Source organism: Chromobacterium subtsugae (assembly GCF_001676875.1).
In the GTDB taxonomy this organism is placed as follows: Bacteria; Pseudomonadota; Gammaproteobacteria; order Burkholderiales; family Chromobacteriaceae; genus Chromobacterium; species Chromobacterium subtsugae.
In genome coordinates, this window is the sequence record NZ_JYKA01000012.1 from 1 (window position 1) to 57,671 (window position 57,671).

A 57,671-nucleotide genomic window follows, 5' to 3' on the forward strand; every position below is an offset into this window, starting at 1 on the left:
CTGGATCCACAACGTCGGCCAGCACCTCAGCCTGTTCGTGGCGGGGGTGAAGGACAAGGTGGCGCTGAAGCTGATCGCGGCGAAGGGCAAGGTGCAAGTGCAGGCGCAGAGCGACGCGATGGAGCTGACGGCGGAGAAGGATGTGACCATCACGTCCTGCAAGGACAAGATCATCGTCCACGCCGGCGATGAAATCCTGCTGACCGCCGGCGGCGCCTACATTCGCATCAAAGGCGGCAATATCGAGGTCCATGCCCCCGGCAAAGTGACGGTAAAGGGCGCCAGCCACACGCTCGACGGCCCAGCCAGCATGGATTGGTCACAGCCGCAATACAAGAAGATCGTCTGCACCGAGCAGATCGATGCGCAGTTGCTGACCGAGGCGCACCCCGAGTTCATCGGCAAAAAATACGTCTACTACTCCGCCGATACCGGCAAGAAGATCGCGTCCGGCGCGCTGGACGGCAGCGGCATGACCGACCGCATCCATCTGCCCGGCGTCAACAACATCAAGGCCCTGATCGGGTCCGGTGAATGGGAAATCCTGTAATGAACCATCGCTATGCTTTTATCGCCATTGGCGTGCTGGCGCTGTCTGCTGCCCGCGCCGACGCCGCCAACCAGGCTGAGGACGCCTCGGTAGACCTGGGTTGGAACACGCTGCAGCTTCATGCCAGCCAGACGCTGGCCGGCTTGACGCCGGGGCAATATTCGGTGAAGAACCTGTTCGACCCGAGTCCAGCCAAGGCCTGGGTCTTCCACGGCGAGCAGACATTTCGCTATTCCGAGCAAATCTCCAATCCGGCAACGCTGACGCTGACGTTGGCGAAGCCGAGCTCGCTGTTCGCCGTCGCGCTGACGCCAGGCTACGCCAAGTCGGCGGCCACCCAGTTCCAGAACGCCTCGCCGAAGAGCGTCACCATCAGCCTGTACCGGCCGCATGAAGACAAACCATTCGAAACGCGCCGTTTCGCCCTCAGCTACCATGCGCGCGAGTATTCGCTGCCGCAGTTGCAGCGCGAGCTGAAAACGGTAGCCTTCACCAACCAGACGGATGACAAGATCACCGGCAAATCGGACAACGCGTTGAACTCGGCCGAAAGGCTGCTGCTGATCAACGCTGGCGACGCCGAAATCGCCAAGCTGGAGCTGAAAATCTCCACCATTGAGCCGGGAGCGAAATTCACCGATGTCGCCGTCAGCAAGCTCCGCCTGCTGGACCGGCAAGCCAGTCAGAATAGCGCGGAACTGCGGCTGGCGCGCTTCATCGCGCGCGACCTGGACAACGCCGCCAAGCAACTGGCCGCCACGCCGCGCTGCTTGGTTTACACCGAACAGAACGCCTGGCCGCAGCTGACCAACCGCGCCTGCACCGGCCCGGCCGCGCAACTGCAACAAGGCCAGGCCGATCAAGGCGTCGACGATATCATCCTGACACGCAAAGACGCTGCCAGCCGGCAATACCAGGTTCCGTTCGCCGTCGCGCTGCGCGACGCGCAAACCACTGGCTCCGGCCGCAACAGACAGCTGCGGCTGTCCGCCGCCGACATGGCGGGCAGTGAACTGATACTCGGCAAAAACGCCAACGGCCAGTTGCAGGCGCTGTCCGGCCTAGCGCTGACCCAGGCCTTCCTGGCCAACCGCGCCGATGGCTTCGGCAAGGCGTACCTGCAACCCCAGGACAGCCCCTACTTCTTCTTCGCCTACTCCCGCCCGCAGTTCACACCGGACAAGGACGGCTACCAGTTGAGCATCTACGGCCCGGCCGGACGCCAGGAGGCGCAATGGGCAACCAGGTAGAAAAGTACAAGGATTTCAACTTCGGCAAATACAGCGAAGAACAGAAATACGACATCCTGCAGCGGCTGTTCGAACATCACGCCGCCGCCAACGGCAAGAATAATGTCGACGGTTTCGCGTTCGAGACCGCCAACGGCCGGGTCAACCTGATAGGCGCGCGCGGCTTCGACCACGGCAAAGTCGTCAAAGACAGCAACAAGGTGTTCGACGACACATTGTTCGTCGTCTACAAGGACGCATCCGGCGAGAAAAAAGTCGCCGAATTCGAATTCAACACCGAACCCTACAGCAAGCAGAACGGCCAGCTGGCCGGCCGGGTGCTGATCAACGGTCTATACCAGTACAAACTGGGCAATCACAAGATATCGTCGTACCACGACCATGCCAGCCTGGCGGAAATGCAAAGCACGCACCATTTCGCCCAGCACCACAACTACCGGGCGCTGAGGATAGTCAAAGGCCTTGCTTTTCACGCCCAAAACACCGGCACGGCCAAGGCCCCGGAGTATGAGTTCAGTCCGGACCAGCCCGGCACGCCGTCAACAACCTACGAACACAACATCCACTACGGCGGCGAAGGCCCGAGCAACCGCACCAGCAACTGGAGCGAAGGCTGCCAGACGGTCAAGGGCCTGGATAACTACATCCGGCTGCTGAAAATTCTGGAACAGGACTACAGCCTGTTCGGCACCATCCACAACGAGCTGATCGCCAAGCCGGCTGTCGATGGCAAGCGAGCGGTGGTCTACGCGCTGCTGGACGGCCACCAGGTCGCCGATGAAACCAAGATTCAGGTCAAATTCCTCGACCGCATCCTGCAGCCGATGAAAGACGTCTGGTATGAGATCCGCCACGGCGACCAAACCATTACCGGCAAGACCGACCATGACGGTGACACCGGCGCGCTGTTCGGCCACAACCCAAAGGACAAAATAGACGTCAAGCTGCAAGGGCCGGTCGGCGACGCCAAGAAGCTGCCGCCGGTGCAGGCCGGCGAGAGCGTGTTCCACAAATACCTATGCGTGGTCAGCCCCAAGGTGCTGTGTGATGGTCTGTCGCGTCCCGACGCCGATCATAAGGAACCGGAAATCGACAAGACCCAGTCCAAGACCCACAAACATCACAACAAGCAACGCAAGCCGGTTTCCAAGGTGGAGGTACCGAAAGACCGCAACCCGCTGGAGGCACCAATTTCGGATTCCGAATTTGAGGACTGCAACGCGCTAAGCCAGGAACAGATCACCACCATCATCAGGTCCAACAATCCGGTGCTGATCGACCAATACCAGGCCGACGTGCTGGTCTACAAGGCGGCGCAGAACTACAAGCTGAACCCAAAGGCGCTGCTGGCGACAATGAAGCAGGAACAAGGCTGGGCCAAGAATAACAATAAATACAACAAGCTGATGGGCGTCGGTCCTGGCGGCCAGCCCACACCGATGGGAGTTGAGGCCTCGATCAACACGTCGGCTGGCACCTATCGCAGGCTGTTCGACGAGGGCAAGAAAAAGCTGTCTTCGTTCAAAATCAACTACGACCCCAAATCCCATGAAGTCGCCGCGGTAGGCAGCGGCGGCGCCTCCGTCAGCGAAGAGGAGGCCGCGGCGATGAAGGCAGGCTATCTGTACACGCCGCGCACCGCCTCTGAATACGCCAAGCTGCATTACACGCCGTGGACCTACTTTCCTCCCCAACGCAGCCGACCTTACGACACCTGGGTAAAAACTTTCCGGAGCTTCTGAATGAAAATCAATTTTCTGCTAAGCGTGGCCGCGCTGCTGTTGGCACAGCACGCGTCGGCCGCTTGCGACAAAGACGACTGGCAACAGCTGCTGCGCCACGCCGACGCGCCTACCGTCAGCGCTTACATCAAGAGCCAGCACTGCGACGTCGACCAATCGCTGGATGATGTTTCGAAAACGCCGCTCGTTTACGCAATAGATGCCGGCAACCGGGGCGCCGTGCAAGTATTGCTGCAAGCCGGCGCCAATCCTAACGTCGACGGCTACGATGGCAACACCCCGCTGTTCTACGCGGTGTCTGCCAAAAATCTGAATATCGTGCAGGACTTGATCGCCAAAGGAGCCGATGTCAACGCCGCCACCCGCACCAGCGAAATCACCGTGTTGATGACCGCGGTGCTGGACTCGACTCCCGCCGTCGCGTCATATCTGATCGCCCACGGCGCATCGCTGAGCGATACCGACAAATACGGCCACAAGCCTATCGACTACGTCGCCAAGCTCCCAGCCAAGAAACAAGCGGCCATGCGCGCCGCGCTGAAACCGCACTGATCCTACAAGAACAGCCAAACAAAAACGGGGAGCCGCTTGCGCCGCTCCCCGTTTGCCATCAGACGGTATCGATCTTAGCCGTAGTGGCCCGCATTCGCGGCAGCCACCGCGCGGCTGTGCGGCGGCGTCTGCCCATCCACCGCCATCATCACGCTCAGCGAGGTGATGGTAATGATGGAGAAGAAGAACACTTGGCGCGCCCAGGCCCTGTCGTCGGTTTCGCGCTTGTAGCCGGACAGCGCCATCTTCAGCCACCACAGGCTGGTGGCCACCGCCACCGCCAGGTAGCCGTAGCCGGCGTAGCCGCCGTACACCAACATCACGGTCGCCGCGGCGAAAGCCAGGATGTAGAGCACGATCTGCTGCTTGGCGGCGGAGATGCCCTTCACCACCGGCAGCACCGGGATGCCGGCCGCCTCGTAGTCCTTGAAGCGGAAAATGGCGATCGCGTACGAGTGCGGCATCTGCCACAGGCTGAACATCACCAGCAAAATGGCAGCGCCCATGTCGAAGCGGCCGGTGACGGCGCAGTAGCCCGCCACCGGCGGCACCGCGCCGGACAGGCTGCCCACCAGGGTGCCGTACACCGAGTTGCGCTTCATGTACAGGCTGTACACGCCGACATAGATCACAAAGCCGAACAGCACGCAGCCGGTGGCCAGCGGATTGGTGCCGAACCACAGCAGGGCGAAGCCCGCCAGGCCCAGCACCACGCCGTGCGCCAGCGCGGCCTTGGTGCTCATCGCGCCGGTGACCAGCACCCGTTTCTGGGTGCGGGCCATCTTGGCGTCGATGTCCTGATCGATGCAGTTGTTGATCGCGCAGCCGGAGGCCACCACTAGCGACAGGCCGATGACGGTGGCCGCAAGCAGCCACCAGTCTATCGCCCCCTGCGCCGCCAGCAGAAAACCGCCGGCGGCCGAGATCAGGTTGCCGAAGATGATGCCGGGCTTGGTGACCTGAAGATAACGCTTGAGCTTCAAGACGTTCTCACTCAGCGCATCATCAGCGCGTCGGCGGTGTAGATGATCCAGATCGACAGGCCGACCAGCAGCACGATCACCATGCCGGTGAACAGGAAGGAAATGCTGTTGAGCTTGCCTTCCTTGCTGAAGTCCAGGTGCAGGAAATACTTCAGGTGCACGATGATCTGCACCACCGCCAGCGCGAAGATGCCGAAGAAGGTGGCCTGCTTGGTGAAGGCGCCGCCCATTACCATCCAGAACGGGATGGCGGTGAGGATCACCGACAGTAGGAAACCGATGGCGTAGCTTTTCACGCTGCCGTGGCTGTTGTGCTCATGCGCTTGGCTCATCACATGGCTCCTTTCAGATACACAACGGTGAACACGCAGATCCACACGATGTCCAGGAAGTGCCAGAACAGCGACAGGCAGTTCAGGCGGGTCATGGCGCGGCCGGTCAGGCCGGTCTTGGCCACTTCCAGCATCATCACGCCCATCCACAGCAGGCCGGCGGTCACGTGTAGGCCGTGCAGGCCCACCAGGCCGAAGAAGGCCGACAGGAAGGCGCTCTTCTGCGGGCCGTGGCCCTCGGCGATCAGGTGGTGGAATTCATTGATTTCCAGGCCGATGAACGCCGCGCCGAACAGGAAAGTGACGGCCAGCCAGCCGAGAACGGCCGACTTGTTGCCCTTGTGGCCGGCGATCATCGCGAAGCCGTAGGTGATGGAAGACAGCAGCAGCGCCGCGGTTTCCACCAGCACGTACGGCAGCTCGAAGATTTCCTTGCCGGAAACGCCTTCGGCCACGTTGCGGAACAGCACTGCATAAGCCGCGAACGCCGTCGCGAACAGGATGCAGTCGGTCATCAGATAGAACCAGAAGCCCAGGACAGTCTGCTTGCCGCTGTCGTGGTGCTCATGGTCGTCATGCGCGTCGTGCGCTTGCTCTACATAAGTCGTCATGTTTGATCCAGCCTGTTACACGGTGGTGGTCGGACGGGCGGCCTTCTTCGGCTTGGCCTGCTGATCACGCTCGGTGTAGTTGTCGACATCGATGCCCAGCTTCTCGAAGCGGGCGCGCTCGATGGCCTCCACTTCGTCAACCGGCACGTAGTAGTCCAGGTCGTTGTCGTAGGCGCGCGCCAGCATGAAGCCGATGATGCCGACGAGGCCGACGATGGCCAGCCACCAGATGTGCCAGATCATCGCGAAGCCAAACACGGTGGAGAACAGGCCGATGAAGACGCCGGCCGAAGTGTTTCTCGGCATGTGGATGGGTTCGTACGACTTCGGCACCGCGTAAGCCACGCCCTTTTCCTTCATATCGGTGAAGGCGTCGATGTCGTGCACCTGCGGCAGCTTGGCGAAGTTGTAGTACGGCGCCGGGGACGAAGTGGACCATTCCAGGGTATGGCCGTTCCACGGGTCGCCGGTTTCGTCCTTCAGCTCATTGCGCTTGATCACGCTCACCACGATCTGCAGCAGCTGGCAGCCGATGCCGGCGGCGATCAGCAGCGCGCCGAACAGGGCCACGTACAGCCACGGCTCGTATTCAGGATTGGTGGTGTAGTTCAGGCGACGGGTCATGCCCATGAAGCCCAGCACGTACAGCGGCATGAAGGCGAACATGAAGCCGATCTGCCAGAACCAGAAAGCAGCCTTGCCCAGCTTGGGCTCCAGTTTGAAGCCGAACACTTTCGGGAACCAGAAGGCGAAGCCGGCCAGGTAGCCGAACACCGCGCCGCCGATGATGGTGTTGTGGAAGTGGGCGATCAGGAACAAGCTGTTGTGCAGCACGTAATCGGCGCCCGGCACCGCCAGCAGCACGCCGGTCATGCCGCCGATGGAGAAGGTCACCATGAAGCCCAGCGTCCACAGGATCGGGGTTTCAAAGCGCAGGCGGCCCTTGTAGATGGTGAACAGCCAGTTGAACAGCTTCACGCCGGTCGGAATCGAGATGATCATTGTCGCGATGCCGAAGAAGGCGTTCACGTTGGCGCCGGAGCCCATCGTGAAGAAGTGGTGCAGCCAAACCATGAAGCCCAGGATCGAGATCGCGCCGCTGGCGTAGATCATCGACTTGTGGCCGAACAGGCGCTTGCCGGAGAAGGTGGACACCACTTCCGAGAAAATGCCGAAGGCGGGCAGAACCAGAATGTAAACCTCGGGGTGGCCCCAGGCCCAGAACAGGTTCAGGTACATCATGGCGTTGCCGCCGGCTTCCGCGGTGAAGAAGTGGAAGTCCAGGTAGCGGTCCAGCGTCAACATCGCCAGCGCGCCGGTCAGGATCGGGAACGAGGTGGCGATCAGCACGTTGGCCCAGGTGCAGGTCCAGGTGAAGATCGGCATTTCCATCAGCTTCATGCCCGGGGCGCGCATCTTGATCACGGTCACCAGGAAGTTGATGGCCGTCAGCGTCGTGCCCAAGCCTGACAACTGCAAGGCCCAGATGTAGTAATCCACCCCCACGTCAGGGCTGAATCCCAGCTCGGCCAGCGGCGGATAGGCCACCCAGCCGGTGCGGGCGAAGTTGCCGACGCCCAGCGACAGGTTGACCAGGATCACCGCCGAAACCAGCAGCCAGAAGCTCAGCGAGTTCAGGAAGGGGAAGGCCACGTCGCGCGCGCCGATCTGCAGCGGCACCACGATGTTCATCAGGCCGGTCATGAACGGCATCGCCATGAAGATGATCATGATCACGCCGTGGGCGGTGAAGATCTGATCATAGTGTTCCGGCGGGAAAATGCCGTGGCCGCCGCCGGTGGCGACTGCCAATTGGGTACGCATCATCAGCGCGTCGGCGAAGCCGCGCAGCAGCATGATCATGGCGACGATGATGTACATCACGCCGATTTTCTTGTGATCGACCGAAGTCAGCCACTCTTTCCAGAGATAGCCCCACTTGCCGAACTTGGTGATGAGCGCGAACAGCATCAGCCCCATCAGGCCGGCGCCTCCCAGCGCCCCCATGATGATGGGCTCATGGTACGGGATCGCGTCCAGAGTCAGTTTACCTAACCACATTAATCGTTACTCCTTGACAACCGGCGGGGTGATCGCGGCGCACAGTTCTTTGGTCATCTTGGCCAGCTTGATGGCGTCGTCGCTGTCAGCCAGCGACGGACGGGCGGCCATGTACTTGTGCACAACGGCTTCGAACAGGTAAGGCGTGGTCGAAGCGTAGTGAGCCACCGGGTTGTTCTCGCTAGGCTTGAGCAACTTCAGGTAGGCAGGCGCGTCCAAGGTTTGGCCGGAAGCCTTCACCTTGGCCACCCAGGCGTCGAACTCGGCCGGGGTCTTGGTGGCGACAGCGTTGAATTTCATGCCCGAGAAGCCGGCGCCGCTGTAGTTGGACGAGAAGCCCTTGTAGGTGCCCGGCTCGTTGGCGATCAGGTGCAGTTGCGTCTGCATGCCCGCCATCGCGTAGATCTGGCCGCCCAGCTGCGGAATGAAGAAGGAGTTCATCGCCGCGTCGGAGGTGATCTTGAAGCTCACCGGCGTATCGGCCGGGAACACCAGTTCGTTGACGGAAGCGATCTGCTGCTCCGGATAGATGAACAACCATTTCCAGTTCAGCGCGACTACCTGCACCTGGATCGCCTTCTTCTCCGACTGCAGCGGACGATACGGATCCAGTTCATGGGTGCTCTTCCAGGTCAGCGCGGCCAGGAAGGCGATGATGATGCAGGGGATCAGCCATACCACGATCTCGATCTTGGTCGAGTGCGACCATTTCGGCTCGTAAGCGGCATCCTTGTTGCTGGCGCGGTACTTCCACGCGAATACCAGGGTCATCACGATTACCGGGATCACCACCAGCAGCATCAGCGCGGTTGCCGTCAGGATCAGGGACTTCTGCTCAGCGGCGATATGGCCCTTGGGATCGAGAATGCCGCCTTGGCATCCCGAAAGCAGGGCTAACACCACAGGAGAGAGCCCCCACATCAGGCGGGAGGGTCTATGGTTTCTCATCTTACGACTTTTCGGGTTAAAAATCCTTCAACGCGCCGATGCGCAACAGGCGTTGCGAGCCACGCTCCAACGCCAGCGAAATGTTCACGCCAACCGGCCCAAACCTCCCGTCGGCGGGGAGGCGGTCGAACCGCCCGGCAAAACAACAGACTTTCAGGGCTCGCGGGAACCGCGATTGGCCAGACCGCATCCGTTTCCACGGCGGCTGCGCTCCGGATGGAAGCGACTCCACAATCGCTTCCGGACGATGACGTGACAGCTGAATGCTCACTGTCCGAGTGAAACGCCGGCAAAGGCGCGGGAAGACAGGAATTCGGCAACACAAACATCTGCCCGGCAACATGCACCGGGCGGGCGTATTAAAAACAGTTTTGCCTGATATTTCAAGACCCTTGACCAGGATCAAGCCCGCCCCGCCATCTGATATGCAATATGATTGACCGTAATCAAGGACGCCGGATCGGCAAATCTATAGCCGCGACAATGGTTTAGGACAATGTGCTTAACATGAACCGCCGCGGCGCGGCGTTGCAAATTGTTACAAAAAATATTCTCGCTCAAACAATCGCTGGGGGGGCATCGCTATTCATTGCACAGAATCAGGAAAACGAGAAAGAAAATTGCGCCGCGCCAACACAACTTTCCCATGAAAATCCAGCAAATGACGCAACAATATTTCAGCGCAAAACCAGCCGCGCCACACGGAGGCCGTGTTCGAAAGGCAGCCCTGAAATGCAAAAAGCCGAATCGTTGTCGATTCGGCTTTTTCTGAAACTTGGTTGCGGGGGCAGGATTCGAACCTACGACCTTCGGGTTATGAGCCCGACGAGCTACCAGACTGCTCCACCCCGCGTCAGAGAAATGCAATAATAGTGAAATCATTTGCCGGCGTCAATAGCCTGGACCAAATATTTTCACTCGCAGCGAACTGCCATGAAAAAAGCCGAATCGTTGTCGATTCGGCTTTTTTTCTGAAACCTGGTTGCGGGGGCAGGATTCGAACCTACGACCTTCGGGTTATGAGCCCGACGAGCTACCAGACTGCTCCACCCCGCGTCAGAGGAACCAATATTAAACGGGCTCTTCAAATCCGTCAAGACTTATTTAAAAATAACTGCAAAATCAGCACCGGCAAGCCTGGGCCGCCGTCAATGAAAAAGGGCGGCCATCGCCGCCCCTTCCACAGTGCGGCCGCGCCGCTTACTTCTTCTCGCTGCGCGCCTTGGCGATCAGCTCGTTCATCACCACGATCATCCGCTCCGGCGTGCTGGTGGTCACCACGTACTTGCCGTTGACGATCACGGTCGGCGTGCCCTGGATCTGGTAATCGCGGGTGATCTTGGTCGCGCGCGCCACCTGGGCATTGATGCCGAAGGAGTTGTAGGTCTGCAGCAGCTTGCCGCTGTCGACGCCCTTCTGCAGCTTGACCCACTTGGTGAACTGCTCCGGGTTGGACAAATCGATGCGCTGCTTGATCTGCGCGTCGAAGGCCGGGCGGTGCAGCTTGTCGAAGGTGCCTGTGGCGTTGAAGGTGGCGAACATCCGCGCGAAGCCTTCCATCGACTTCTGCCATACGATCTGCTCCTTGCGGAAGCTTACGTCGGCAGGCAGCTTGCCCGCCCAGGCCTGGAAAGCCGGATCATCGTCATAGCAGTGAATGCAGTGGTAGGAAAAGAACTCGATCACTTCCACCTTCTTGGGATTGGCCACCGGCTGAGGCGTGCTCAGCAGTGTGTAATCCTTGCCCAGCTCGATGGCGGCATTCGCCGCGCCGCTCACCGCCAGCAACACCATCAGCAACCATTTCTTCATTTTGTTTTCCTGTATTGGGAGATAACGACTACTCGGCTTTCACCACATTGGCGTTGATGCCGTCCTGTTTCAATTGGGCGCGCACGCGATCCACCTCATCCTGCCGGCTGAGCGGGCCCACTCGCACCCGGTGCACCATCCCCTTGTCCGGCACATTGACGGACTGGATCTTCGCCTCCACCCCCAATAACGCCAGCTTGGCTTTCAGGTTGTCGGCGTCGTCCTGGTTCTGGAACGCGCCCAATTGCAGATAGACCTTTTTGGCAGGCGCCGACGCGGAAGGTTCCGCGGCACGGCTGCCCTTGGCATCGGACGTCACCGCATCCACTTGGCCGGGCAATATCTTGTAGAAATCAAAGCGCTGATCGTTCTTGTCGCTCTTGGCCTGCTGGCCGGCGGGCGCCGCCTTGGGCTTGGCCTCATGCGGCGCGGGCGCTGGCGCGGCCGGCGGCGGCAACGCCACGGTGTCGGAGTCCAGCGTCGCCTGCTTGGGCTGCGGCTGCGCGGCAGCGGGCGCGGTAGCCGACGCGGCATCGGAAATGCGGGTGCCCGGAGCCAGCAGCTCGGTCGGCGCCTGCGAAGCCGCCTCCGGCTTGCGCTCGCCCTTGGCCTGGAACGGCGCCGGCGAGCGGTTGAGATACATCGCCAACCCCACCGCCACCGCCACGCCCACGATCAGGCCGATGATGATGCCCGCCATCATGCCGCCGCCGCCGCTGCGCGACGAGGACGAACTGCTGCGTCCGCGAGAGGGACGGGGGGAGTTTTTCAGATCTCGATTAGCCATTCACCACTACCGCTATGTCAAACGGACGGCAAGCATGCCATCCGGGTTGGATTGAGAATTCTATCAGGCGTTGCCCTGCATCACGCGTCGGAGCTGGATCGCCTGCAATACATGGCTGCGGCCTATCTTCGCCTCGCCTTGCAAGTCCGCGATGGTGCGCGAAACCCGCAGTATCCGATGATAAGCGCGCGCCGACAAGCCAAGCTGCTGCAAAGCCTTGCCCAGCACGGCCAAGGCATCCGCGCTCGCCTCGCAGTGCCGCTCCAGCTCCGCGCCTTGCAAGGCCGAATTCAGGCCGCCCTGGCGTTCCAGCTGGCAAGTCCTGGCGGCATGCACCCGCAACCTCACCTGCTCGCTGCTTTCGCCCGGACTGGCCGACTGCAATTCGGCCGCCGTCAGCGCCGGCACCTCTATATGCAGGTCGATTCTGTCCAGCAAGGGGCCGGAGATTTTACCGCGATATCGCCCCACCTGCTCGGGCGTGCACTGGCAGCGCCCCGATGGGTGCCCATGATAGCCGCAGGGGCATGGGTTCATCGCCGCCACCAGCTGGAAGCGCGCCGGAAAGCTGGCCTGGCGCGCCGCGCGCGAGATATGGATCACCCCGCTTTCCATCGGCTCGCGCAGCACTTCCAGCACGCGGCGGTCGAACTCCGGCAACTCGTCGAGAAACAGCACGCCGTGGTGCGCCAGGCTGATCTCGCCAGGCCGCGGGTCGCTGCCGCCGCCCACCAGCGCCACCGCGGAAGCGGTGTGGTGCGGCGCCCGAAACGGACGCAAACGCCAGTTCGAGGCCAGAAACCCTTGCGAGCCCAACGACAGCAGCGCAGCGGACTCCAGCGCCTCCTGTTCGGACAGCCGCGGCAACAAGCCAGGCAGCCGCGCCGCCAGCATCGACTTGCCGGTGCCCGGCGGCCCCATCAGCAGCAGGCTGTGACCGCCGGCGGCCGCGATCTCCAGCGCGCCGCGAGCCGCTGACTGGCCTTTGACATCCTGCAGATCCGGATAGTTCGGCCAGGCTCCGCCGTCAGCCGGAACCGAGGGCTGCAAGGTTTGCAGCCCGTTGAGAAACGCGCAGGCCTCCAGCAGCGAGCGCACCCCGTAAATCTGCGCCTCGGCCACCACCGCGGCCTCTGCCGCGCTGGCAGCCGGCAGCACGAAGGCGCGGCGGGCCGCATGGCACTGGCAGGCCATCGCCAACGCGCCGCGCACCGGGCGCACGGCGCCGCTCAGCGCCAGCTCGCCGGCGAATTCATAGCGGGAAATGTCAGGATTTTGCACTTGGCCGGACGCCAGCAGGATGCCGATGGCGATCGGCAGGTCGAAACGGCCGGAATCCTTGGGCAGATCGGCCGGGGCCAGATTGACCGTGATCTTGCGCGCGGGAAATTCGAAGCCCGAGGTCAAGATGGCGGCGCGCACGCGGTCGCGGCTTTCCTTGACCTCGGTATCGGGCAAGCCGACGATATTGAACGCCGGCAGGCCATTGGCGAGGTGGACCTCGACGGCCACCTCTGGGGCGTCAAGCCCGGACAGCGCCCTGCTCGCCACCACCGCCAATGTCATGGCGACTCAGGAGTGGCCGAGTTCCGACTGCTCCTCCACCCGGGCAGCCGCCTCTTCAGGGAAGGCCGCCGCCTCCACCCGCGCCAGGCGCGCCTCCAGCGCCGCCAGCTGCTCGCGGGTACGCGCCAGCACCGCCTGCTGGACATCGAATTCCTCGCGCGTCACCAGATCCATCCTGGAGAAGGTGGAGGCCATCATGGCCTTCACATTCTTTTCCAGGTCTTTGGCCGGGCTGGCGGCGATGGTTTCGCTGATCTTGGCGCTGATTTCTTCAAACAGTTTCTGGCTCAACATGGTGACGGCTCCTGCGTGTGTCTTGATCTATGGCGAGTGTAGCAAAAAGCCGCGCCGAACTCGCGCCTTCCTGTCCCCATGGGCATCGATTCCGCCCTTGCGCAGGCCGCGCCACGCCATCGTCTCAGCACGTAGACATGCTGCAGCGCAGCTTCGCACCAAAACAGGGCAGAGTAAACAGCCGCCGCGCACAAGGAAAGTGCCTGAATGGCCAGCGCGGTATTTTTTGCGGCGCACAACAATTCAATCTGCGCCCGCGCGCGCCTGGCACGATTCATGCATAACAGTCAGGCAGCCAATCGTTGTCCCTCACTTGATCGTCCGAGAAGGAGCCGCCATGAAACTCGTCACAGCCGTGATCAAGCCGTTCAAGCTTGACGAAGTCCGCGAAGCCCTGTCCGCCATTGGCGTGCAAGGCGTCACTGTATCCGAGGTAAAAGGTTTCGGTCGCCAGAAAGGCCATACCGAGCTCTACCGCGGCGCCGAATACGTCGTGGACTTCCTGCCCAAGGTAAAGCTGGAAATCGCCATCGACGACGCCCTGCTGGACCAGGTGGTGGAAGCCATCGAGAAATCCGCCCGCACCGGCAAGATCGGCGACGGCAAGATCTTCGTCTACGACCTGGAGCAGGTGATCCGCATCCGCACCGGCGAAACCGGCGCCGACGCGGTCTGACCGCTGTGTGAAACTGGGGAAACCATAATGAAAAAGATACTCGCTGCAATGTGCGGCGGCCTTGCCGCCCTGTCTCTGCCGGCCCTGGCCGACGCGCCCGCCGGCCCGGCCGTAGCCGCCGCCAAGGTGATCAATTCCGGCGACACCGCCTGGATGCTGACCTCCACCGCCCTGGTGCTGTTCATGACCATTCCCGGCCTGGCGCTGTTCTACGGCGGCATGGTCCGCAAGAAGAACGTGCTGGCCACCCTGATGCAAAGCTTCGCCATCACCGCGCTGGTGACCGTGCTGTGGGCGGTCATCGGCTACAGCCTGGCCTTCACCGTCGGCACGCCCTACCTGGGCGACCTGTCGCGCTTCATGCTGGACGGCATGGTGTACATGAAGGACGCCGGCAAACTGGCCGTGCACCCGCTGGCCGGCACCATACCGGAATCGGTGTTCATGACCTTCCAGATGACCTTCGCCATCATCACCCCGGCGTTGATCACCGGCGCCTTCGCCGAGCGGATGAAGTTCTCGGCGATGCTGGTGTTCATGGCGCTGTGGTCGCTGCTGGTATACGTGCCGGTGGCGCACTGGGTGTGGGCGCCTGGCGGATGGATGGGCGACAAGGGCGTGCTGGACTTCGCCGGCGGCACAGTAGTGCACATCAACGCCGGCGTCGCCGGCCTGGTGACCGCGCTGGTGCTGGGTAAGCGCGTCGGCTTCGGCAAGGAAGCGATGCCGCCGCATAACCTGATCCTGACCCTGGTAGGCGCCTCGATGCTGTGGGTGGGCTGGTTCGGCTTCAACGCCGGCTCCGCCGGCGCCGCCGACGGCCGCGCCGGGATGGCGATGGTGACCACCCAGGTCGCCACCGCGATGGCCGCGCTGGCCTGGATGTTCGCCGAATGGGTGACCAAGAAGAAGCCGTCGGTGCTGGGCATCGCCTCCGGCGCGGTGGCCGGCCTGGTGGCAATCACCCCGGCCGCCGGCTTCGTCGACGTCAAGGGCGCGCTGATCATCGGCCTGGCCGCCGGCGTGGTGTGCTTCTGGGGCGCCACCGGCCTGAAGCACGCGCTGGGTTACGACGACTCGCTGGACGCCTTCGGCGTGCACGGCGTCGGCGGCATCCTGGGCGCGCTGCTGACCGGCGTGTTCGCGGTCAAGGACATCGGCGGCGCCGACGGCAGCCTGGCTACCCAGGCGCTGGGGGTCGGCGTCACCATCGTCTACTGCGGCGTCGTCACCTTCATCCTGCTGAAGCTGGTGAATCTGGCGATCGGCCTGCGCGTGGCGGAAGACGAAGAACGCGAAGGACTGGATGTGGTGCTGCACGGCGAGCGCGTGGAATAAGCCGCCGGCCAAGCCAAGATTGTTGTGTAAGGGACTTGCGGGGCATTCGTGCCCCGTTTTTTTTGCACGCGCAAAGAAAAACCGGCGCGGCGGCCGGTTTGATCGCAGGCGAAACGCCAGCTTATTTGACGATGCGCAGGCTGGGCCTGCCGCTGGGCCGATCCGGCCCCGGGTCGCCGCCCTTCGGCGGATCGGCGTCCACCGGTTTGGCGTCCTGCTCGGCCTCGGGCGACGGCTCGACCTCGAACCCCATGCCCTCTCCGGTTTCCCGCGCGAAAATCGACATCACATTGCCGATCGGCACCCAGATATCGCGCGACACGCCGCCGAAGCGCGCCGAGAACGACAGCCAGTCGTTGTCGATCCGCAGATTCTTGGTGGCGCCTTCGGCGATGTTCAGCACGATCTCGTTATTCTTCACGTATTCGAGCGGCACGTCGGTGCGCTCGTTGACCCACACCACCACATAGGGGGTGTAGCCGTTGTCGCCGCACCATTGGTGCAGCGCGCGGATCATGTAGGGCTTGGTGCTGGAGCTCATCGCGTCACCTTACTTGCGCATGGCCTTCTCGGACGGAGTCAGCGAGTCGATGAAGGACTGGCGCTGGAAAATGCGTTCCGCGTATTTCAGGATAGGCGCGGCGCTCTTGCCCAGATCGATGTTGTAGTGCTCCAGACGCCACATCAGCGGCGCGATGGCCACGTCTATCATCGAGAAATCGTCGCCCAGCATGAATTTTTGCTTGGAGAAGATAGGCGCGATGGTGGTCAGGCCGTCGCGGATCGCTTCGCGCGCTTTGGTCGCCTCCTTGCCGGTGGCGCCAGCTTCCAGCGTTTTCACGTAGATGAACAGCTCGTTCTCGAAACGGTGCAGGAACAGACGCGCGCGCGCGCGCATCACCGGGTCGGCCGGCATCAGCTGCGGGTGCGGGAAGCGCTCGTCGATGTATTCGTTGATGATGTTGGATTCGTGCAGGATCAGATCGCGCTCCACCAGAACCGGCACTTCGTTGTACGGGTTCATCACGGCCAGATCTTCCGGCTTGTTGTGGATATCCACGTCGATGATTTCGAAATCCATGCCCTTTTCGAAGAGCACGATACGACAGCGCTGGCTGAAGGGGCAGGTGATTCCGGAGTAGAGGGTCATCATGGCGGAAATAATCCTTGACTAACAATGAATTGATGTAGCAGGGCATTCTAGCACCTTCCCACCCCCATTTGCCAGCTTTTCAATACAACATCATGATTACAAAAGAAAAAAGGCGGAATCGCTTCCGCCTTTCCTTCTGCCGCCCCGCGCTTAATGCACGTCGCGCCAGTATTCCTTCTTCAGCAGGTAAACCAGCGGGAACAGCAGCAGGCCGAGGAACATCAGCACCACGTAGCCGATCTGCTGGCGCTGCACCTGGGCGGGCTCGCCCATGAACACCAGAAAGTTGGTCAGATCGGTCATCCGCTTGTCGTACTCGACGGTGTTGGCCTTGCCGTTTTCCAGCTTGGTCAGGGTGCCGGCTTTCACCAACTGCAGCTTGTGCACCTCGTTGCCCTCGGCGTCCTTCTCGGTCTTCAGCACCTGCTCGCCTTGCCATTCCCAGAAGACGTGCGGCATGCCCACCTTGTCGAACACCAGATTGTTCCAGCCGGTGGGGCGGGATGGATCGCGATAAAAGCTGCGCAAATAGCTGTACAGGTAATCGGCGCCGCGCGAGCGGGCGATCAGCGACAGATCCGGCGGCGTGGCGCCGAACCAGTTCTTGGCGTCCTTCTTGTCCATCGCGATATTCATCTGGTCGCCGATCTTGGCGCCCTCCGGCAGCAGGTTGGCCTTGATCTGCTCTTCGGTCAGGCCGATGTCCTCCAGCCGGTTGTAGCGCAGCATGCTGGCCGAGTGGCAGGACAGGCAGTAGTTGACGAAGATCTGCGCGCCGCGCTGCAGGCTTTCGGTGTCCTGGATGTCGATGTCGGCCTTGGCCAGCGCCGGGCCGCCCTCGTTGGCCAGCGCAGGAGCCGCCAACGGCAGCGCCAGCGCCAGCGCGGCGGCGGCGATCAGGTTGCGGATCGTGTTGTTCATTTTCCTTATCCCCTTGCTTACACGTTCATGGCGAACAGCGCCGCCAGGAACACGGTCAGCAGCACCAGCACCACGAACTGGATCTGCCGCTTGGCGTTGGTGTCGGTGACGCGCTCCGGCACCGGGATGCTGCCGACATCGTTCTTGGTGTAGAACGGCATGCCCAGGAAGAAGGCGAAGTAGACCACCGAGAAAATCTGCGACAGCGCGGTGCGCAAACCAGTCGGCGGCATCGCGCCCAGGATGCCCAGGCCGATGAAGGCGGCGATGAACAGCGCCAGCGCGATCTTGAACTTGGGTCCGCGGTAGCGGATGGATTTGATCGGCGAGCGGTCCAGCCACGGCAGGAAGGCGATCAGCACCACCGCCGCGCCCATCGCCAGCACGCCCCACACCTGGGTGCCGGCAAACGACGGCACCGCGCGCAGAATGGCGTAGAACGGGGTGAAATACCATACCGGCGCGATGTGCGGCGGCGTTTTCAGCGGGTCAGCCTGGTCGAAATTTGGGTGCTCGAGGAAGTAGCCGCCCATTTCCGGCAGGAAAAACACGATCGCGGAGAACACGATCATGAATACCACCACGCCCAGGATGTCCTTGATCGAGTAATAAGGATGGGAGTAGATGCCGTCCAGATACAGGCCAGTGTTCGGATCCTTGGGTTGCTGCTTGATTTCCACGCCGTCCGGGTTGTTGGAGCCCACTTCGTGCAGCGCCATCAGGTGGGCCACCACCAGCGCCAGCAGCACCAGCGGCACCGCGATCACGTGCAGCGCGAAGAAGCGGTTCAGCGTGGCGTCGGACACCACGTAGTCGCCGCGGATCCATACCGACAGGTCGGGGCCGATCACCGGGATGGAGCCGAACAGGTTGACGATCACCTGCGCGCCCCAGAACGACATCTGCCCCCAGGGCAGCAGGTAGCCCATGAAGGCTTCCGCCATCAGGCACAGGAAGATCAGCGTGCCGAACACCCAGACCAGTTCGCGCGGCTGCTTGTACGAGCCGTAGATCAGGCCGCGGAACATGTGCAGGTACACCACCACGAAGAACATCGAAGCGCCGGTGGAGTGCATGTAGCGGATGATCCAGCCGCCCGCCACGTCGCGCATGATGTATTCGACCGAGGCGAAGGCGACCGGGATGCCGGCGGCGTTCAGCGTGCCGTCCGGCTTGTAGTTCATGGTGAGGAAGATGCCGGTGACGATTTGCAGCACCAGCACCAGCATCGCCAGCGAGCCGAAGAAGTACCAGAAGTTGAAATTCTTGGGGGCGACGTATTTGCCCCATTGGCTTTCCCACAGGGCGGTCAGCGGGAACCGCGCATCCACCCAGTTGAGCAGCTTTTGTGCTTTGTTCATTTTTCGCCCTCAGCTTATTTGTCGTCGCCAATCAACAGGCGGGTGTCGGACAGATACTTGTGCGGGGGGATTTCCAGGTTCTTCGGCGCCGGCACGCCCTTGAACACGCGGGCGGCGAGGTCGAACTTGGAACCATGACAGGGGCAGTAGAAGCCGCCCAGCCATTCCGGCCCCAGATCCGCGGGCGCGAGATCGGGACGGAAAGTGGGGGAACAGCCCAGGTGGGTGCAGATGCCCACAGCCACCAGGTATTCGGGTTTGATCGAGCGATGCTCGTTCTGGCAGTACTTAGGTTGCTGATCCACCTCGGATTGCGGATCGACCAGCTTGGGGTCGTTCTTCGGCAGGTTCTTCAGCTGCTCTGGCGTGCGGTTGAGAATCCACACCGGCTTGCCGCGCCATTCGACGTTGATCTTCTGTCCCGCCTCGATCTTGCCGATGTCGACCTCGACCGGCGCGCCGGCCGCCTTGGCCCGCTCGGACGGGAAGAAACTCAGGAAAAACGGCGTGGCCGCGCCGACCACCGCCACACCCCCAACAGCGCTGGAAGCCACCGTCAGAAAACGACGGCGCCCCGTATCGACTTGCTGTTCACTCATTACAGTCATCCTCAATCGTGGAAATCGAGCCCTTAACCGCTGGATTTTACCCGATTACTAGTAGGGACTTGAAGCTTCTATGCAAATAAATTGACCAGGACGCCAGCAACTTGCTTAAACTGGGTTTAAAACATCAATAAATTCGACATTTATGCCAGAGAATTGCGCCAAATGCTGCCCAAGTGCCTGGATGCCGAAGCGTTCCGTGGCATGATGCCCGGCTGCGATGAATGCGACATCGCACTCGATCGCCATGTGGTAATTCTGTTCCGACGCTTCCCCGGTAATGAAGGCGTCCACCCCCAGCGCGATGGCGTCGGCGAAAAATCCCTGCGCGCCGCCGGTGCACCAGGCCACTTTGCGCACCGGCTTGTCGCCGCGCCCCAACAGCTGCGCATCCCGCCCCAGAGCCGCCGAAACATGGCTGGCGAAGGCCTGGGCAGCGCCACCACCGCGCCAGTCGCCATGCCACAGCAGGCCCTGCTCCCCCGCCTGGCCGACGGGCTCCAGCCCCAGCACCTGCCCCAGCTGCGCGTTGTTGCCCAGCGACAGGTGCCCATCAAGCGGCAGGTGGTAGGCCAGCAGGCTGATGTCGTGCTGCAGCAGGGTGCGGATGCGCTGCTTCTTCATGCCGCAAACGCGCGCGTCCTCGCCTTTCCAGAAATAGCCGTGGTGCACCAGGATCGCGTCGGCGCCGCGCGCCGCCGCCGCATCGATCAATGCCTGCGACGCCGTCACGCCGGTCACGACCTTGGCCACTTCCGCCCTGCCCTCCACCTGCAAGCCATTGGGCGCGTAATCCTTGTAACGCCACGGCTCCAGCCAGCCGTCCAGCAGACTCTGCATTTCGCTCAACAACATCGCGCTCTCCTTTCAATATCTACCATTTCGCCTATTTTGCCAGATGCATGCCTATTTCCCGCCGAAAAACAAAAAACCCCGCTCAAGGCGGGGTTTCGTTTTTCAGCAGGAAAAGCCGAGCTTACATCATGCCGCCCATGCCACCCATGCCGCCCATGTCCGGCATGCCGCCGGCAGCCGGCTTGTCTTCCGGCAGTTCGGCGATCATGCAGTCGGTGGTCAGCATCAGGCCGGCTACGGAAGCCGCATGCTGCAGAGCGGAGCGGGTCACCTTGGCCGGGTCCAGCACGCCCATTTCCAGCATGTCGCCGTATTCGCCGGTGGCGGCGTTGTAACCGAAGTTGCCCTTGCCTTCCAGCACCTTGTTGACCACGACCGACGGCTCGTCGCCGGCGTTCTTGACGATCTGGCGCAGCGGAGCCTCGATGGCGCGCAGCACGATCTTCACGCCGGCTTCCTGTTCGGCGTTGTCGGTCTTCAGGCTGTCCAGCGTAGCGCGGGCGCGCAGCAGAGCCACGCCGCCGCCGGCTACCACGCCTTCTTCAACCGCGGCGCGGGTGGCGTGCAGCGCGTCTTCGACGCGAGCCTTCTTCTCTTTCATTTCCACTTCGGTGGCGGCGCCAACCTTGATCACGGCAACGCCGCCAGCCAGCTTGGCCACGCGCTCTTGCAGCTTTTCGCGGTCGTAATCGGAAGAAGCTTCTTCGATCTGGCGGCGGATTTCACCGACGCGGGTCTGGATGGCGGCAGCTTCGCCGGCGCCGTCGATGATGATGGTGTTTTCCTTGCCCACTTCGATGCGCTTGGCTTGGCCCAGCATGTCCAGCGTGGCTTTTTCCAGAGTCAGGCCCAGCTCTTCGGCGATGACGGTGCCGCCGGTCAGCACGGCGATATCCTGCAGCATGGCCTTGCGGCGGTCGCCGAAGCCCGGAGCCTTGACGGCAACCACTTTCAGGATGCCGCGGATGGTGTTGACCACCAGGGTGGCCAGCGCTTCGCCTTCGACGTCTTCAGCGATGATCAGCAGCGGGCGGCCCGACTTGGCCACTTGCTCCAGCACCGGCAGCAGATCGCGGATGTTGGAGATCTTCTTGTCGAAAAGCAGCACGAACGGATTGTCCAGAGCGGCAATCTGTTTGTCTTGGTTGTTGATGAAGTACGGGGACAGGTAGCCGCGGTCGAACTGCATGCCTTCCACCACGTCCAGCTCGTTGTTCAGGCTCTTGCCGTCTTCAACGGTGATCACGCCTTCCTTGCCGACCTTGTCCATCGCGTTGGCGATGATTTCGCCGATGTCGCTGTCGGAGTTGGCGGAAATGGAGCCGACCTGGGCGATTTCCTTGGAGGTGGAGCAGGGCTTGGCGATCTTGGCGATTTCGCCGACCAGCGATACCACAGCCTTGTCGATGCCGCGTTTCAGATCCATCGGGTTCATGCCGGCGGCAACGTACTTCATGCCTTCCTGCACGATGGCTTGCGCCAGCACGGTGGCGGTGGTGGTGCCGTCGCCGGCCACGTCGGAAGTCTTGGAAGCCACTTCCTTAACCATTTGCGCGCCCATGTTCTCGAACTTGTCCTTCAGTTCGATTTCCTTGGCGACGGATACGCCGTCCTTGGTGATAGTCGGCGCGCCGAACGAGCGGTCCAGCACCACGTTGCGGCCTTTCGGGCCCAGGGTAACCTTGACGGCGTCGGCCAGGATGTTGACGCCAGCAACCATTTTGCTACGCGCGGAATCACCGAATTTTACGTCTTTAGCAGCCATTCTCTAACTCTCCAGAACTCAGTATATGAAGTGGGGGTAAGGGTCGGATTTACTCAACGATGCCCATTACGTCTTCCTCGCGCATCACGAGGACTTCGTCGCCGTCGACCTTGACGGTCTGACCGGAATACTTGCCAAAAATCACTTTGTCGCCAACTTTCAGATCCAGCGAACGACGCTCGCCGTTCTCCAGGATCTTGCCGTTGCCGACAGCGAGAACCTCGCCCATGTCCGGCTTCTCTGCAGCGGCGCCCGGCAGAACGATGCCGGAAGCGGTCTTTTCTTCAGCCTCGAGGCGCTTGATAACAACACGGTCGTGCAGGGGACGGATTGCCATTAGATCTCTCCTAATACAGTGGCTGTTTGAGAGTTGAAAACCAGAAATATTCAAGTGTGCGGATAGGTGGATTAGCACTCACCGCTTGCGAGTGCTAATAATAGGGACGACAGGGAGGCTTTTCAAGAGGGGACAAGCCCCTCTCGCAAGGCAAAGTCAACGGGAGGGAGCCGAGCGGCGCAACACCAGCCAGCGCGGCGTGCGAAAGCGGATGATCATCCGGTACACCATCACGTATGCCACGGCGAACAGCAGGCAGAACCCCATCAGCACATAGGTGTGACGCCAGAACAACATCGCCGGCGCCACCGAAGCCGATGACAGCGCCCATAAGTAGGGAGAAGTCAGACTGTTGCGCAAGGTGAGGTGGCCGGCATCCTTCGAACCCACCATCCAGCGCACCAACCGCTTGTACACCAGCATGTGCAGATGCAGGCCGTCGGGCAGGCCAGGCGACATGCCGCGCAGAATCTTCTTGCGGTAGATCGAATACAGGGTTTCGAACACCGGATAGATCACGCACAGCAAGGGAAACCAAGGCGACACCTGCGGATGCCGCGTCACCAGCAGCACCGCCACTTCGGCGATCATGAAACCGACCAGATAGGCGCCGCCGTCGCCGGCAAAAATCAGCCCGCGCGGGAAGTTCCAAAACAGGAAACCGGCGATGGCGCCGATCATCGCAAAACAAACCCCCAGCAGCATCGTATCCTGCACTTTGAAAGCGACATAGGCCATCGCCAGGAAAATGAAGACGGCGACCACACCGGATAGGCCGTTGTAGCCATCTATGATGTTGACCGCGTGCGCCACGCCGCCTACGGCTATCACCGTCAAGACGAAGGAAAACAGGGTGAAATTGACCAGAAGGCTGTCAATCACCGGGATGTCCAGCCGATGGAGCCCAGCCTGCAACGAAAAATAGCCAAGTCCCGCCGACACAAAAGTGGCGAGCAGACGCGGCAGCGGTCCCACTTGCTTGGTCATGTCCTCCATCAGTCCAGCCGCGAACGCCGGTACGGACACCAACAACAGCAACAGCGCCGTGGCATCCGACAGCGACCAGGACAGCACACCGCATCCGGCCAACAAGCCCGCCGCCAGGGGAACCCCTCCCACCCTGGGAACCGGCATCGCATGGAATTTTTGCACTCCTCCAAGATCGTGATCAGACGTGAAGCGCTCATGCAAATGGCTGAAGTGGATCAGGAACATCGCCATGAACAGAGACAGGAAAGTTGAAATTATCAAGATCTGCAGCATAATCCTCGCCAACTGTTTGATTGAGAACGCCAGACCGGAAGTCTCCTCGCCGGAGCCGCCGGGGGCCGAACACCCAAACACATTGCCAAGCCATGCTCTTGGCAATGACCAGTTACATCGATACTTAAACTGCCACGCCAACCACTGCCTCAGGCCATCTCAAAGCAATCGCAAGATGCCCCGCCCCCCCGCTCCGCATGCGTCACGCGGAACGCCCAGCCGCGTCGCAGCCAAGCCAAACTGATGAGAAAAAAACATACAGAATCCAAGCGCTGCGCCCACAGCCGCAGATGCCGGCAGCTTGCGGCCTAGACGCTGCGCCCCATTCCGCCGTCAAACCATCGGCATCTGGCTCGACGCCAGGCCAAAGCCAATCTCGTGCCATTTACAAAATATCATGCGAAAAGCGTCCACGCCCATAGAATTAAAATCACAAAAAATAATGTCGGAGAAATCACCATTCACTATAAATATATCAACCTTCCGTCAATTCTTTGTGTGATTTTTTATTCAACGACACGGCACCGTCACATTAATTTCATATCTCTACGGCTCCGGCCGAAACATGTCAAACACTGCCATAGCTCGCGAAACAGGGCAACATTGTTGCGGACCTTGCGCGACCGCAATGCCAAATAGACATAGCAAAACCCGACATGTCTTGCCGCAATCCCCCGCATCCCCCGCCCTTTAGGTCACAAAACTTGTCCCAAATATATCGATGCGGAAAACCGGCAACGCTTGGTCCAGCACCGCCGCCCGGCATCGTAACGCAAGCCCCATATCGCCCTTGCGCTTTCTCGCCGACTCGATTTATTCTAATCCCGCTTCGCCGGTCTTCACGAGCGGATTCAAGCGGACAGCCAAGCTCCACGACAGAAGCCATCAGCAAGGCCTAATATTTAACGATGTTGCACTCGCCTCGCGCCGTTCACTATCTGGGCATGAGAGCGATGCGATTCTTAAAGAAGAGCCCAAAAAATTCAGCTTGCCGGCACGTCGAAAAGCAGAATGCGATTCGCCATGTCGTTAAATAAAAACACTGGACAGGATAGCTGACTTTCGCATCAAAGTCGTAAATGGCACCCACCTCCGACTTTGTTTCAAATGGAAAGATTAACAACCCGGAACAAGATGGAGAATCGGAATAGTCAGTTGCGATCAGTTGATATTAAGAAACATCGGCCAAATGAGCGACAATCAACATTAACAATCACGGTTTGCAAAGCGGCGGTGTTTTGGGTCAAGCTGCGATAAAATTCGAGATACGCGCCCCAGGCAGTCCAGCAAGGCCTTTTTTTGAAATGTAGCCGTAACGTTCGGCTGACAGACAACGCAATAGGTACTATAGATTGAAGTAAGTCGCGGCGCTTGCCGGCGCAGCGCAGCATGACCCTACACTTGAAAGTCTCGACAGCGAAAGCGATATCCGCCCACCTCAGAACTGCGGCACAGCAGTCCCGGCAAGGTCGGCGCAGTACGATACGGTTTACCAGTTGCAAATATAACGGGTCATCCCGACTACCCGTTGCCCGGAGAGGCAACGAACCCAATGCCTGATTTCTTGAATAGTACAGGGGGGATTTGCAAAAAATGCCAGTCGGTCAGCACCACGCGTCGAAAAAACTCTCGAAACTCTCAGCCGCATCCGCTCTGTCGCGGCATGGGCTAGCTCCCCTTTTCCACTCGGCTTCGCAAAGCCTGCCTGCCGCTCGGCCGCATCTTCGCCCCAGTAGCGCAGGATCTGCCGGTCCGCGCGCCAAAAACCGTCGGCCGCAGCCCGCCTGCACCGGCGCCATCGCGGCTGCCCAGCATTCAGCCGGCTGCTTGAGCGCCCGACCTTCTTCTTCGCGCCAGCAAGACTAAAGCGCAGGCCATGTGCCGCCTCAATCACTCCGTCTCTTGGACGCTTGCCAAAGAGGAAATATTGAAATGAAAGCCGTCATTCTTGCAGGTGGATTGGGTACCCGTATCAGTGAAGAAACCACCGCTCGGCCCAAGCCGATGGTGGAAATCGGCGGCAAGCCCATTCTGTGGCACATCATGAAAATCTATTCCCACTACGGGATAAACGATTTCATCATTTGCTGCGGCTATCGGGGCTACGTGATCAAGGAGTACTTCGCCAACTACTTCCTGCATATGTCCGATGTCACCATCGACATGTCGAGCAATCACATGGAAGTGCATCAACGCTACGCCGAACCATGGCGCGTCACCCTGGTCGACACCGGCGAACACACCATGACCGGCGGCCGCCTGAAACGTGTGAGGAAATACCTGCAGGGCGAGGACGCGTTCTGTTTCACTTATGGCGATGGCGTAGCTGACATCCACATCGGCCAACTCATCGACTTCCACAAAACCTATGGCGCAGCAGCCACGCTGACCGCCGTCTATCCGCCCGCCCGTTTCGGCGTGCTGGACATCAAGGACAACCTGGTGTCGAACTTCCAGGAAAAACCCCAGGGCGATGGCGGCATGATCAACGGCGGCTTTTTCGTATTGTCGCCGTCGGTCATCGACCTGATCCCAGACGATGGCTGCGTATGGGAGCGGGAGCCTCTGGAAACGCTGGCCCAGCGCGGCCAGCTGGCCGCCTTCTCCCATGAAGGCTTCTGGCAACCGATGGACACGCTGCGCGACAAGCTTCACTTGGAAAACCTGTGGAAATCCGGCCAGGCGCCATGGAAAGTATGGGAATGAACCGCGACTTCTGGAAGGGGAAGCGGGTCTTTCTCACGGGTCATACCGGCTTCAAGGGCAGTTGGCTCACGCTGTGGCTGCAAGCGCTCGGCGCCGAGGTGTCCGGCTATGCGCGCGAACCGGCGACCGAGCCCAGCCTGTTTTCCGCCGCCGGCCTCGCGCAAACCATGCACTCCTCGTTCATCGGCGACATTCGCGACCCCGACCGCCTGCGCGCCGCGCTTGACCGCGCTCGTCCGGATATCGTCTTCCACCTGGCGGCGCAGGCGATCGTGCGCCGCTCGTATGCCGATCCGGTGGAAACCTATGCCGCGAACGTGATGGGCACCGTCCACCTGCTCGAAGCCGTGCGGGCCACGCCGACAGTACGCGCCGTGGTGTGCGTCACCAGCGATAAATGCTACGAAAACCGAGAGTGGCCATGGGGCTATCGCGAGAACGAGGCCATGGGCGGCTACGATCCATACAGCAGCAGCAAAGGCTGCGCCGAGTTGGTCGCCGGCGCCTACCGCAATTCCTTTTTCAATCCGGCCGACCACGAGCGGCACGGCGTGGCGCTGGCCACCGCTCGGGCTGGCAATGTCATCGGCGGCGGCGATTGGGCGCAAGACCGGCTGATTCCCGATTTCATCCGCGCCATGGCCGCCGGCGAAGCGCTGGCGATCCGCAATCCGAACGCCATTCGTCCCTGGCAGCATGTGCTTGAGCCATTGGCCGGTTACCTTCTGCTGGCGGAAAAACTGCATCAATCCGGCCCAAGCTTCTCTTCCGCCTGGAATTTCGGCCCGCATGAGCAAGACGCGCGTCCGGTCGAATGGATAGCCGCGCAGCTGACCCAGCTGTGGGGGCAAGGCAGCCGTTACCAGGTGCAGCGCGAGGCCGGAGCCGCGCATGAGGCCCACTACCTGAAGCTGGATTGCTCCAAGGCCAATCAAGAACTGGGCTGGCGACCGCGCTGGTCGCTGCGGGAGGCCTTGCAGCGCATCTGCGACTGGCACCTGCAGCACCGGGCAGGCGCCGACATGCGCGCGGTATGCCTGCAGCAGATACGCGCTTATCAAGAAACCGTCATAGCCGAATAACACGATCCTTCCGCGCGGACAGTTGGCGCGCGGAGTTTCACCGAATCTGGATGCGATATGGAAAAGACTCAACAGCTTCGTCAGCAAATTGCCCAACTGGTGGCCGAATACGCGGAAATCGCGCTCGCCCCCAAGCCCTTCGAGCCCGGCAAGACCGTGATTCCGCCGTCCGGCAAGGTGATAGACGGCGCCGAGCTGCAGCACATGGTCGAGGCGTCGCTGGACGGCTGGCTGACCACTGGCCGCTTCAACACCCAATTCGAAAAACAACTGGCGGAATTCCTGGGCGTCAAACACCTGCTGACCACCAACTCCGGCTCCTCCGCCAACCTGCTGGCCTTTACCGCGCTGACCTCCCCGCAGCTGGGCGAGCGCGCCATCCGCAAAGGCGATGAAGTGATAGGCGTGGCCGCCGGCTTCCCCACCACCGTCAACCCCATCATCCAGTTCGGCGCAGTGCCGGTTCTGATCGATGTAGACATCCCCACCTACAACATCGACGCGGCGCGCATCGAGTCGGCGATCACCGACAAAACCAAGGCGATTATGCTGGCCCACACCCTGGGCAACCCATACAACCTGCGAGTGGTGCGCGACATCTGCAACCGCCACGGACTATGGCTGATCGAGGACTGCTGCGACGCGCTGGGCTCCACCTACGACGGCCAACTGGTCGGCACCTTCGGCGATATCGGCACGCTCAGCTTCTATCCGGCGCATCACATCACCATGGGCGAAGGCGGCGCGGTCTTCACCAACAGCGACCAATTGAAGAAAATCGTGGAGTCCTTCCGCGACTGGGGCCGCGACTGCTACTGCGCGCCCGGCTGCGACAACACCTGCGGCAAGCGTTTCAACTGGCAGCTCGGCTCGCTGCCGCACGGCTACGACCACAAATACACTTACAGCCACCTGGGCTACAACCTGAAGATCACCGACATGCAGGCCGCCTGCGCGTTGGCGCAGCTTGGCAAGCTCGAACAGTTCATCGCCGCGCGGCGCAGCAACTTCGGCTACCTCAGCGAGCGGCTGAAGACCTGTGAGGAATTCCTGATCCTGCCCAAGGCGACCGAGCGCGCCAACCCGTCGTGGTTCGGCTTCCCGATCACCATCCGCCCCGGCAGCGGCATCGAACGGGTGGACGTGCTGAAGTACCTGGACGAACACAAGGTCGGCACCCGGCTGCTGTTCGCCGGCAACCTGACCCGCCAGCCCTATATGCACGGGCAGAATTTCCGCGTGCACGGCGAACTCGTCAATACCGACCTGATCATGAACAACACCTTCTGGATCGGCGTGCACCCAGGCCTGACCCGCGACATGCTCGACTACGCCGTCGAGAAGATCGAAACCATCATTGGCGTGAATTTTTAAGGAGCAGGCAATGGAAAAGACCAGACTCTCTGTCTACACCGCGGCGGTCAGCGAAAACTTCTCCTTCCTGAAGCGGGCTGCCACCATTCAGGAAGCCTACCTGCGCGCGATTCCGATCGCCGGCGGCGGCTACCTGCTGCCGGTATGCGAAATGCACAAGCAGGATGCCGCCCTGATCCGGCTCTTGACCGAATGGCGCAACCGCAATGTCCAGGCCTATCCGACCCAATTCATCGCCACTGAGCAAAGCACCCGCGACTGGCTGGAGCAGCAGCTGCTGGCCGTCAACGACCGGATGCTGTTCCTGGTGGTGAGCGCCACCGGCGCGACGCTGGGCCACCTGGGCTTCACCCGCTGCCATAATTCCGACATGATGTTCGAGATCGACAATATGGTGCGCGGCGCCGCCGACGCCGAAGCGGGCCTGTTCTCCCGCGCGCTGGCCGCGTTGATCGAATGGGCCAGGAAAACCATCAACGTCAACGGCTTTTTCCTGCGCGTGCTGGACGACAATCCCGACGCGATCGCCTTCTACAAGAAAAACCATTTCACGGTCGAATCCAATATTCCGCTGGTGGCGGTGAAAAACGGCGACAGCCTCCAGTACCGCGAGGCGCTGCCGACGGAAACCGCCAGCAAACAATTCGTCCGCATGGCGTACAAAGCCCCGTCGCAAGGGGTGGGCGAGAAGATGATCCTCACCGCGGGTCCGTCGATCTCCGCCAAGGAGGCCGCCTATTCGTTCGATGCCGCGCTCAACGGCTGGAACAGCGATTGGTCGAAATATCTGACTCGCTTCGAGAAAAGCTTCGCCGAATATGTCGGCGTCAAATACGCGCTGGCCACCTCCAGCTGCACCGGCGCGCTGCAGATCGCGCTGATGGCGTTGGACATCGGCCCCGGCGACGAAGTGATCGTACCGGACCAGACCTGGGTCGCCACCGCCAACGCCGTCCGTTATACCGGCGCCATCCCGGTGTTCGCCGACATCGAGCTGGACACCTGGAACATCGACGCCCGTTCGGTGGAGTCGCTGATCACCAGCAAGACCAAGGCCATTGTCGCCGTCCACATGTATGGCCACCCGGCCCGCATGAGCGCCATCCTGGCGGTGGCGGAGAAATACGGCCTGAAGGTGGTGGAAGACGCCGCCCCCGCGATCGGCGCCGAATGGCAGGGCAAGCGTTGCGGCAGCTTCGGCTCCTTCGCCGCCTTCAGCTTCCAAGGCGCCAAGCTGATGGTCACCGGCGAAGGCGGCATGCTGGTCACCGATGACGACGCGCTGTACGCCAAGGCTTACAAGGTTTGGGACCAAGGGCGCAACCCGTCGCGCACCTTCTGGATCGACGAGGACGGCGTCAAGTTCAAGATGTCCAATATCCAGGCCGCGCTCGGCCTGGGCCAGCTGGAGCGCGTCGACGAACTGATCGAGATGAAGCGCCGCATTTTCGAGTGGTACCAGGAAGGCCTGGAAGGCGTGCCTCATCTCAGCCTCAACCGCGAAGTGGAAGGCGCCCGCAGCATCTACTGGATGAGCAGCATCCTGCTGGACAAGGACGCCCGCATCAGCCGCGATCAATTGATGCAGCAATTGAAGTCCAGAAACGTCGACACCCGGCCGGTCTTTCCCGCCATCAGCCAGTATCCGATCTGGCCCAGGCAGCAGCAACCGCAACCCAACGCGATGCATGTCGGCCTGCAGGCGATCAATCTGCCAAGCGGCGTCTGCTTGAGCCGCGACGAAGTGGCTTACGCCTGCAAGCAGATCAGAAGCATTCTGCTGGGGTAAGCCGAATGGAAAACTCGATCACGCTGGCGCGCGCCATCCGCGCCACCGCCCTGCAAATGGTGCATGACGCGCGGGCTTCGCACATCGGCAGCGCGCTGTCGATCGCCGACATCCTGGCGGTGCTGTATCGCAATCATCTGCGCTTCGACCCCGCCGCGACTCGGGATCCGCTGCGCGACCGCTTCATTCTCAGCAAGGGGCACGCCTGCGTCGCGCTCTACGCCGCGTTGGGCGCGCTGGGCGCGCTGAGTCCGGAGGAGATTGCCAGCTACGGCCAGGATTTCTCGCCGCTGATGAACCATATCAGCCACAAGGTGAATGGGGTCGAGTTTTCCACCGGTTCGCTCGGCCATGGCCTGCCGTTCGCCGCCGGCAAGGCCATGGCCGCCAAGCTGCGAGGACAGCCTTGGAAAAACTACGTGCTGCTTGGCGACGGCGAAATGGACGAAGGCAGCAACTGGGAGGCGCTGATGTTCGCCGCCCACCACCGCCTGGACAATCTGGTGGCCATCATCGACTGCAACAATCTGCAAAGCTTGGACACCGTGCGCGCGACATTGAATATCGAGCCGCTGGACCAAAAGCTGGCCGCCTTCGGCTGCCGCGTATTCGAGGCCGACGGCCACGACCACCAGGCGCTGGACCAGGCCTTGCTTGCCATCGCCGAGGTCCGCGGCCAACCGTCGGTATTGATCGCGCGCACCGTCAAGGGAAAAGGCGTCAGCTTCATGGAAAACAGCGTGGACTGGCACTACCGCAGCCCGGACAAACAGCAGCTGCGGCAGGCATTGGAAGAACTGGGAGTCCAGCATGCGTAACGCTTTCATCGATGAACTGGTCAAACTCGCCGCCGTCCACCCCGACATCGTGCTGATGGTAGGCGACCTGGGATACGGAGTAGTCGAACCGTTCGCCGAGCGGTTTCCCGACCGTTTCATCAACGCCGGCATCGCCGAACAGAACATGATGGGCATGGCGGCAGGCATGGCGTCCGAGGGCTGCCACGTCTTCACCTACAGCATCGCCAACTTCCCGACTTTCCGTTGCGCGGAACAGATACGCAACGATGTCGACTATCACAATTTGGCGGTGACCGTGGTCAGCGTCGGCGGCGGCCTGGCCTACGGCAACCTCGGCTACTCCCATCATGCGGTGCAGGATTACGGCCTGATGCGGATGATGCCGAACATGACTATCGCCGCCCCCGGCGACCCGATGGAAGTCCGCGCCTGCCTGCGTTACCTGGCCAGCCACCCCGGCCCGTCCTACCTGCGCCTAGGCAAGGCCGGCGAACCCTGCCTGCACCCGCAGGTGCCGGATGTCGTCCCCGGCCAATGGCTGCCCATCAGACAACGCGACAGCGCCGCCGCCCTGCTCACCACCGGAGCCGCCGTCAGCAGCGCCATCGAATGGCTGGACACGCCTGATTTCGCCGCCCATTCGCTATACACGATGCCGCTGTGGAGCATGGCCGCCAAACAAAAGCAGCCGCAGCAGCTGTCCGACTGGGATCTGGTCGTCACCGTCGAAGACCATATCCACGACGCCGGCTTCGGCAGCTGGCTGATGGAGGCAGCCGCGCCGGCCGGCATGAGCGGCAAGATACGCAACCGCGCGCTGTCGACTGAGATATTCGGCAAGGTCGGCAGCCAAAAAACCCTCAACAAGCTGGGTGGGCTGTAGTGATACTGGCACTGAAGAAGACGCTGGGGCTGGACAGGGCGATACTGTATGTATTGCTCAACCGCGGCTGGACCCTGCTGGCCGGCTTCGTCACGCTCTATCTGATCTCCGCCACCATGAGCAAGGCGGAACAGGGCTACTACTACACCTTCTCCAGCATTCTGGCGCTGCAGATCTTTTTCGAGCTGGGCTTCAGCGGCATCATCGCCCAATTCGCCAGCCACGAGATGGCCAAGCTCCACTGGCGCGGCGGCGACATCGTCGGCGACTCCCAGTCCCGCCAGCGCCTGCTGTCGCTATTCCGGCTGGCGATCAAATGGTATGGCGTGATTTCGCTGCTCACCGTTTTCCTGCTCAATACCGCGGGCTTCTATTTCTTCAGCAGCTCCGCCAGGCAGTCCGGCGTCGACTGGCACCTTCCCTGGATGCTGCTGACGCTGGGCGCGACCTTGAACCTGTTTCTCAGCCCGCTGCTGGCGCTGTTCGAAGGCAGCGGCCTGGTCGCCAATGTCAGCGCGCTGCGCCTGATGCAATCGATGGTCGCCTACAGCAGCGGCTGGCTGTTGCTGCTCAATGACGGCAAGCTGTATACCGCGGCGGCCATTTCCATCATGACCGCCGCCGTCGGGTTTTACTGGCTGGGCAAGCATTACGGCGCCTTTCTCAAATCCTTGCTGCAAAACCTGCCTGGCAAAGACGATGCCGGCATTTGCTGGCGGCGCGAAATCTGGCCGATGCAATGGCGGATCGCGTTGAGCTGGCTAAGCGGCTACTTCATCTCCCAGTTGTTCACGCCGCTGGCCTTCCGCTACCAGGGCACCGAAGCCGCCGGCCAGCTCGGCATGTCGCTCAGCATCGTCACCACTATGTCCACCGTCGCCAGCGCCTGGCTAACCACCAAGCTGCCAAGCTTCGGCATGCTGATTGCCGGCCGCCAAGCCGCTCAATTGATGGCGCTGTTCCGCAAGAGCAGCTTGCAGTCCATCGCTGTGCTGCTGGCCCAACACAGCCTGTTTTTCATCCTGCTGCTGGCCATGCGCCATTACCAGTTCGCCTTCGCCAGCCGCCTGCTGGAGCCTATCGACATCTTGTGGCTGCTGCTCGCCGCCCAAGCCTGCCACATCGTGTTTTTGCAGGCCGCCTATATCCGCGCCCACAAGATCGAGCCCTATCTTAAGCATGCGATTCTGTTGGCGCTGCTGATTTCCAGTTCCAGCTATTATTTGATTCAGCATTACTCGATCCGGGAAATGCTCGCCCTCTACGCCATCATTTGCGGGACGGTAGGCGTTGGATATTCCAGCTATATCTATGCAAGCTTCAATAAAAGAAAAATGGCGGGGCAATGAAATGAACCAAGCGTTATTATCGATATGCATCCCCACGTTCAACCGGGCATCCTATTTGAAAAGGTTGCTGGACGATCTATTGCCGGCAATTGCGCGCCATCATCAACTCATCAACATTTTCATCATCGACAACGCCTCCACCGATCAGACGGCGGCGTTGTGCGATAGCTATATCCAAGCCGGCCATGCCTTGAACTACGTCCGCAATGAAAGCAATATCGGCGCGGATGCCAATGCGGTTCGAGCATTCGAATGTGTAAACGGGATATATGGCTGGATACTAGGCGACGATGAATATGTCTATGGCCAAACCGTCGACACCATCATCGCCACCTTGACCAAACAGCCTCTGGCCTTGCTGTATCTGAAAAGCGAGCCCTGCACCGCCAGCGCCATCGCGCAAAAAAAACCGCGCAGCCAAGCCCTGTCCTATTACATGTCCAATGTGGAATTTTCCCGCAAGATAGGGATTTACTTCACATTCATCTCGGCAATCATATTCAACAAGCAGCAAGCCATGCAGGATGACGCGCTTTGCGCGAATATCCGCTATGGCACCTTCATTCCCCAGCTGGCCTGGGTGCTGCCTTTGTTGAAACAGGGCAAGCATTTCGCCAGCAGCCAGGCCTGCCTGATCGCGGCCGAACCCAACAACACCACCGGCTACAAGCTGTTCGAGGTTTTCGGCATCAACCTGCGCGCCTTGGTGGACGCGTTTCTGCCGGACCAACCCCGGCTGAGAAAAGCCATCCTCAGTTCGTCGATGTGGTTTCTGGCAAGCTTTTTTTATGGCAACCGCGGCAACTTCAAGCAGGAAAACCCAAAACCGGCATTCGACCAGGCCTTTGGAGAATTGCGCGTCTACCGTTTGATCGTCCGCCCCTTGCTGACCTACCAGAACCTCATGTCCAAGCTATGCGTAAAAACGATCTGCCGTTTTAGAAAAAACATACTGCAGCAAGCATGACGGCCACGCGCAACCGACCAGCAGGATGCATATCGCCATGAAGATACTGGTCATCAAACTATCGGCGTTGGGAGATATCCTCGCCACCAGCCCCTTGTTTCGGCTGATCAAGGAGGCCAATCCCGGATGCGAAATCCATCATCTGGTGATGCGGCAATGCGCGGCCGCATCCGAAAGCAACCCGCATATCGACCGGCAGATCGTCATCGATCTGATCCCGTCCGGCAATCGCCTGAAGGACGCCCGAATCCTGCTGCGGCTATGGTGGCGGCTGCTGACCGGCGGCTACGACATCGCCGTCATCCTGCATCGCAACGCTCTGTTCCAACTGTTATGCAAAGCGGCGGGCATCGGCAAACTGGTGGGCTTCACCGCGCCGCGGCTCGATCTGCTGCAACATGGGCAGGCGTTCACGATGCAGGGCAACCGCACGCTGCAAGAAGCCCGCCTGCTGCAGCGCGCCGGCCTGATCGACAAAATGCCCGATCGTCTGGAGTTTCATCTGGCCCCCGGCAAAGTGGATCGGGAAAAGCTTGCCGGCCTGCCGCGCGACTACATCGCGATCAACCCGGGCGGCGGCAATCCCCATGCGCCGGCCGACAACAAGATCTGGCCGGCCGACAACTATATCCGGCTGATACAGGCGCTGGACCTGCCGGTCGTATTGCTGGGCAGCGGCGGCAAGGACCAGGAAATCTGCGCGTCCATCGCCCGCGCCTGCGGCACGCGCGCCGTCAATCTGGTCAATCGGCTGAACCTGCACGAAGCGGCGCAAGCCATTCGCCAATCGCGGCTCTACATAGGCAATGACAGCGCCTTGCTGTACATCGCCGCCGCGCTGAATGTGCCGCTGATCGGCCTGTACGGGCCGACCCCGGCTGATGCTTTTCTCCCGCTGGGCGGACCATTGCATCATCTCAGCGGCAAAACCGAGTGCTCCCCATGCTACAGCTCGCTGGAGGGCGCGCGCTCGCCTATGTATTCATGTGTGAACAATATTTGCATGCAAGGCATTTCCACCGAACAAGTCCTGGCCAAAACCAGACAGCTCCTGACCCTTGGAAAGCAGGCCTGACATGAAATTACAGACGCTGAAATTCCTGGACAAGCTGCTATCCACCACAATCGCCTGGCTGCCGCGCCGCCGCAAGCCATCGACTCAAGCTCCTCGCCGGATATTGCTGATCAAACTATCCGCGATGGGCGACGCGTTCTGCCTGCACCCCGTCGCCCGCAGGCTGGCCGCGGCCTTTCCCGCCGCCAGCATCGACTGGCTGACGACCGGCCGCTCCAATCCTGGCCTATTCCGGAATTTGCCGTTTCTGCACGACACGCTGATTGTTCCCACCCAGGTCCGCGCCTTGCTGGCATGGCTGCCCAGGCTGCTCTTCGCGATACGCAAGTACGACATCGTGATGGACTTCGATCAGTACTACCATTTATCCGAACTGCTCTCCCGCTGCGGCAAAACCAGCGCGGGCTTCAGCACCGCGCTGAAAGGGAAAACGTTTTCCCTCTCCATCCCCTATGATCCGCAGCTCAATGAAAAAGTCCTGTTCCACAAGCTTGCCGAGCGCGTGATGGAGCATTATGGCGTGACCCACGCGCCTCCCCGCGACTTTTATCTACCCGAATTGCTGGATGCGTTCACTCCTTCATTGCCGTTGCAGCAATTGGCAGCGGAGATCAAGACACACCAATTGCCGGTGGTGGTTCTCTACGCCGGCTCCAGCGCCAACGCCGCATTCCGGCGCCTGGACATAGACAAATATCTGGCCATCATCGAGCAGACCCGCAACCGCCATACCTTCGTGATCGCCGGCGGACCGGATGAACTGGCGCTGAAAACGCATTTCCAGCTTCAGCACCCAAACGTGTACGAACTGATAGGCAGCTTGAACCTGCTGGAGTGGGCCTGGCTGTTCCGCCATGTCGCCGACCTGCTGCTGGGCAACGACGGCGGCCTGCTGCACGTCGCGGAAAGCCAGTCCACGCCGATGCTGGCCATCTTCGGCCCCAGCCTGTTCCGCAAATGGGGATCGATCAACCCGGAATCGCGCGGCATCGAAACCGATCTGCCGTGCAGGCCATGTCTGAAAAACTATCTCGGCATCGTTCCGACCCGCTGCCAGTTTTCCACGGTCAAATGCCTGGACGCCATCGAGGTGGCCACCATCATTGCCAATATGGAAAGCATGCTGGAAAAGAAACAGCGCCAACACATGCTGATCAGTCCCTGACGACATGAAAAGAATCTATCTGCCCTTATCCCGCTTTCTCAGGCGCGCTCTGCCCAGGCTGCGGCCATGCTGGTTCCATTGCCTGACCGGGCTGCGCTTTTTTCGGATGGGCCGGATGAACAAGGTTTACGGCGTTGAAAACATCCACTTGGGCAGCAGGGTATCGATAGGCGACTTCTGCTGGCTGGAGGCCGTCGAGCGCTATGGCGGCCAGCAATTCGCGCCCCGGCTGGAATTGCGCGCCGGGACCAGCTTGTCCGACGCCGTCCACATCAGCGCGGTTGCCCGCATCGTCATCGGCGAGAATTGCCTGCTCGGCAGCCGCATCTACATCGGCGACCATTCGCATGGCACCGGCCGGCTGGACACCGCATCGCTGCAGACCCCGCCGGGGCAGCGCCCGCTAGCCAACATCGCCGAAATCGACATCGGCGCCAACTGCTGGATCTGCGACGGCGCCGTCATCCTGGCCGGCAGCCGCATTCATCCGGGCTCCATCGTCGCCGCCAACGCCGTCGTCCGCTTGCAGACCGACGAAGCCGCGTTGATCGCCGGCAACCCGGCCAAAGTCATACACTATTTCAGGTAAGCATAATGAATACAATAACCGTCGCCGTGCCCGCCTATTCGCGCCCCGATGAGCTGGGCCAACTGATCGATTCGGTCCTGTCCGCCGATGTCCTGCCCGATGAATTGCTGATCTGCGAAGACAAGTCGCCTCGCCGCGCGGAGATCCGAGCCGTGATTGAAAGCATGCGCCCGCGCTTCGCCGCCGGCGCCTGCGCGCTGACTTACATCGAAAACGAGGAAAACCTCGGCTATGACGGCAATATCCGCAAGATCATCACCTCGTCCGCTTCGGACTACGTGCTGATCCTGGGCGACGACGACGTCCTGTTCAAGGAAGCCATCCCCAAAATACGCGCGTTCGTGCAGCAGCATCCGCAAGCGAATTTCATCTCCCGCACCTTCAGCCGCTTCGCCGAACAACCGCAAAACATCATCAACACCACCTGGATACGCACGAGCGATTGCGTCATCAAACGCGACGACGCCGATCCGAACATCATCTTCCGCCTATGCGGCTTCGTCGGGGGGCTGGTGATCAATCGCCGCTGGGCATCGCAGCTGGCGACAGAGGAATACGACGGCTACCTGTACTACCAGTTCTATCTTGCCTGCCTCGCCTACCTGGGCGATGGCATAGGCTATATCTCGGCCGCCATCGTCGGCGGCCGCGCCGGCAATCCGCCTCTGTTCGGCTCGGCCGACAGCGAAAAGGACACCCATATTCCCGGGTCGTACCGCCCCAAAGGCCGCGCCAAAATGTGGCAGGGACTGCTGGCCATCGCGGCGGACATCGACAAGGCCCATGGTTCGAACATTTATCCCTACATCCGCAACGAGCTAGCCGGCAGGCAGGCCTACCACATATTCGAAATGATGCCGGCGCAAGGCCGCGCGGCCACCCTGGACCTGTTTCACGAGCTCCGGAGACTGAAGCTGACCCACAAGGCGATGCCGTGGCTTCTAACCAGCTACATTCTGGTTTTCGGTCCCTACGCCCGCATCGGCTTCGCCCTTAGCAGACGCCTGCAATTCGCTATCGAGCAGCATGCCGGCCTAAAGCTGTAAAGCCCCGCGACCATCACGATCAGGATCTCTGCAAATGAGAAAAATCGCGTTGTTCTACTTCTACTTCGTCAGCCTGTACTGGTATCCGGTCACCGTCATGCAATGGGGCAGCTATGGCGCAGTGGAAGAGAGCACTCCCATATGGTTCAAGCTCCTGCGCGTGATCCTGGTCGCGCTGCTGCTGCTATTGCTGGCCGCGCGGCCAAGCATCAGCAAGAAAATCGCCTTTCCGCTGCTTTTCGCGCTGTACTGCATCTTTTCCGCGCCGGATATCGTCACGATCACCAATGCCATCACCTTCATCGTCTGCATCGCCATCTGCCTGAAAATCGATATCCGCGCCGTCAATTGGAGACGCCATATCGGCATAGCCAGCGGCATCGGCTACCTGACCGCTCTGCTCGAGATATTGGGGATTGTCGTTTCGCCTCACTCCTACGACGGCACCTTGCGCATCGTCGCGACTTTCGGCGGACCCAATAACGCCGCGATCATCTTATCCGGTTTTGCGCTGTACCATTTCATGCAGCTGCGGAAAACCCGCAGCATCGCCGATTTACTCCACTTCCTGGCCTGCTCGGTGCTGGTGCTGCTCACCGGGTCACTGAGCGCACTGATCGCTTTCCTGCTTTGCATGATTTCGCTGTCGCCGCGACTGTTGCTATTGGTGCCGCCCGCCGCGATCGCCGCGAACTTCATCAGCGACTTCATCTCGTTCAAAGTCGAGCAGTTCGCCAATCTATTCAGCAATAACTCGCAAACCATCGGCACCTTCAGCGACCGCCTCGAAAACATCCAGCTGATATGGCGCTCTTTCAATGCATCGCTTGGCAATGCGCTGTTCGGCACCACGCTGACTTCGGAAAGCGACTATTTGAATATTATTTCGCAACACGGTTTATTTGGATTGGCTCTTTTTCTGCTAGCCATCCTGGCACTGGGTATCGATATCTTTTTGGCGCTGGGACTATTGCAGGGCATCTTCACCCCCTTCTTGTTTCCATTTCCTAGTTTTGCCATTCTGTTTCTACTCAGCAAAATATACCAAACTGAAAAGGAAGCGAAACCTACGCTTATTGCTAAAAAATCTGAGCAAAACAGTTCCGTTCAGCCCATATAAATACAAATTTATCAAAGATTTATTTTTGATTACAGCGGCATACATTTCCCAACCAGCCATGAGGTTGAATCATGAAAAACAATTTCAAGATTGCCCTATTTGCAAACCATGCTCCTGGATTGCATATTGCTCAATATCTCTCCAGTTGCGCGGCAACGGATTCTGTAAGCGCGCTTTACATCAGCGATGAACAAAAAGAAAATGACCAAGCGATAATAAACTCTTTAAATGTGCCAAGAGATCGAATATTCCGAGGAAAAGACATAGTAAAAGATCCAGACCACATACAATGGTTCCGAGAACAAGACTTTGACGCGATCATAACTGTCTATTGGCCATGGCTGCTGAACAAAGAAATATTTAGTGCATCACCAATCACTGTAAATTTTCACCCGGCACTACTGCCAATCAATCGCGGCTGGTTCCCTCACGTTCATAGCCTGATAGATGGCAGCAAAACTGGGGTTACATTGCATAAAATTGAGGATGGCGCCGACACCGGTGCAATCTGGGCGCAAAAAGAAATCCCGATTCAAGCGCTGGATACCGCAAAAGATATCTATGATAAATTGCAGTTTGAAATTGTTGATTTGTTTAAGGAAAAATGGCCAGACATCAAGAATGGGAGAATTACTCCCTTGATACAAGATGAATCAAAAGCAGTCTACCATGCAAAAAAAGAGATTGAACAACTAGACTTTATTGAACTTGAAAAGGAATACAGTGCTCGCGAGTTGATTAATAAGCTAAGAGCCAGAACATTCGGAAATCGAGGCTTTGCATATTATGAAGAAAATGGCGAAAAAGTTTATATCAAGATTTCGCTATCGCGTACTAGTAAATTTTAGCAGCGCTTACAGAACTGAGACCCTTGCACTCCCCTGCAAGGGACCTCAGTTTTGTCAAACAGGCTCTAAGGGATCGCTGCTTAGCGATCACCCCATGCACGGTCGCCAGCACCGCTACGGTTCATGTTTATGCACGCAAGGCGGCAACTCAGATGCTATAGCCTCTCAGTCTGCCGTCATCAGGCTCAACTCGCCGCAAACCGACGTGCAACAGCAAAACCATCGCGCCGAACTGATCACCCCGCTTTCGCGACGCTAGCGCCCGCTAGCATGATCGCCAGACCTTGCCGATTGCGTTTTATCGCAGCGCTACGACTCGCCCCGGCGACCATCAACCAGAGCACCCTGCATTGCAGCCGAATGCCCTGCCCGCTTGGCACTCCGCGAACAGGCCCTCCCTGTCGGCGCAGCGCTCTTCCATCCTGCAGCTCGCCGCACGACAGCGGTCCATCCTGAGCATCTGCAGCGCAACACCACGCAAGTGCAAGCTAAGTTCATTCCTGACTGATAACAACAGTCAACCATCATGCTCACCGCCCGTTACATATCCACGTACCGCGCAGGCTACACGCCTCTACGCCTGGGCTCGCCAAGTGCGGGAACCAGCTTCCCGCAACGCCTGCCCAAGCGATGCCGTCCAGCGGATGCCGGACTGAACGGTTTAGCGCAGCGATGTCGCGCCGAACCTTAAGCATTGCAGTGGTACTGTGCAGCCCATTTGTCACGAACAGCATCAAGTTGACCATGTCAAGTTGGGCAACACCGCCACATTCCGGTACTATCACGCTAGCCGATTGCAGTACCCCTATTTGATCGAAATGGCCATTTAATCGATCCTAGTAATTTGACAAAAAATACAATCCCATAGTCATTTTTTGATATTTTCCGACAGGATAGACCAACAATAAATGAATAAAAAAATTATTTATTTCGTCACAGTTGATTGGTTTTTTTGTTCACATTTTCTTGCTAGAGCAGTCGCCGCAAAAGCACAAGGGTATGAAGTCTATGTACTGACCAATATTGACAAACATAAAGACAAAATATTGGCTGCAGGATTAAATATTATTGATATAAAGACTGATAGAAAGACTTTAAATCCATTTTCGTGGCTACAAACCTTATTAAAAGTTTACCAAGTCTATCGCACTGTAAAACCAGACATCGTTCATCACATAGCGCTGAAACCAATTTTACTAGGCAGCTTGGCTGCCAGAATGTCCAGTACTAGAAATGTAATCAACGCCATTGTAGGCGGTGGCTATGCATTCATCTCAAATGATATATCGATGAGAATGCTCCGCCCCATTATTCGTTTTACATTGGGCAAGTTGCTTAATCCCGCTGGCAGTAAAGTAGTATTTGAAAATACCGATGATTTAGATACGTTTACAAAATCTGGTCAAGTGCGTAGAGACTGTGCCGTCTTGATTCGTGGTGCAGGTGTGGATCCAAATCTTTTCCATACCAACCGAACAAAGCCCTCTAAGCCTATCGTTCTTCTTACCGCTAGGCTTCTCTGGGATAAAGGCATTGGAGAGTTTGTTGAAGCTGCCCGCTTGCTGCGACAGCGCAACATCAACGCGCGCTTTGTCATCGTTGGCGGCCAAGATCCAGGAAATCGTGCATCTATCGACCAAGAGACTTTATCAAGCTGGCACCAGGAAGGAGCCGTAGAACTTTGGGGATTTAGCGAAGACATTCCGAATATTCTGGCTCAATCCAGCATCATGTGCCTGCCGTCCTATCGAGAAGGCTTACCAAAATCTTTAATAGAAGCAATGGCAGCAAAGTTGCCATGCGTAACAACGGATGTGCCGGGATGTCGTGAAGCTGTCAGGCATAATGACAATGGTCTTTTGGTTCCTCCAAAAAATATTGCCGCTTTAGCAAAGGCCATTGAAACCTTGCTGCTAAACCATGAATTAAGCCATAAAATGGGGCTACGTGGATACGAACGGCTAGTAACTGAATTTTCTTCGGAAATAGTTATCAAAGACACCATATGTCTATATAAAGAATTGCTAGAACTATGAAAGCGCTAATTACAGGAGCCGATGGTTTCGTTGGCCGTCACCTTGTCCAAAATCTCTTGCATATAAATAACGAAGTCATTCCCACCTCCAGAAACGGGAACAATGGCTGCATCGCAACAGGAGATCTATCTGAAGACTATAACTGGTATCAGATATTGGCTGATTGCGACGTCGTTATCCATCTTGCTGCACGAGTGCATCAAATGCACGATACCGCACCTGATCCTCTTAGTGAATTTAGACGCGTCAACACTAGCGGAACCCTTCATCTTGCGAAGCAAGCGATTTCTGCGGGTGTTAAACGGTTTGTATTTATTAGCACGATCAAGGTGAATGGCGAGGAAAGTGCCATACCTTATTCCGAAAATAGCCCTCCACAGCCATCAGACCCTTATGCTTTATCCAAATGGGAAGCGGAACAGGGCCTGCTTCAACTTGCCAAAGACAGCACGATGGAGATTGTTATCATCCGGCCGCCACTAGTTTACGGCCCCGGCGTAAAGGGTAATTTTTCTTCACTGATCCAAATAGTAAAATATGGAATCCCGCTGCCATTTAAATCCATCAAAAACCTCCGCTCTCTCATCGGCTTATCGAATTTAGTCGATTTTATTATATTGTGCGCTGATAGAAATCGCTCGCCCAAAGCCGCCGGCCAAGTTTTTTTAATTTCTGACGGCTCGGACATTTCAACTCCTGAGTTGATAAAAAAGGTATCCGCCGCATGTCAGCTAAAACCAAGGTTGATTTGCTTTCCTCCATGCCTATTAAGGCTCGTAGCGGTATTTATGGGAAGAAAATCAGCTGCAGATCGCCTCCTCGGGTCATTGCAAGTAGATATTACGAAAGCTAGATCTATGCTGGGCTGGCAGCCTATAGCGACAATGGATCAGCAGCTTCACCAGATCACAAATCAAATAAAAAAATAAACTGTAGCGAATTTATATCAATACAGAAATTGCACCTTACTTTCAATTAACGCACACATTGCACATGGAAATCAATAAATGGGCGTTTTTTTGTATAGTACTGGCCATAAGCTCTACAAACAAAGCATTTTTTATGCTAACAAATGGATAGCTCCGCTATTTCGTGACGATAAAATTTTCCGCCGCAACTGCATATATCTTGCTCTTGCATTATTCACGTGGTGTTTACTACTAAGTCCGTTCCAATCGTCAAAAGAAGCTATAATTAGCGCGTCGCGATTGCTTGTTGAAACCTCGCTAGTTTTTGCGTTGATTAAATTTCAGCCACAAAATACGCCAAGATGGTGCTTTAAATTCATAATCTGGCTTGGCACTATCAATGGTATCATTGTTGTTTTCCAGATAATGGAAGGCCTAAACTATCTGGATATCGGCTTCAGCAAGATTATTACGGATGTTTGGAAACTCCCAGTAAACGAATATAGCCGGAAGCCAGGGCTATTTAGTGGATTTCAATCATCATCGTATATCTCATTCATGGCAATTGTACTGTTAATTCAGTATGAAAAAAGCAAGACTGGAATATTTGGAGCCATAAATTTTTTCACAATTTTTTTTGGCGCAAGGACTTTTCTTGTTTTCCTACCAGCGTTTGCATTAATAAATAGAAGAATTTTAGCTTATTTTGTATTCATTAACATAGCGCTGTTAGGTACGACAAACATTTTAGACAGCCATGCTTATGTGAAAATGATGGTATCCCATTTAAAAACCAGAGTTTTCCCGGCAATGGATGCTGTATACACTCTGCGCCCCGGTATAAGCGAGAGCGCAAGTGACACATTTACCCAATACCAAATAACCCCTCAGGACATAAACAAAAAATCTGAGGCTGTAGAGAATACAATAGCAGCCGGGAATAAATTTCCTTATAAACAGCTGCTACTTGGAAATGGTATGCCGAGGTATTCTAAAGAAGGAGGCCTAGACACTATGCTAAGTAGATGGCTAAAGCAATCAGGTGCTCCAGCAGCTATTTTAGTTAGCTTACTAACACTATTAATTTGTCTAAAAATTGGCAGTAAAAAAGGACTCGTGAATAAGGTGTTGATGCTTGCGTTATTGCTATCCAGCGTCAAAGGAGAACTAGTCACTGCCACGCTTATTTTCAGTTCGCTTCTTATTTACTCGCTAACTGACTTTGATTTACAAAAAAACTATTAAGCTCATAAAAAGTCGAGGGCACCATCATGATCCCAAAGATCATTCATCATATCTGGCTTGGCGATAATGATTTACCAGCTCAGTTTAAAAAATTTATCGATGATGCGCGTGAACTATTGCCCGATTATGAATTTAAACTCTGGAATGAAAGTAATATCGACTTAGAGAGTCCATTTGTAAAAAGAAATTATGCCGCTAAAAACTGGGCCTTTGTTTCTGATTATGTTCGGTTCAAAATACTTTCCGAAGAAGGTGGAATTTATCTAGACACCGATATGGAAGTTCTAAAAAATTTTGATGAACTATTGGATTGTTCAGGCTTTGCTGGACTCAATCGACAAGAAAGTGCAATTTATTGCGGAATAATAGGATGCATGAAGGGTCTTCCATTGATGACAGCCGTACTGAAAAAGTATGATCAGCTTCCAGATGGAGTTAATCCTACATCACCTGATATTTTAACCCAAGCATATATAGAAATCCAGGAAAGCTCATTTTTAATTTACCCAGCCCAAGCATTCTACCCGACTGAAGAAGGCGAAAAAATTACAAAGCAGTCACTTATCGAATCATATACAATTCATCACTGGGGTGAAAGTTGGAGATCATACGTCCACCTTCGCCGCGTACTACGCAGAATCGGGCTTATGGGCATATATCACAAATTCACCCGGAAAAAGGGTATCCTGAAATCTAATCTTCACATTCATTCAGGCCCATTAGCGTGAGTAAGCCAGAAGTTTTTGAAAAGAGTTTTCCTTATCTTAACCCTGATGATGTGCAACACTTGTACCGCCATAGTCTAGCCGTTGAAAGATCCATCGATGGTATTAGTGATATAACCACCCCTCGGGTTCTGGCATGTGACGGGCTATCCATACATTATCAGTATCTCGAATTAGGTGATTCATTCCACCATGTACTATCAGGCGACACGGACAGCAATGACTATCTATTTAGAATTGGAAAAGCGCTTAAAGCTATCCATTCATATCAACTAAGCGAAAATACTCGGAGCCTGCTTCATAGTGATTTTGTTCCGCATAATATTTTTATATCTGGAACGAAAATTACTCTGATTGATCCACATCCGCCGGAGAAGCTTGATTTCTCTACAGACCGTTTGTATGGAAATCCCTATTCTGAAATCGTGGATTTCATATTTTGCTTAATGTCGGATGTTGGTTTTAAACGTTCAATAACCAAGCTAGGTCTGAACGTCAGCCATGCTAGTAGTTTTTTTGATGGATATGGGAAAAGTAATCTAAGAATACACAATTTTTTCCGACCTATTTTTTATAAGTGCAAGGATAGCTATATATTGAAACGACGAGCAGGTTTTCCTTTAACACACGCGACTCTGCATTGTGTTTCCGGTAGTATACTGACGCTCCTCGTTTTATGGAAGGCATTATGATTGCCCAAGACTTGTGTACTCTCTTGCAGCGTGAATTCGGCTGCCGGCTATTATCAGAGATCGGGCCTGCTCCTGCTGATATTGATATTTTTGTGCCAATAGAGCATCGTGATGCTGTAGCCAGAAAAGTAGAGGCTTATGGTTTTATTCGCTGCGGTGTTGATCATGGCCAATTAGATTATCGTCTTTATGAAGATGGAAAACTGTATATCCTTGACCTATTAAGCGAATTTCAAGTTTATACGCGCTATATCACATGTTTAAAATTAAATAATAACGGTAATGAGGCGATAGGGAAATCGCCAGTTCTGCACAAAGCGTTTAAATATCTTTGCCTCAATCGAATTGATAAATTTGACTTTGTACAGCAGCACATTACTCAAATAACTGCTTTTTTACGAGAAACTTCAAACTTTGAATGGCTTCATCCCAAAGTGTTGAACAGCGCTGCATCAGGTTCAGCGGAAGCTCTGATCCAAGTATTCGCCTGCTCATTGCTTGGCAGATACACCTCGCGAGATTTCATCCGCGCCAAGTTAATAAATCCGATACTCATGAGGTATAAAAGGATTGGAAGAGGTCTCTCTATAGCGTTTGTTGGACCAGATGGTTCTGGAAAGTCTTTTATCATAGACAAGCTATCCCAGGCAGCCTCTAGCAAACAAATTTATATGGGGGATTGGTTTTTCTTCTTTCAAAAATTTTATAGCTTTTTGATAAAAATACCATCCCCTTACAACCGGGTTGTATATTTAATATATCCTATTGAGAATTATTTAAGGACATTAAAGGTTCTCTTTTTCCGATCGATTGGAAAGTTAGTTCTTATTGACAGATTCCCAGGCACAAACCGCAATGTCATTCACCAAGGTCTACTAGGGAAAATCAATCGAATTACATTTAAAATTTTTCCCAAACCAAACTTGATCGTATTATTGCTGGCTCGCCCTGAGGTTGTATATGCAAGAAAGCAGGAGCTGACCGTTGAAGAAATTCGAGAGATGCAAAATCAACTACAGCTATTGCTTAAAGATACTCCGCATTTATTTCTAGATACAGAACAGCTGGATCCTGCATTGAATCAGCTATTAAAATTTATAGAGGTATGATGTGTTTATCAAACCCAGTATCATTAAAAGCAGGTTGCGTGTATTTCTTTCACTAGTACTTTTCACGCTTGCAAAAATTATTCCTTTTTACTCGAAAGAGTATAAAGGAAAAACTAGAGTGATTTTGTTTCATCACATAGACACGCAGCGTCAGTTTGAAAAAATTGTAAAAAAACTATCTGAAAAATACAACCTTATTGGATTTGATGATTACTTGGCTGGTAAAAAAAATCCATCAAAACTGAATTTGATCTTGGCGTTTGACGACGGCTACTTGTCATGGAAAACTAATGCTTACCCCGTGTTAAAAAAATACTGTGTACGGCCTTTATTTTTTCTGAATTCAGATTTTGTAGATTTGGGTATTGAAGATGCTCATCGCTATTGTGAAAATGTCATCCATACATGGGCGGAACCGTCTCTTACTTGGAAGGATGTACAAGAACTATTTTCTTATGGAGCAGAGATTGGCGGACACTGCGAACTGCACCTTGACTTGTCCGCCATTTCAACTGGTGCAACTGCACATAGCGCAATTGAAAATGATAAAGTCCGAATAGAGAAAAATCTAAATCATGACATCCGAAGCTTTGCGTATCCGTTTGGCAGATACACACCGGAAAGCGTGGCGAGCGTCAGCAAGATTGGCTACCAGTATGGATTTACCTGTGAAGCAGGCTATCTAGAAGATGCCGTGGATCCGCTACGGCTGCCGCGGACGAATATCGGGATGCGTCCTCCGATTGCCATATGCGCTGCAGCAGAAGGCTGGCTTGAAGTGATAACCGACATTTTTGCGTATATTAAAAAAAGATAATGAATTGATGAGAATCGGCAGCTTGAAATTACTTGTCAAAAATTTTTCCGCGCAAGGTCTAAATACCTTACTTGGCCTAGTATTTACTATTGCTGGCGCACGTTTGATGAGCTTGGCTGATTATGGCGAACTTCGCTATATGATGACATTACTTCCATTACTGATGGCTTGTACTCTGCCAGGATTCGATTCGATCATACTTAGAAAAGCCAACCTGCGTGAGCAGGTTCCATTGCGGAATATATTCTATATCCGCTTGGTTACAGGTTGCGTCGGTGCACTGAGTGTTTCCGTTGCACTGTACTTCTTTTCGCCTGCACTCAGTGCGTCATTGAAATTTCTCCTCCTCATTACCGCCCTACTTTTGCCTTTCTTTGAAACTGCAACAGGATATAAAAACTACTTGATAGGCATTGGACTACGTAATCAAAGCTTGAACCTAGTATTTTTTTCTAGGCTTACTAGCATGTTGCTGTTCCTCTTGCTAGGACTATTGATTTACTCCCATTACCTTAGTCCTCTGTGGATCTATCCATCCTACTTGCTTGCTATTATATTGCCTACTATCTGGACTTTTTCCCTGATCGCTCGGAAAATCCGACATGCGGAGAATTTCTTCCCGATAAAATGGCACGCACTCATTTTACCAGCAGCTGTCTCAACCATAGCTAGTTTAACGTACACATACGCTTATTCGATGGATAAGCTCTGGATACGTAATTTATCCGGCGCGCAAGCCTTGGCCATATATTCTATTTTGGTTATGGTTCCTCAGGAGCTGGCGAAATTATGCGATGCCTCTTTTCCTTTGTACTATAAACGCTTATTTTTTGATCACAATACTGAAAAGAGGAAAATCCATAGAAGCCGCACACTATTTTTCTTGCTGGCGGCAATCATTGTATTATTTCTTTACGCAAGCGCTTTCGAAGTTTTTTCACCATGGATATTCGGGGAAAAGTATAGTTACCCATTTTATTTATGCTTATTATCCGGGATGTTGATATTTGGGCAAGCCTTTGAATACTTTAATAGCCATAAAATTTTTGCCCATCATGGATCTCGTGGCCAATTTATTTACACATTGCTTAACTTGGCTCTATGTTCTATTTTCATCCCGATTGGTATAAAGCTTGGCGGTCTAAGTGGCCTTCTGCTTGCTTTGCTCTTCAAGCAATTGCTACTCCCTATTTTTTACTACTCTGGGGTATCTATTACCTCGAAGTTGCATTTCGACAGTCGAAAATTTTTCTAATATTGAAACAGTGAGCTATTGATGCGTCTGTCTGTTATTATTTCAACACTCAGTCGGAAAGAAACACTAGTTCGTTTACTAGAAAACATCTCCCGGCAAACAAAGCTACCAGAAGAGATTATAATTGTAGAGGCTGGATCGGGTGATCTCGAACCATCTGATATTCCAGTCTCAATTAGAGAGCTGGTCATTACAATTTATGCATATCAAGCTTCTCTTGCCTATTCTAGAGAATCTGGCAGAAAGACGGCGACAGGCGATATAATCGTCTTTTTTGATGATGACATTGTAATACCAGATACCTATATTGAAGATGTCACATCCTACATGCAAGAAAATCCCGATGTAATGGGAGTTGGTGGCCCATACACGGATGAAAATGTGGCCAAGCGTGTAGATAAAAGTTTATGGATTGGCCGCCTGCTTGGCATTTACGCAGATGGCCACAGTAATCGCATTCTCAAGTCTGGTTGGGCTGACTATGTTCGATCAGAATATTTAAACGATATCACGCCTGCACAATGGTTATTTGGTTGCAATGGCGCATACCGTGCGGATGCTTTTGTGGTTCCTTCAGTATGTATTCAAAAAGATATGGCGACTTGGTCTTTTCTAGAAGATGTCGTACTTGGGGCCATGCTGACACGACAATACGGCATGTGCTTGCGAATATTGCCAAAACTTGCAGTACGACATGCCCCTCCCGCAAGTTTTGGCAGTATAAATAAATCAACGCTACGTATGCGTATACTATATCGCTATATTTTTTGGCGCGATTTTCTTGATGGCGTTTGTGCTCCATCTCTGCCTGCATTTTTGATCGGAATGATTGCAAACCTCTTGTTAATGTTGAAACAAGAGCGTGCATTATGGGTAGCGCGCGAGTGCTTTCAGTCATTGATATTTATTTATCGCAATCCAAAAATATCCTGGCAACATGCCAATGATTTTATCTTTGATAAATAAGTTATATTTATTTGCTTTTAATTGGAGTTTTTCATGAGTTTGTTATTCCGCAGCATCAGCGTCTTCGGTCGCTTCCCCTTCGTAAGACTCATACAAGTAATCGACAACCCGCGCTATCTGTTGCACATAATTAAAAAAACTTAATTTATAAAAGATCCAAGATTGACTACACCGATAAATATTCAGCATTCACTTTTATGAGTGGGCAAGAATCACTTGAGGACTTGATAAAAAATAAGAAAAGTTTAGCACGTTTCAGCGATGGTGAATTTGAACAGATTGTCGGCGCTGGTGAGTACCCCCCTGATTCTGACTGGTGTCAAAAATGGTCCAAGCCATTAATTGATGACATGCTGAAAACCCTTTCCTCTGAGGATGATCGCTTACTTGTTGCCGTAGACCCACCATCGACATTCCTTGGGACGCGGGATTCAACTCACAGCATTCGCTTTGAATACAATATGTGGGTAGATATGCGCCGGCTGATGTGGACATTCCTCTGCCCGGGAAGGTCATATGGCCATAGCCATTTATTCATAGAGGCCAACTCCCCAGACTTTAATTGGGCGCAATTTAAAGACCATTTACGCGAAAAACATGTCATTGTTGCCACAGGAAATACCGACAAAATAAGCGATCTTAACTTAGGGTTAAAAACATACTTCGTAGAGTGCGGCACAGAAAATGCCTACGAGCGAAAATCTATCATAAAAGATAATATATCGAATCTTATCAAGAACAATGGGCTTGATAAAAATAATGTACTTGTTTTATTGAGCCTAGGACCCACTGCTGGTATTTTGGCGCGTGAATTTATTGATGATGACATTTGTGCTTGGGATACCGGTCATATGTTTAAATTTGCAGCTAAAAAATTTTCTGCGTGACATGTGAATTAATTTCTTAACGAACAAATAAAGAAAATTGCCAACACTAAATAATGCACTACCACTCTGTTTTGCATAAAAATCAAACCGGTTTGGAAGTGATTTTAGCTGCGTGCTAACTTATTTATAGAAGACAACTCCTATGGATAGCACTCTAAAATTGATTGGACGTACCGCGCCATTATTTGGTGCGGACATCACTCAACATAAGCAGGATTTGGAAGAAATCGTTGCTGAAAGCAGTTTTCTGGTCATCGGTGGAGCTGGCTCTATTGGCCAAGCCGTAGTACGCGAGATCTTCAAACGTAATCCAAAAGTATTGCATGTTGTCGATATCAGTGAAAACAACATGGTCGAGCTCGTACGTGATCTACGCAGCACCCTTGGGTATATCGATGGGGACTTCCGCACCTTCTCTATCGACTGCAATGGGCCGGAATTTGATGCCTTGATGTCTTGGGGAAAGGGCTACGATTATGTGCTCAACTTATCGGCATTGAAGCATGTCCGTAGCGAAAAAGACCCATTCACCTTGATGAGGCTGATAAAGGTCAATATCCTCAATACTATCAGCACGTTGAAACATGCTAAAAATAGTGGCGCCAAAAAATATTTCTGCGTGTCCACCGATAAGGCCGCTAACCCAGTCAATATGATGGGGGCCAGCAAGCGCATCATGGAAAAATTTTTGATGCGCGAGAGCCTTGACCTAGCTATTTCTACCGCCCGCTTTGCCAATGTAGCATTTTCGGATGGGTCGCTACTGCACGGATTCAATCAGCGCTTTACAAAACGCCAGCCTATTTCTGCACCTAGCGATATTCAGCGATATTTCGTCACGCCGCAAGAATCTGGGGAGCTTTGCTTGATGTCTTGCTTGCTAGGTCAAAACCGGGAGATTTTCTTTCCCAAACCAAGTCATGATCTTCAGCTGACTAGTTTTTCTGATATCGCAAGCCGATATCTGGAGCAGCTGGGATACACCCCCTACCCATGCAGCTCGGAAGAAGAAGCCAGAGAGAAAGCCTCCGCGCTAATTGCTGACAAGAAATGGCCCTGCTACTTTTTCTCTAGCGATACGACCGGAGAAAAGAGTTATGAAGAATTTTTCACTGAAAGAGAAATTCTCGACATGGCACGATTCCAAAACATTGGGATTATTAAAAATGACCCCGCTTTCGATGAGCAGGCACTGAATTCATTCCTGGATGGTATCCAGAAATTGAATCAAAACGGCCGCTGGGAAAAAATTGAAATCGTATCGCTTTTTGAAGCAATCCTGCCTGAGTTTTCACACTTGGAGACTGGGAAATATCTGGACGGAAGAATGTAATATGCAGCGTTTTTTTGACATATTTTTTTCAGCAATAGCATTGCTGATTTTATCTCCCTTGCTGATACCCATCATGATCGCTTTGCGGCTGACAGGCGAAGGTGAGATTTTTTACAAGCAAAACCGAATAGGTCACGGCGGGAAAAGCTTTGGCCTGTTGAAGTTTGCAACCATGTTGAAGAATAGCCCTAATATAGGTTCAGGCAATATAACTCTCAAGAATGATCCGAGAGTGCTGCCGATGGGGAATTTTCTCAGAAAAACAAAAATCAATGAACTGCCTCAACTAATTAATATTTTGACTGGAGACATGAGTGTTATCGGCCCTCGCCCTTTGACTAAAGATAATTTTGATATTTACCCTGTGTCGGTAAAATCCGCCTTATATAAAATACGGCCAGGTCTTTCAGGAATTGGTTCAATCGTGTTCCGAGCTGAAGAAAACATGCTGGACAATCGAGAAGATCCACGGGATTACTACTGTAAATTCATCGCTCCTTACAAAGGCGAGCTGGAACGCTGGTATACCGAGAAAAAGAATGGGATTTTATACTTTACTTTGATTTTCCTTACCGTGTGGGTCGTATTATTTCCGAATTCAAAGATAATCTGGAAAACCTTCCCAGACTTGCCTTTACCACCGCAAGAGCTGAAAGAGTTTATTTAATTTAATCAAAAAAAGGCTATGCCCATACAGGCATAGCCTTTTTACGCGGAACAACTCACTTTTCAAAACTGGCCAAGATGCCCTCAGCAGCCTCCCTGCCTTCGAACACCGCTCTCACCACCAAGTCCGCGCCTCTTACCATATCGCCGCCAGCGAAAATTTTGGGGTTGGCTGTCTGATATTTGAAGCCCTTGGCTACTCGCGACGACACCATCGTCCGTCCGCTGCCATCCACCTCGATCCCCTGGCTGGAGAACCATGGCGCCGCGGAAGCCTGAAAGCCAAAAGCAATCAGCACATGATCGCACTCCACCACTTCTTCCGAGCCGGGAATGACCTCCGCCTTTCGCCGCCCCTTGGCATCTGGCGCGCCCAGGCGCGTCTCCGCTAGCTTGACCGCCAACGTGCCGCCTATCATCGGTTCGATGGCGATGGGCTGGCGGTTCCACAGAAACTCCACCCCCTCCTCCCTGGCGTTGGCGACTTCGCGCTTGGAGCCGGGCATATTGGCCTCATCGCGGCGGTAAGCGCAGATCACGCGCTTGGCGCCCTGGCGGATCGCGGTGCGGTTGCAGTCCATCGCGGTATCGCCGCCGCCCAGCACCATCACCCGCTTGCCGCGCATGGACAGCGGCGCCTCGCCCTTGGGCAGCGTGCCCAGATTCTGCCGCACGTTATTGATCAAGTAAGGCAAGGCCTCCAGCACCCCCGGACTGTCTTCGCCCTGGAAACCGCCCTTCATGTACTGGTAGGCACCCATGCCCATGAAAACCGCGTCGTGCTGCTTGAGCAGCTTGTCGATGGAAATATCCTTGCCGACTTCGGTATTGAGCACGAAGCGCACGCCCATGCCCTCCAGTATCTCGCGCCGGCGGCGGACCACGTCCTTCTCCAGCTTGAATTCCGGGATGCCGAATGTCAGCAGGCCGCCGATCTCTTCATAGCGGTCGTACACCACCGGCTTCACGCCGTTGCGCGCCAACACATCGGCGCAGGCCAGGCCGGCCGGCCCGGCGCCTATCACCGCCACCGTCTTGTCGGTCCATACCACCCTGGACATGTCCGGCCGCCAGCCGGCCTTGAACGCCTCGTCGGTGATGTACTTTTCGATGCTGCCGATCGACACCGCGCCGAAACCGCCCTGGTTCAGCGTACAGGCGCCTTCGCACAAACGGTCTTGCGGGCAGACGCGGCCGCAGATCTCCGGCAGGCTGTTGGTCTGGTGCGACAACTCCGCCGCCTCGAACAAGCGGCCCTCCTCCACCAGTTTCAGCCAGTTGGGGATGTAGTTGTGCACCGGGCATTCCCATTCGCAATAGGGGTTGCCGCAAGACAGGCAGCGGCCGGCCTGGTCGGCGGCGTCCACAGCGTGCAGCGGCTGGTAGATTTCCTTGAATTCAATCTTGCGCACGGATGCTTCAACCTTGTCGCCGGGATTGCGCGACAACTTCATGAACTGGAATACATCGGACATCTTGTTCTCTCCCGCGGGGATGGGCGGCGCCTTCTTGCGCCGCCGCGTATCGATTCAACCGGCGCTTAGTCTTTCAGCAGGCTTTCCAGCTTGGCGGCCTTGGGCTTCACCAGCCAGAAGTAGTCGACGTAGTCGTCGAAGTTCTGCAGCATCGCGCGGCCGGTTTCCGAGCCGGTCAGTTCCACGTGCTTGGCGATCTTCTCCAGCAGGAAGGCGCGATACATGCCCATCGCCTCGCCATTGATCAAGTGGATGTCGATCAGCTCGTTGTTGTAGCGGTAAGCGAACTTCTCGCCCGGGTCGTAGACGAAGGCGAAGCCGCCGGTCATCCCCGCGCCGAAGTTGTAGCCGGTTTCGCCCAGCACCACGACCGTGCCGCCGGTCATGTATTCGCAGCAGTGGTCGCCGGCGCCCTCGATCACCGCCAAGGCGCCGGAGTTGCGCACGCCGAAGCGTTCGCCGGCGATGCCGGCGGCGAACAGCTGGCCGCCGGTGGCGCCGTACAGGCAGGTATTGCCGATGATGATGGATTCGCTGGCCTTGTAGCCGGCATCCTTGGGCGGATAGATGGTGACGCGGCCGCCGGCCATGCCCTTGCCTACGTAATCGTTGGCGTCTCCCTCCAGCTCCAGGTGCAGGCCGGCCGCGTTCCACACGCCGAAGCTCTGGCCGGCGCTGCCGGTGAATTTCACTTTCAGACAGCCGAACGGCAAGCCGGCCGCGCCGTGGACGCGGGCGATCTCGCCGGACAGCCGCGCGCCTATCGAGCGGTGGGTGTTTTCGATCGGGTATTCCAGCTCCAGCATCTGCCTGTTGCGGATGGCCGGCAGCGCGTCTTGCAGGATCTGCTCGGCCAGTTCGCCCTTGTCGAACGACGGGTTGCTGTCCGCCACGCAGAAGCGCGGCTCGCTGTCCGGCACCGTGCCTTGCGACAGCAGCGGACGCAGGTCCAGCTTGTGCTGCTTGTCGCTCTCGCCCTCCAGCAATTCCAGCAGATCCATGCGGCCGATCAACTCCTCCATGGAGCGCACGCCCAGCTTGGCCATCCACTCGCGGGTTTCGCGCGCGATGAACAGGAAGTAGTTGACCACCATGTCCGGCAAGCCGGTGAAGTACTTGGAGCGCAGCTTGACTTCCTGTGTCGCCACGCCGGTGGCGCAGTTGTTCAGGTGGCAGATGCGCAGGTATTTGCAGCCCAGCGCCACCATCGGCCCGGTGCCGAAGCCGAAGCTCTCGGCGCCCAGGATGGCGGCCTTGACGACATCCAGGCCGGTTTTCAGGCCGCCGTCGGTCTGCACCCGCACCCGGCCGCGCAGGCCGTTGGCGCGCAGCACCTGCTGCGCCTCGGACAGGCCCAGCTCCCACGGCGAGCCGGCGTACTTGACCGAAGTCAGCGGCGAGGCGCCGGTGCCGCCGTCGTAGCCGGAGATGGTGATCAAGTCGGCATAGGCCTTGGCCACGCCGGCGGCGACGGTGCCGACCCCCGGCTCGGCCACCAGCTTCACCGACACCAGCGCCGTCGGGTTCACCTGCTTCAGGTCGAAAATCAGCTGCGCCAGGTCTTCGATGGAATAGATGTCGTGGTGCGGCGGCGGCGAGATCAGGCTGACGCCCTCCTTGGCATGGCGCAGCCGCGCGATCAGGCCGGACACCTTGTCGCCGGGCAACTGGCCGCCCTCGCCCGGCTTGGCGCCCTGCGCCACCTTGATCTGCAGCACCTCGGCGTTGACCAGATAGTGCGGTGTGACGCCGAAGCGCCCGGACGCCACCTGCTTGATCTTGGACATCTTCTCGGTGCCATAGCGCGCCGCGTCCTCGCCGCCCTCGCCGGAATTGGAGCGGCCGCCCAGCCGGTTCATCGCGATGGCCAGCGCCTCGTGCGCTTCCGGGCTCAGCGCTCCCAGCGACATGCCGGCCGAATCGAAGCGCTTGACGATGGCCTCCACCGGCTCCACCGCGTCGATCTCCAGCGCTTGCTCGGCCAGCTTCAGGCTCATCAGGTCGCGCAGCATCGCCACCGGGCGGGTGTTCACCGTTTCGGCGTATTGCAGGTAGGCGTCGTAGTCGTCGTTCTGCACCGCCTTTTGCAGCAGCTGCACCACGTCGGGGTTGTAGGCGTGGTATTCCTCGCCGTGCACGTACTTGAGCAGGCCGCCTTGGGCGATGCCGCGCATCGGATTGAAAGCCAGCCGCGCCAGTTGCTTCTGGTCGGCCTCGAAGTCTTCGAAATTGGCGCCGGACACCCGCGACACCGTGCCCTTCAGGCACTGCGCGACCACGTCCTCGTGAATGCCCACCGCCTCGAACAGCTGCGCGCCGCGGTAGGAGGCGATGGTGGAGATGCCCATTTTGGACAGCACCTTGAGCAGGCCCTTGTTGATGCCCTTGCGGTAGTGCTGCAGCGCCTCGTTGGCCTTCAGCGCCACCTCGCCGCTGTTCACCAGGTCGATGATGCTTTGGTAGGCCAGGTAGGGGTAGACCGCGGTGGCGCCGTAGCCCAGCACGCAGGCCATCTGGTGCGCGTCGCGCACCGCCGCGGTTTCCACCACGATATTGGTCTTGCAGCGCAGGCCGGCGTCAATCAAGGCGTGGTGGACCGCGCCGGTGGCGAACAAGGCGTGGATGGGCAGGCGCTGGCCGGTGGCGTGGCGGTCGGACAGCACCACCACCACCGTGCCCTCCTGCACCGCCTCCACCACGTGCCGGGTCAGACAGCAAAGCGCCTCGCGCAGCGTGGTCTCGCCCGGGTCGTAGCACAGGTCGAAATTGGTGGCCTTCAGATAGCTCTCCGGCCGGGTGGTGACGCGGGTGAATTTCTCGTGGCTGAGCACCGGGCTGCGCACCTCCAGCCGCTTCGCGTGTTCGGCGCTCTCCTCGAACATATTGCGTTCCGGACCGAACACCGTGTTCAGCGACATCACCACCGCCTCGCGGATCGGGTCGATAGGCGGGTTGGTCACCTGAGCGAACTGCTGGCGCAGGTAATCGAACGGCGAGCGGGC

The 57,671-nt window shown here is 56.6% G+C and carries 52 protein-coding genes and 2 tRNA genes (1 of these 54 running past the window's edge); 32 read left to right on the forward strand and 22 right to left on the reverse strand.

From position 1 onward, the window contains the following. The 4 genes from MY55_RS24280 to MY55_RS14755 all read left to right on the forward strand — a co-directional run. Positions 1-550: DUF2345 domain-containing protein (locus tag MY55_RS24280; RefSeq protein WP_244270688.1), on the forward strand; the 550-nt coding region annotated here is incomplete at its 5' end. Further along, entirely contained in the window at positions 550-1,800 is a 1,251-nt protein-coding gene (locus MY55_RS14745) for a hypothetical protein (RefSeq protein WP_047238220.1), read from the forward strand. The genes MY55_RS24280 and MY55_RS14745, both read left to right, overlap by 1 nt. Continuing rightward, entirely contained in the window at positions 1,785-3,542 is a 1,758-nt protein-coding gene (locus MY55_RS14750) for a hypothetical protein (RefSeq protein WP_047238219.1), read from the forward strand. The genes MY55_RS14745 and MY55_RS14750 overlap by 16 nt, the downstream gene beginning before the upstream one ends. Continuing rightward, entirely contained in the window at positions 3,543-4,094 is a 552-nt protein-coding gene (locus MY55_RS14755) for an ankyrin repeat domain-containing protein (protein ID WP_053006840.1), read from the forward strand. Between the two features lie 74 nt (positions 4,095-4,168). Here the strand turns inward: MY55_RS14755 and cyoE are convergent, their stop codons facing one another. The 11 genes from cyoE to MY55_RS14810 all read right to left on the reverse strand — a co-directional run bounded on the left by cyoE (position 4,169) and on the right by MY55_RS14810 (position 13,488). Further along, positions 4,169-5,077 (reverse strand): heme o synthase, encoded by a 909-nt coding sequence (gene cyoE, locus MY55_RS14760; RefSeq protein WP_043579272.1) that lies wholly within the window; start codon positions 5,075-5,077, stop codon positions 4,169-4,171. 11 nt (positions 5,078-5,088) lie between these two features. Next, positions 5,089-5,409, reverse strand: coding sequence for a cytochrome o ubiquinol oxidase subunit IV (gene cyoD / locus MY55_RS14765; protein WP_043579273.1), 321 nt, complete (start codon positions 5,407-5,409; stop codon positions 5,089-5,091). Next, positions 5,409-6,020 carry a cytochrome o ubiquinol oxidase subunit III gene (gene cyoC, locus MY55_RS14770; RefSeq protein ID WP_043579274.1) on the reverse strand — a complete coding sequence of 204 codons (612 nt, stop codon included), beginning with the start codon at positions 6,018-6,020 and terminating at the stop codon, positions 5,409-5,411. Before cyoC ends, cyoD begins: the two co-directional genes overlap by 1 nt. A 15-nt stretch (positions 6,021-6,035) precedes the next feature. Continuing rightward, entirely contained in the window at positions 6,036-8,081 is a 2,046-nt protein-coding gene (gene cyoB, locus MY55_RS14775) for a cytochrome o ubiquinol oxidase subunit I (RefSeq protein WP_043579275.1), read from the reverse strand. Positions 8,082-8,087: 6 nt separating this feature from the next. After that, entirely contained in the window at positions 8,088-8,981 is an 894-nt protein-coding gene (gene cyoA / locus MY55_RS14780; protein WP_236686493.1) for a ubiquinol oxidase subunit II, read from the reverse strand. A gap of 824 nt (positions 8,982-9,805) precedes the next feature. Further along, positions 9,806-9,882 (reverse strand) — tRNA-Met (locus tag MY55_RS14785). 126 nt (positions 9,883-10,008) lie between these two features. Then, positions 10,009-10,085: transfer RNA gene (locus tag MY55_RS14790), tRNA-Met, on the reverse strand. A gap of 144 nt (positions 10,086-10,229) precedes the next feature. Beyond that, positions 10,230-10,841, reverse strand: a complete 612-nt coding sequence (locus tag MY55_RS14795; protein WP_043579277.1) for a thiol:disulfide interchange protein DsbA/DsbL — start codon at positions 10,839-10,841, stop codon at positions 10,230-10,232. Between the two features lie 28 nt (positions 10,842-10,869). Continuing rightward, positions 10,870-11,628 carry an SPOR domain-containing protein gene (locus tag MY55_RS14800; RefSeq protein WP_043579278.1) on the reverse strand — a complete coding sequence of 253 codons (759 nt, stop codon included), beginning with the start codon at positions 11,626-11,628 and terminating at the stop codon, positions 10,870-10,872. Positions 11,629-11,691: 63 nt separating this feature from the next. Further along, complete coding sequence (locus MY55_RS14805) at positions 11,692-13,194, reverse strand: YifB family Mg chelatase-like AAA ATPase (protein WP_047258362.1); 1,503 nt, start codon at positions 13,192-13,194, stop codon at positions 11,692-11,694. Positions 13,195-13,200: 6 nt separating this feature from the next. Continuing rightward, positions 13,201-13,488, reverse strand: coding sequence for an accessory factor UbiK family protein (locus MY55_RS14810; protein ID WP_047238929.1), 288 nt, complete (start codon positions 13,486-13,488; stop codon positions 13,201-13,203). Positions 13,489-13,825: 337 nt separating this feature from the next. Between MY55_RS14810 and glnK the strand changes: the two genes are divergently transcribed. Next, positions 13,826-14,164, forward strand: a complete 339-nt coding sequence (glnK, locus tag MY55_RS14815; RefSeq protein WP_021478498.1) for a P-II family nitrogen regulator — start codon at positions 13,826-13,828, stop codon at positions 14,162-14,164. Between the two features lie 27 nt (positions 14,165-14,191). Next, on the forward strand, positions 14,192-15,502 hold the full coding sequence (locus MY55_RS14820) for an ammonium transporter (protein ID WP_047250061.1): 1,311 nt from the start codon (positions 14,192-14,194) through the stop codon (positions 15,500-15,502). A gap of 121 nt (positions 15,503-15,623) precedes the next feature. On the opposite strand, the gene MY55_RS14825 is transcribed toward MY55_RS14820, so the two are convergent. The 9 genes from MY55_RS14825 to MY55_RS14865 all read right to left on the reverse strand — a co-directional run bounded on the left by MY55_RS14825 (position 15,624) and on the right by MY55_RS14865 (position 23,762). Continuing rightward, positions 15,624-16,043 carry a ClpXP protease specificity-enhancing factor gene (locus MY55_RS14825; RefSeq protein ID WP_047237500.1) on the reverse strand — a complete coding sequence of 140 codons (420 nt, stop codon included), beginning with the start codon at positions 16,041-16,043 and terminating at the stop codon, positions 15,624-15,626. A 9-nt stretch (positions 16,044-16,052) separates the two neighbouring features. Further along, positions 16,053-16,655: a glutathione S-transferase N-terminal domain-containing protein gene (locus tag MY55_RS14830; protein WP_043579283.1), complete on the reverse strand. Its 603-nt coding sequence runs from the start codon at positions 16,653-16,655 to the stop codon at positions 16,053-16,055. A 150-nt stretch (positions 16,656-16,805) separates the two neighbouring features. Next, on the reverse strand, positions 16,806-17,576 hold the full coding sequence (locus tag MY55_RS14835; RefSeq protein WP_047237499.1) for a cytochrome c1: 771 nt from the start codon (positions 17,574-17,576) through the stop codon (positions 16,806-16,808). Between the two features lie 17 nt (positions 17,577-17,593). Beyond that, positions 17,594-18,937, reverse strand: coding sequence for a cytochrome b (locus MY55_RS14840; protein ID WP_043579285.1), 1,344 nt, complete (start codon positions 18,935-18,937; stop codon positions 17,594-17,596). A gap of 14 nt (positions 18,938-18,951) precedes the next feature. Next, the gene (petA, locus tag MY55_RS14845; RefSeq protein WP_043579286.1) at positions 18,952-19,536 is read right to left on the reverse strand and encodes a ubiquinol-cytochrome c reductase iron-sulfur subunit; all 585 of its coding nucleotides are present in this window, start codon (positions 19,534-19,536) and stop codon (positions 18,952-18,954) included. Positions 19,537-19,650: 114 nt separating this feature from the next. Continuing rightward, entirely contained in the window at positions 19,651-20,397 is a 747-nt protein-coding gene (locus tag MY55_RS14850; protein WP_047237498.1) for a Nif3-like dinuclear metal center hexameric protein, read from the reverse strand. A gap of 121 nt (positions 20,398-20,518) precedes the next feature. After that, positions 20,519-22,162, reverse strand: a complete 1,644-nt coding sequence (gene groL / locus MY55_RS14855; protein ID WP_043579288.1) for a chaperonin GroEL — start codon at positions 22,160-22,162, stop codon at positions 20,519-20,521. Between the two features lie 49 nt (positions 22,163-22,211). Continuing rightward, the gene (gene groES / locus MY55_RS14860; RefSeq protein ID WP_043579289.1) at positions 22,212-22,499 is read right to left on the reverse strand and encodes a co-chaperone GroES; all 288 of its coding nucleotides are present in this window, start codon (positions 22,497-22,499) and stop codon (positions 22,212-22,214) included. A gap of 156 nt (positions 22,500-22,655) precedes the next feature. Beyond that, positions 22,656-23,762, reverse strand: a complete 1,107-nt coding sequence (locus tag MY55_RS14865; protein ID WP_043579290.1) for an MraY family glycosyltransferase — start codon at positions 23,760-23,762, stop codon at positions 22,656-22,658. Positions 23,763-25,694: 1,932 nt separating this feature from the next. Here MY55_RS14865 and rfbF point away from each other — a divergent pair. The 26 genes from rfbF (at position 25,695) to MY55_RS22750 (ending at position 53,195) form a co-directional block, all read left to right on the forward strand. Then, positions 25,695-26,468 (forward strand): glucose-1-phosphate cytidylyltransferase, encoded by a 774-nt coding sequence (gene rfbF, locus MY55_RS14870; protein ID WP_043579291.1) that lies wholly within the window; start codon positions 25,695-25,697, stop codon positions 26,466-26,468. Next, positions 26,465-27,550, forward strand: coding sequence for a CDP-glucose 4,6-dehydratase (gene rfbG / locus MY55_RS14875; protein WP_201775390.1), 1,086 nt, complete (start codon positions 26,465-26,467; stop codon positions 27,548-27,550). The genes rfbF and rfbG overlap by 4 nt, the downstream gene beginning before the upstream one ends. A 57-nt stretch (positions 27,551-27,607) precedes the next feature. Continuing rightward, complete coding sequence (rfbH, locus tag MY55_RS14880) at positions 27,608-28,924, forward strand: lipopolysaccharide biosynthesis protein RfbH (RefSeq protein ID WP_043579294.1); 1,317 nt, start codon at positions 27,608-27,610, stop codon at positions 28,922-28,924. Positions 28,925-28,934: 10 nt separating this feature from the next. After that, positions 28,935-30,713 carry a bifunctional GNAT family N-acetyltransferase/PLP-dependent aspartate aminotransferase family protein gene (locus MY55_RS14885; protein WP_047237495.1) on the forward strand — a complete coding sequence of 593 codons (1,779 nt, stop codon included), beginning with the start codon at positions 28,935-28,937 and terminating at the stop codon, positions 30,711-30,713. 5 nt (positions 30,714-30,718) lie between these two features. Next, a complete protein-coding gene (locus tag MY55_RS14890) occupies positions 30,719-31,531 on the forward strand; it encodes a transketolase (protein WP_043579297.1) in 813 nt (270 codons plus the stop codon). Next, complete coding sequence (locus tag MY55_RS14895; protein WP_047237494.1) at positions 31,524-32,396, forward strand: transketolase family protein; 873 nt, start codon at positions 31,524-31,526, stop codon at positions 32,394-32,396. Before MY55_RS14890 ends, MY55_RS14895 begins: the two co-directional genes overlap by 8 nt. Next, positions 32,396-33,745: a hypothetical protein gene (locus tag MY55_RS14900; protein WP_052878081.1), complete on the forward strand. Its 1,350-nt coding sequence runs from the start codon at positions 32,396-32,398 to the stop codon at positions 33,743-33,745. Before MY55_RS14895 ends, MY55_RS14900 begins: the two co-directional genes overlap by 1 nt. A 1-nt stretch (position 33,746) precedes the next feature. After that, a complete protein-coding gene (locus MY55_RS14905; RefSeq protein ID WP_076097951.1) occupies positions 33,747-34,712 on the forward strand; it encodes a glycosyltransferase family 2 protein in 966 nt (321 codons plus the stop codon). Between the two features lie 37 nt (positions 34,713-34,749). Next, on the forward strand, positions 34,750-35,787 hold the full coding sequence (locus MY55_RS14910; RefSeq protein ID WP_157889330.1) for a glycosyltransferase family 9 protein: 1,038 nt from the start codon (positions 34,750-34,752) through the stop codon (positions 35,785-35,787). A gap of 1 nt (position 35,788) precedes the next feature. Next, complete coding sequence (locus MY55_RS14915) at positions 35,789-36,952, forward strand: glycosyltransferase family 9 protein (RefSeq protein WP_052258306.1); 1,164 nt, start codon at positions 35,789-35,791, stop codon at positions 36,950-36,952. Positions 36,953-37,067: 115 nt separating this feature from the next. Beyond that, complete coding sequence (locus MY55_RS14920; protein WP_197465973.1) at positions 37,068-37,541, forward strand: acyltransferase; 474 nt, start codon at positions 37,068-37,070, stop codon at positions 37,539-37,541. A 5-nt stretch (positions 37,542-37,546) separates the two neighbouring features. Further along, positions 37,547-38,587: a glycosyltransferase family 2 protein gene (locus MY55_RS14925; protein WP_043579303.1), complete on the forward strand. Its 1,041-nt coding sequence runs from the start codon at positions 37,547-37,549 to the stop codon at positions 38,585-38,587. 34 nt (positions 38,588-38,621) lie between these two features. Beyond that, entirely contained in the window at positions 38,622-39,707 is a 1,086-nt protein-coding gene (locus MY55_RS14930; protein WP_146008425.1) for a hypothetical protein, read from the forward strand. A 71-nt stretch (positions 39,708-39,778) separates the two neighbouring features. Then, positions 39,779-40,555, forward strand: coding sequence for a formyltransferase family protein (locus MY55_RS22725; RefSeq protein WP_080509334.1), 777 nt, complete (start codon positions 39,779-39,781; stop codon positions 40,553-40,555). Positions 40,556-41,463: 908 nt separating this feature from the next. Continuing rightward, the gene (locus MY55_RS14935) at positions 41,464-42,591 is read left to right on the forward strand and encodes a glycosyltransferase family 4 protein (protein ID WP_043579305.1); all 1,128 of its coding nucleotides are present in this window, start codon (positions 41,464-41,466) and stop codon (positions 42,589-42,591) included. Next, positions 42,588-43,520, forward strand: coding sequence for a UDP-glucose 4-epimerase family protein (locus MY55_RS14940; RefSeq protein ID WP_047238276.1), 933 nt, complete (start codon positions 42,588-42,590; stop codon positions 43,518-43,520). The genes MY55_RS14935 and MY55_RS14940 overlap by 4 nt, the downstream gene beginning before the upstream one ends. A 78-nt stretch (positions 43,521-43,598) precedes the next feature. Then, on the forward strand, positions 43,599-44,744 hold the full coding sequence (locus MY55_RS23595; protein WP_146008424.1) for a hypothetical protein: 1,146 nt from the start codon (positions 43,599-43,601) through the stop codon (positions 44,742-44,744). A 26-nt stretch (positions 44,745-44,770) separates the two neighbouring features. Continuing rightward, positions 44,771-45,472: a glycosyltransferase family 32 protein gene (locus MY55_RS22730; protein ID WP_076097956.1), complete on the forward strand. Its 702-nt coding sequence runs from the start codon at positions 44,771-44,773 to the stop codon at positions 45,470-45,472. After that, on the forward strand, positions 45,469-46,161 hold the full coding sequence (locus MY55_RS23600; protein WP_146008423.1) for a BUD32 family EKC/KEOPS complex subunit: 693 nt from the start codon (positions 45,469-45,471) through the stop codon (positions 46,159-46,161). The genes MY55_RS22730 and MY55_RS23600 overlap by 4 nt, the downstream gene beginning before the upstream one ends. Further along, positions 46,158-47,270 (forward strand): nucleoside/nucleotide kinase family protein, encoded by a 1,113-nt coding sequence (locus MY55_RS23605; protein ID WP_157889331.1) that lies wholly within the window; start codon positions 46,158-46,160, stop codon positions 47,268-47,270. Before MY55_RS23600 ends, MY55_RS23605 begins: the two co-directional genes overlap by 4 nt. A 1-nt stretch (position 47,271) precedes the next feature. Then, positions 47,272-48,087, forward strand: coding sequence for a polysaccharide deacetylase family protein (locus MY55_RS22735; RefSeq protein ID WP_080509335.1), 816 nt, complete (start codon positions 47,272-47,274; stop codon positions 48,085-48,087). A gap of 7 nt (positions 48,088-48,094) precedes the next feature. Next, the gene (locus MY55_RS23610) at positions 48,095-49,342 is read left to right on the forward strand and encodes a lipopolysaccharide biosynthesis protein (RefSeq protein ID WP_152681982.1); all 1,248 of its coding nucleotides are present in this window, start codon (positions 48,095-48,097) and stop codon (positions 49,340-49,342) included. 21 nt (positions 49,343-49,363) lie between these two features. Next, positions 49,364-50,308, forward strand: a complete 945-nt coding sequence (locus MY55_RS22740; RefSeq protein WP_076097958.1) for a glycosyltransferase family 2 protein — start codon at positions 49,364-49,366, stop codon at positions 50,306-50,308. A gap of 197 nt (positions 50,309-50,505) precedes the next feature. Further along, positions 50,506-51,195 (forward strand): GT-D fold domain-containing glycosyltransferase, encoded by a 690-nt coding sequence (locus tag MY55_RS22745; protein WP_081284705.1) that lies wholly within the window; start codon positions 50,506-50,508, stop codon positions 51,193-51,195. A 142-nt stretch (positions 51,196-51,337) separates the two neighbouring features. Then, complete coding sequence (locus tag MY55_RS14950) at positions 51,338-52,528, forward strand: UDP-N-acetylglucosamine 4,6-dehydratase (RefSeq protein WP_043579309.1); 1,191 nt, start codon at positions 51,338-51,340, stop codon at positions 52,526-52,528. Position 52,529: 1 nt separating this feature from the next. Continuing rightward, positions 52,530-53,195, forward strand: coding sequence for a sugar transferase (locus MY55_RS22750; protein WP_047238203.1), 666 nt, complete (start codon positions 52,530-52,532; stop codon positions 53,193-53,195). A 55-nt stretch (positions 53,196-53,250) separates the two neighbouring features. On the opposite strand, the gene MY55_RS14955 is transcribed toward MY55_RS22750, so the two are convergent. Next, positions 53,251-54,669 (reverse strand): FAD-dependent oxidoreductase, encoded by a 1,419-nt coding sequence (locus MY55_RS14955; protein WP_047238204.1) that lies wholly within the window; start codon positions 54,667-54,669, stop codon positions 53,251-53,253. Between the two features lie 65 nt (positions 54,670-54,734). Continuing rightward, positions 54,735-57,671, reverse strand: partial view of a glutamate synthase large subunit gene (gene gltB, locus MY55_RS14960; RefSeq protein WP_047238205.1) — the 3' portion only. It continues 1,512 nt past the right edge of the window; 2,937 of the gene's 4,449 nt are visible here — the last part of the coding sequence; its start codon lies beyond the right edge, outside the window — the gene reads right to left on this strand; the stop codon is at positions 54,735-54,737.

Excerpts from the sequence above, each read along its gene's own strand:
- MY55_RS14810 (WP_047238929.1), bottom strand. The coding sequence starts at position 13,488 with ATGTTGAGCCAGAAACTGTTTGAAGAAATCAGCGCCAAGATCAGCGAA.
- MY55_RS14895 (WP_047237494.1), top strand. The coding sequence starts at position 31,524 with ATGCGTAACGCTTTCATCGATGAACTGGTCAAACTCGCCGCCGTCCAC.
- MY55_RS14920 (WP_197465973.1), top strand. The coding sequence starts at position 37,068 with ATGAACAAGGTTTACGGCGTTGAAAACATCCACTTGGGCAGCAGGGTA.
- MY55_RS14925 (WP_043579303.1), top strand. The coding sequence starts at position 37,547 with ATGAATACAATAACCGTCGCCGTGCCCGCCTATTCGCGCCCCGATGAG.
- glnK (WP_021478498.1), top strand. The coding sequence starts at position 13,826 with ATGAAACTCGTCACAGCCGTGATCAAGCCGTTCAAGCTTGACGAAGTC.
- rfbF (WP_043579291.1), top strand. The coding sequence starts at position 25,695 with ATGAAAGCCGTCATTCTTGCAGGTGGATTGGGTACCCGTATCAGTGAA.
- MY55_RS22725 (WP_080509334.1), top strand. The coding sequence starts at position 39,779 with ATGAAAAACAATTTCAAGATTGCCCTATTTGCAAACCATGCTCCTGGA.
- MY55_RS14950 (WP_043579309.1), top strand. The coding sequence starts at position 51,338 with ATGGATAGCACTCTAAAATTGATTGGACGTACCGCGCCATTATTTGGT.
- MY55_RS14940 (WP_047238276.1), top strand. The coding sequence starts at position 42,588 with ATGAAAGCGCTAATTACAGGAGCCGATGGTTTCGTTGGCCGTCACCTT.
- MY55_RS14915 (WP_052258306.1), top strand. The coding sequence starts at position 35,789 with ATGAAATTACAGACGCTGAAATTCCTGGACAAGCTGCTATCCACCACA.
- MY55_RS14805 (WP_047258362.1), bottom strand. The coding sequence starts at position 13,194 with ATGACATTGGCGGTGGTGGCGAGCAGGGCGCTGTCCGGGCTTGACGCC.
- MY55_RS14935 (WP_043579305.1), top strand. The coding sequence starts at position 41,464 with ATGAATAAAAAAATTATTTATTTCGTCACAGTTGATTGGTTTTTTTGT.
- MY55_RS23605 (WP_157889331.1), top strand. The coding sequence starts at position 46,158 with ATGATTGCCCAAGACTTGTGTACTCTCTTGCAGCGTGAATTCGGCTGC.
- rfbH (WP_043579294.1), top strand. The coding sequence starts at position 27,608 with ATGGAAAAGACTCAACAGCTTCGTCAGCAAATTGCCCAACTGGTGGCC.
- cyoC (WP_043579274.1), bottom strand. The coding sequence starts at position 6,020 with ATGACGACTTATGTAGAGCAAGCGCACGACGCGCATGACGACCATGAG.
- rfbG (WP_201775390.1), top strand. The coding sequence starts at position 26,465 with ATGAACCGCGACTTCTGGAAGGGGAAGCGGGTCTTTCTCACGGGTCAT.
- MY55_RS14830 (WP_043579283.1), bottom strand. The coding sequence starts at position 16,655 with ATGATGACCCTCTACTCCGGAATCACCTGCCCCTTCAGCCAGCGCTGT.
- MY55_RS14905 (WP_076097951.1), top strand. The coding sequence starts at position 33,747 with ATGAACCAAGCGTTATTATCGATATGCATCCCCACGTTCAACCGGGCA.
- groES (WP_043579289.1), bottom strand. The coding sequence starts at position 22,499 with ATGGCAATCCGTCCCCTGCACGACCGTGTTGTTATCAAGCGCCTCGAG.
- cyoD (WP_043579273.1), bottom strand. The coding sequence starts at position 5,409 with ATGAGCCAAGCGCATGAGCACAACAGCCACGGCAGCGTGAAAAGCTAC.
- MY55_RS14825 (WP_047237500.1), bottom strand. The coding sequence starts at position 16,043 with ATGAGCTCCAGCACCAAGCCCTACATGATCCGCGCGCTGCACCAATGG.
- MY55_RS14750 (WP_047238219.1), top strand. The coding sequence starts at position 1,785 with ATGGGCAACCAGGTAGAAAAGTACAAGGATTTCAACTTCGGCAAATAC.
- MY55_RS14745 (WP_047238220.1), top strand. The coding sequence starts at position 550 with ATGAACCATCGCTATGCTTTTATCGCCATTGGCGTGCTGGCGCTGTCT.
- MY55_RS14930 (WP_146008425.1), top strand. The coding sequence starts at position 38,622 with ATGAGAAAAATCGCGTTGTTCTACTTCTACTTCGTCAGCCTGTACTGG.
- MY55_RS23595 (WP_146008424.1), top strand. The coding sequence starts at position 43,599 with ATGGGCGTTTTTTTGTATAGTACTGGCCATAAGCTCTACAAACAAAGC.
- MY55_RS14885 (WP_047237495.1), top strand. The coding sequence starts at position 28,935 with ATGGAAAAGACCAGACTCTCTGTCTACACCGCGGCGGTCAGCGAAAAC.
- MY55_RS14840 (WP_043579285.1), bottom strand. The coding sequence starts at position 18,937 with ATGAACAAAGCACAAAAGCTGCTCAACTGGGTGGATGCGCGGTTCCCG.
- MY55_RS14955 (WP_047238204.1), bottom strand. The coding sequence starts at position 54,669 with ATGTCCGATGTATTCCAGTTCATGAAGTTGTCGCGCAATCCCGGCGAC.
- groL (WP_043579288.1), bottom strand. The coding sequence starts at position 22,162 with ATGGCTGCTAAAGACGTAAAATTCGGTGATTCCGCGCGTAGCAAAATG.
- MY55_RS14865 (WP_043579290.1), bottom strand. The coding sequence starts at position 23,762 with ATGCTGCAGATCTTGATAATTTCAACTTTCCTGTCTCTGTTCATGGCG.
- petA (WP_043579286.1), bottom strand. The coding sequence starts at position 19,536 with ATGAGTGAACAGCAAGTCGATACGGGGCGCCGTCGTTTTCTGACGGTG.
- MY55_RS22745 (WP_081284705.1), top strand. The coding sequence starts at position 50,506 with ATGAGTGGGCAAGAATCACTTGAGGACTTGATAAAAAATAAGAAAAGT.
- MY55_RS14795 (WP_043579277.1), bottom strand. The coding sequence starts at position 10,841 with ATGAAGAAATGGTTGCTGATGGTGTTGCTGGCGGTGAGCGGCGCGGCG.
- MY55_RS22750 (WP_047238203.1), top strand. The coding sequence starts at position 52,530 with ATGCAGCGTTTTTTTGACATATTTTTTTCAGCAATAGCATTGCTGATT.
- MY55_RS22740 (WP_076097958.1), top strand. The coding sequence starts at position 49,364 with ATGCGTCTGTCTGTTATTATTTCAACACTCAGTCGGAAAGAAACACTA.
- MY55_RS14850 (WP_047237498.1), bottom strand. The coding sequence starts at position 20,397 with ATGTTGTTGAGCGAAATGCAGAGTCTGCTGGACGGCTGGCTGGAGCCG.
- MY55_RS14890 (WP_043579297.1), top strand. The coding sequence starts at position 30,719 with ATGGAAAACTCGATCACGCTGGCGCGCGCCATCCGCGCCACCGCCCTG.
- MY55_RS23610 (WP_152681982.1), top strand. The coding sequence starts at position 48,095 with ATGAGAATCGGCAGCTTGAAATTACTTGTCAAAAATTTTTCCGCGCAA.
- MY55_RS14910 (WP_157889330.1), top strand. The coding sequence starts at position 34,750 with ATGAAGATACTGGTCATCAAACTATCGGCGTTGGGAGATATCCTCGCC.
- MY55_RS14755 (WP_053006840.1), top strand. The coding sequence starts at position 3,543 with ATGAAAATCAATTTTCTGCTAAGCGTGGCCGCGCTGCTGTTGGCACAG.
- MY55_RS14820 (WP_047250061.1), top strand. The coding sequence starts at position 14,192 with ATGAAAAAGATACTCGCTGCAATGTGCGGCGGCCTTGCCGCCCTGTCT.
- MY55_RS14800 (WP_043579278.1), bottom strand. The coding sequence starts at position 11,628 with ATGGCTAATCGAGATCTGAAAAACTCCCCCCGTCCCTCTCGCGGACGC.
- MY55_RS22730 (WP_076097956.1), top strand. The coding sequence starts at position 44,771 with ATGATCCCAAAGATCATTCATCATATCTGGCTTGGCGATAATGATTTA.
- cyoB (WP_043579275.1), bottom strand. The coding sequence starts at position 8,081 with ATGTGGTTAGGTAAACTGACTCTGGACGCGATCCCGTACCATGAGCCC.
- MY55_RS14835 (WP_047237499.1), bottom strand. The coding sequence starts at position 17,576 with ATGAACAACACGATCCGCAACCTGATCGCCGCCGCCGCGCTGGCGCTG.